Source organism: Amycolatopsis sp. EV170708-02-1 (assembly GCF_022479115.1).
Classification (GTDB): domain Bacteria; phylum Actinomycetota; class Actinomycetes; order Mycobacteriales; family Pseudonocardiaceae; genus Amycolatopsis.
In genome coordinates, this window is record NZ_CP092497.1 from 8550286 (window position 1) to 8606701 (window position 56416).

56 protein-coding genes and 2 pseudogenes (2 of these 58 running past the window's edge) are annotated in these 56416 nt (G+C 69.3%); 12 read left to right on the forward strand and 46 right to left on the reverse strand.

Annotation, left to right across the window (positions count from 1 at the left end):
* Both MJQ72_RS38980 and MJQ72_RS38985 read left to right on the forward strand, forming a co-directional pair.
* Positions 1–224, forward strand: the 3' portion of a protein-coding gene (locus MJQ72_RS38980) for a hypothetical protein (protein WP_240595942.1). Its footprint begins 4 nt before the window's first position; only the last 224 of its 228 coding nucleotides appear in the window; its start codon lies off the left edge, out of view; its stop codon occupies positions 222–224.
* 30 nt (positions 225–254) lie between these two features.
* A complete protein-coding gene (locus MJQ72_RS38985; protein ID WP_240595943.1) occupies positions 255–1004 on the forward strand; it encodes an ESX secretion-associated protein EspG in 750 nt (249 codons plus the stop codon).
* Here MJQ72_RS38985 and MJQ72_RS38990 read toward each other — a convergent pair.
* From MJQ72_RS38990 to MJQ72_RS39090, 21 genes and pseudogenes are all read right to left on the reverse strand, one after another.
* Positions 957–1733 carry a helix-turn-helix transcriptional regulator gene (locus tag MJQ72_RS38990; RefSeq protein ID WP_240595944.1) on the reverse strand — a complete coding sequence of 259 codons (777 nt, stop codon included), beginning with the start codon at positions 1731–1733 and terminating at the stop codon, positions 957–959. The two genes, MJQ72_RS38985 and MJQ72_RS38990, sit on opposite strands and share 48 nt — an antisense overlap.
* 32 nt (positions 1734–1765) lie before the next feature.
* The gene (locus MJQ72_RS38995) at positions 1766–2551 is read right to left on the reverse strand and encodes an alpha/beta fold hydrolase (RefSeq protein ID WP_240595945.1); all 786 of its coding nucleotides are present in this window, start codon (positions 2549–2551) and stop codon (positions 1766–1768) included.
* Between the two features lie 96 nt (positions 2552–2647).
* On the reverse strand, positions 2648–4213 hold the full coding sequence (gene nuoN, locus MJQ72_RS39000; protein WP_240595946.1) for an NADH-quinone oxidoreductase subunit NuoN: 1566 nt from the start codon (positions 4211–4213) through the stop codon (positions 2648–2650).
* A gap of 3 nt (positions 4214–4216) precedes the next feature.
* The gene (locus MJQ72_RS39005; protein ID WP_240595947.1) at positions 4217–5767 is read right to left on the reverse strand and encodes an NADH-quinone oxidoreductase subunit M; all 1551 of its coding nucleotides are present in this window, start codon (positions 5765–5767) and stop codon (positions 4217–4219) included.
* Positions 5764–7662: an NADH-quinone oxidoreductase subunit L gene (gene nuoL, locus MJQ72_RS39010; RefSeq protein ID WP_240595948.1), complete on the reverse strand. Its 1899-nt coding sequence runs from the start codon at positions 7660–7662 to the stop codon at positions 5764–5766. Before nuoL ends, MJQ72_RS39005 begins: the two co-directional genes overlap by 4 nt.
* Positions 7663–7674: 12 nt before the next feature.
* Positions 7675–7974, reverse strand: a complete 300-nt coding sequence (gene nuoK / locus MJQ72_RS39015; protein WP_005151882.1) for an NADH-quinone oxidoreductase subunit NuoK — start codon at positions 7972–7974, stop codon at positions 7675–7677.
* A complete protein-coding gene (locus tag MJQ72_RS39020; RefSeq protein WP_240595949.1) occupies positions 7971–8819 on the reverse strand; it encodes an NADH-quinone oxidoreductase subunit J in 849 nt (282 codons plus the stop codon). Before MJQ72_RS39020 ends, nuoK begins: the two co-directional genes overlap by 4 nt.
* A complete protein-coding gene (gene nuoI / locus MJQ72_RS39025; protein WP_240595950.1) occupies positions 8816–9355 on the reverse strand; it encodes an NADH-quinone oxidoreductase subunit NuoI in 540 nt (179 codons plus the stop codon). Before nuoI ends, MJQ72_RS39020 begins: the two co-directional genes overlap by 4 nt.
* On the reverse strand, positions 9342–10679 hold the full coding sequence (gene nuoH, locus MJQ72_RS39030; protein ID WP_016330966.1) for an NADH-quinone oxidoreductase subunit NuoH: 1338 nt from the start codon (positions 10677–10679) through the stop codon (positions 9342–9344). The genes nuoI and nuoH overlap by 14 nt, the downstream gene beginning before the upstream one ends.
* Positions 10680–10848: 169 nt before the next feature.
* Positions 10849–13317 (reverse strand): NADH-quinone oxidoreductase subunit G, encoded by a 2469-nt coding sequence (locus tag MJQ72_RS39035; RefSeq protein ID WP_240595951.1) that lies wholly within the window; start codon positions 13315–13317, stop codon positions 10849–10851.
* 109 nt (positions 13318–13426) lie between these two features.
* Positions 13427–14722 (reverse strand): NADH-quinone oxidoreductase subunit NuoF, encoded by a 1296-nt coding sequence (nuoF, locus tag MJQ72_RS39040; RefSeq protein ID WP_240595952.1) that lies wholly within the window; start codon positions 14720–14722, stop codon positions 13427–13429.
* On the reverse strand, positions 14722–15594 hold the full coding sequence (gene nuoE, locus MJQ72_RS39045; protein ID WP_240595953.1) for an NADH-quinone oxidoreductase subunit NuoE: 873 nt from the start codon (positions 15592–15594) through the stop codon (positions 14722–14724). Before nuoE ends, nuoF begins: the two co-directional genes overlap by 1 nt.
* Positions 15591–16922, reverse strand: coding sequence for an NADH-quinone oxidoreductase subunit D (locus MJQ72_RS39050; RefSeq protein WP_073847215.1), 1332 nt, complete (start codon positions 16920–16922; stop codon positions 15591–15593). Before MJQ72_RS39050 ends, nuoE begins: the two co-directional genes overlap by 4 nt.
* Complete coding sequence (locus MJQ72_RS39055) at positions 16919–17683, reverse strand: NADH-quinone oxidoreductase subunit C (RefSeq protein WP_240595954.1); 765 nt, start codon at positions 17681–17683, stop codon at positions 16919–16921. The genes MJQ72_RS39050 and MJQ72_RS39055 overlap by 4 nt, the downstream gene beginning before the upstream one ends.
* A gap of 5 nt (positions 17684–17688) precedes the next feature.
* Complete coding sequence (locus tag MJQ72_RS39060; RefSeq protein WP_005151847.1) at positions 17689–18237, reverse strand: NADH-quinone oxidoreductase subunit B family protein; 549 nt, start codon at positions 18235–18237, stop codon at positions 17689–17691.
* A gap of 6 nt (positions 18238–18243) precedes the next feature.
* Positions 18244–18651, reverse strand: a complete 408-nt coding sequence (locus tag MJQ72_RS39065) for an NADH-quinone oxidoreductase subunit A (RefSeq protein WP_037335926.1) — start codon at positions 18649–18651, stop codon at positions 18244–18246.
* Between the two features lie 506 nt (positions 18652–19157).
* Positions 19158–20447: a geranylgeranyl reductase family protein gene (locus MJQ72_RS39070; RefSeq protein WP_240595955.1), complete on the reverse strand. Its 1290-nt coding sequence runs from the start codon at positions 20445–20447 to the stop codon at positions 19158–19160.
* Complete coding sequence (locus MJQ72_RS39075; protein WP_240595956.1) at positions 20444–21148, reverse strand: demethylmenaquinone methyltransferase; 705 nt, start codon at positions 21146–21148, stop codon at positions 20444–20446. Before MJQ72_RS39075 ends, MJQ72_RS39070 begins: the two co-directional genes overlap by 4 nt.
* 69 nt (positions 21149–21217) lie before the next feature.
* The gene (locus MJQ72_RS39080; RefSeq protein WP_240595957.1) at positions 21218–21988 is read right to left on the reverse strand and encodes an AfsR/SARP family transcriptional regulator; all 771 of its coding nucleotides are present in this window, start codon (positions 21986–21988) and stop codon (positions 21218–21220) included.
* 69 nt (positions 21989–22057) lie between these two features.
* A complete protein-coding gene (locus MJQ72_RS39085) occupies positions 22058–23161 on the reverse strand; it encodes a glycosyltransferase family 1 protein (RefSeq protein ID WP_240595958.1) in 1104 nt (367 codons plus the stop codon).
* A gap of 163 nt (positions 23162–23324) precedes the next feature.
* A pseudogene (locus tag MJQ72_RS39090) lies at positions 23325–24341 on the reverse strand (glycosyltransferase family 4 protein); the annotation flags it as partial.
* A gap of 51 nt (positions 24342–24392) precedes the next feature.
* On the opposite strand from MJQ72_RS39090, the gene MJQ72_RS39095 reads away from it, so the two are divergent.
* Positions 24393–25223: an inositol monophosphatase gene (locus tag MJQ72_RS39095; RefSeq protein ID WP_043847870.1), complete on the forward strand. Its 831-nt coding sequence runs from the start codon at positions 24393–24395 to the stop codon at positions 25221–25223.
* A gap of 221 nt (positions 25224–25444) precedes the next feature.
* Here the strand turns inward: MJQ72_RS39095 and MJQ72_RS39100 are convergent, their stop codons facing one another.
* From MJQ72_RS39100 to menD, 3 genes are all read right to left on the reverse strand, one after another.
* Positions 25445–25897: a DUF3592 domain-containing protein gene (locus MJQ72_RS39100; RefSeq protein WP_240595959.1), complete on the reverse strand. Its 453-nt coding sequence runs from the start codon at positions 25895–25897 to the stop codon at positions 25445–25447.
* A 22-nt stretch (positions 25898–25919) separates the two neighbouring features.
* Positions 25920–27437 carry a M1 family metallopeptidase gene (locus MJQ72_RS39105; RefSeq protein ID WP_240595960.1) on the reverse strand — a complete coding sequence of 506 codons (1518 nt, stop codon included), beginning with the start codon at positions 27435–27437 and terminating at the stop codon, positions 25920–25922.
* Between the two features lie 108 nt (positions 27438–27545).
* Positions 27546–29222, reverse strand: coding sequence for a 2-succinyl-5-enolpyruvyl-6-hydroxy-3-cyclohexene-1-carboxylic-acid synthase (gene menD, locus MJQ72_RS39110; protein ID WP_240595961.1), 1677 nt, complete (start codon positions 29220–29222; stop codon positions 27546–27548).
* Between the two features lie 57 nt (positions 29223–29279).
* On the opposite strand from menD, the gene MJQ72_RS39115 reads away from it, so the two are divergent.
* From MJQ72_RS39115 to MJQ72_RS39135, 5 genes and pseudogenes are all read left to right on the forward strand, one after another.
* The gene (locus MJQ72_RS39115; protein WP_007030899.1) at positions 29280–30203 is read left to right on the forward strand and encodes a 1,4-dihydroxy-2-naphthoyl-CoA synthase; all 924 of its coding nucleotides are present in this window, start codon (positions 29280–29282) and stop codon (positions 30201–30203) included.
* Positions 30204–30301: 98 nt separating this feature from the next.
* Entirely contained in the window at positions 30302–30673 is a 372-nt protein-coding gene (locus MJQ72_RS39120; RefSeq protein ID WP_240595962.1) for a hypothetical protein, read from the forward strand.
* A gap of 43 nt (positions 30674–30716) precedes the next feature.
* On the forward strand, positions 30717–31841 hold the full coding sequence (menE, locus tag MJQ72_RS39125) for an o-succinylbenzoate--CoA ligase (RefSeq protein ID WP_240595963.1): 1125 nt from the start codon (positions 30717–30719) through the stop codon (positions 31839–31841).
* Positions 31842–31903: 62 nt separating this feature from the next.
* Positions 31904–32062 carry a hypothetical protein gene (locus tag MJQ72_RS39130; protein WP_167337758.1) on the forward strand — a complete coding sequence of 53 codons (159 nt, stop codon included), beginning with the start codon at positions 31904–31906 and terminating at the stop codon, positions 32060–32062.
* 85 nt (positions 32063–32147) lie between these two features.
* Positions 32148–33016 (forward strand): annotated as a pseudogene (locus MJQ72_RS39135) (1,4-dihydroxy-2-naphthoate polyprenyltransferase).
* 371 nt (positions 33017–33387) lie between these two features.
* On the opposite strand, the gene MJQ72_RS39140 reads toward MJQ72_RS39135, so the two are convergent.
* Genes MJQ72_RS39140 through MJQ72_RS39150 form a run of 3 tightly spaced genes read right to left on the reverse strand, consistent with a single transcriptional unit; the run spans position 33388 to position 35230 of the window.
* Positions 33388–34470 (reverse strand): PLP-dependent cysteine synthase family protein, encoded by a 1083-nt coding sequence (locus tag MJQ72_RS39140; RefSeq protein ID WP_315860797.1) that lies wholly within the window; start codon positions 34468–34470, stop codon positions 33388–33390.
* Positions 34467–34745 carry a DUF4229 domain-containing protein gene (locus tag MJQ72_RS39145; RefSeq protein WP_016330946.1) on the reverse strand — a complete coding sequence of 93 codons (279 nt, stop codon included), beginning with the start codon at positions 34743–34745 and terminating at the stop codon, positions 34467–34469. Before MJQ72_RS39145 ends, MJQ72_RS39140 begins: the two co-directional genes overlap by 4 nt.
* An 11-nt stretch (positions 34746–34756) precedes the next feature.
* Positions 34757–35230: an Lrp/AsnC family transcriptional regulator gene (locus MJQ72_RS39150; RefSeq protein WP_037332958.1), complete on the reverse strand. Its 474-nt coding sequence runs from the start codon at positions 35228–35230 to the stop codon at positions 34757–34759.
* A gap of 248 nt (positions 35231–35478) precedes the next feature.
* On the opposite strand from MJQ72_RS39150, the gene MJQ72_RS39155 reads away from it, so the two are divergent.
* On the forward strand, positions 35479–35691 hold the full coding sequence (locus MJQ72_RS39155) for a BldC family transcriptional regulator (protein ID WP_005151795.1): 213 nt from the start codon (positions 35479–35481) through the stop codon (positions 35689–35691).
* A gap of 148 nt (positions 35692–35839) precedes the next feature.
* Entirely contained in the window at positions 35840–36022 is a 183-nt protein-coding gene (locus MJQ72_RS39160; RefSeq protein ID WP_016330943.1) for a hypothetical protein, read from the forward strand.
* On the opposite strand, the gene MJQ72_RS39165 is transcribed toward MJQ72_RS39160, so the two are convergent.
* The 7 genes from MJQ72_RS39165 to hemL all read right to left on the reverse strand — a co-directional run bounded on the left by MJQ72_RS39165 (position 36019) and on the right by hemL (position 43493).
* Positions 36019–37347: a MinD/ParA family protein gene (locus MJQ72_RS39165; RefSeq protein WP_240595964.1), complete on the reverse strand. Its 1329-nt coding sequence runs from the start codon at positions 37345–37347 to the stop codon at positions 36019–36021. The two genes, MJQ72_RS39160 and MJQ72_RS39165, sit on opposite strands and share 4 nt — an antisense overlap.
* Positions 37348–37426: 79 nt before the next feature.
* Positions 37427–38398, reverse strand: coding sequence for a c-type cytochrome biogenesis protein CcsB (ccsB, locus tag MJQ72_RS39170; RefSeq protein ID WP_240595965.1), 972 nt, complete (start codon positions 38396–38398; stop codon positions 37427–37429).
* Positions 38399–38403: 5 nt separating this feature from the next.
* Positions 38404–39984: a cytochrome c biogenesis protein ResB gene (locus MJQ72_RS39175; RefSeq protein WP_396426908.1), complete on the reverse strand. Its 1581-nt coding sequence runs from the start codon at positions 39982–39984 to the stop codon at positions 38404–38406.
* Positions 39981–40754, reverse strand: coding sequence for a cytochrome c biogenesis CcdA family protein (locus MJQ72_RS39180; RefSeq protein ID WP_240595966.1), 774 nt, complete (start codon positions 40752–40754; stop codon positions 39981–39983). Before MJQ72_RS39180 ends, MJQ72_RS39175 begins: the two co-directional genes overlap by 4 nt.
* 227 nt (positions 40755–40981) lie before the next feature.
* Positions 40982–41563, reverse strand: coding sequence for a TlpA disulfide reductase family protein (locus tag MJQ72_RS39185; protein ID WP_240595967.1), 582 nt, complete (start codon positions 41561–41563; stop codon positions 40982–40984).
* Positions 41560–42192: a histidine phosphatase family protein gene (locus MJQ72_RS39190; RefSeq protein WP_240595968.1), complete on the reverse strand. Its 633-nt coding sequence runs from the start codon at positions 42190–42192 to the stop codon at positions 41560–41562. Before MJQ72_RS39190 ends, MJQ72_RS39185 begins: the two co-directional genes overlap by 4 nt.
* Positions 42189–43493 (reverse strand): glutamate-1-semialdehyde 2,1-aminomutase, encoded by a 1305-nt coding sequence (gene hemL / locus MJQ72_RS39195; protein WP_240595969.1) that lies wholly within the window; start codon positions 43491–43493, stop codon positions 42189–42191. Before hemL ends, MJQ72_RS39190 begins: the two co-directional genes overlap by 4 nt.
* Positions 43494–43614: 121 nt before the next feature.
* Here hemL and MJQ72_RS39200 point away from each other — a divergent pair, with 121 nt between their 5' ends.
* Positions 43615–44106: a tryptophan-rich sensory protein gene (locus MJQ72_RS39200; protein WP_240595970.1), complete on the forward strand. Its 492-nt coding sequence runs from the start codon at positions 43615–43617 to the stop codon at positions 44104–44106.
* Here the strand turns inward: MJQ72_RS39200 and MJQ72_RS39205 are convergent.
* Genes MJQ72_RS39205 through hemB form a run of 4 tightly spaced genes read right to left on the reverse strand, consistent with a single transcriptional unit; the run spans position 44099 to position 46445 of the window.
* Positions 44099–44485 (reverse strand): hypothetical protein, encoded by a 387-nt coding sequence (locus MJQ72_RS39205; protein WP_240595971.1) that lies wholly within the window; start codon positions 44483–44485, stop codon positions 44099–44101. The genes MJQ72_RS39200 and MJQ72_RS39205 overlap by 8 nt on opposite strands.
* A complete protein-coding gene (locus MJQ72_RS39210; protein WP_240595972.1) occupies positions 44463–44915 on the reverse strand; it encodes a hypothetical protein in 453 nt (150 codons plus the stop codon). The genes MJQ72_RS39205 and MJQ72_RS39210 overlap by 23 nt, the downstream gene beginning before the upstream one ends.
* The gene (locus MJQ72_RS39215) at positions 44912–45463 is read right to left on the reverse strand and encodes a hypothetical protein (RefSeq protein ID WP_240595973.1); all 552 of its coding nucleotides are present in this window, start codon (positions 45461–45463) and stop codon (positions 44912–44914) included. Before MJQ72_RS39215 ends, MJQ72_RS39210 begins: the two co-directional genes overlap by 4 nt.
* A gap of 10 nt (positions 45464–45473) precedes the next feature.
* Positions 45474–46445: a porphobilinogen synthase gene (hemB, locus tag MJQ72_RS39220; RefSeq protein ID WP_240595974.1), complete on the reverse strand. Its 972-nt coding sequence runs from the start codon at positions 46443–46445 to the stop codon at positions 45474–45476.
* A 121-nt stretch (positions 46446–46566) separates the two neighbouring features.
* On the opposite strand from hemB, the gene MJQ72_RS39225 reads away from it, so the two are divergent.
* A complete protein-coding gene (locus tag MJQ72_RS39225; RefSeq protein WP_240595975.1) occupies positions 46567–47853 on the forward strand; it encodes an Nramp family divalent metal transporter in 1287 nt (428 codons plus the stop codon).
* A gap of 53 nt (positions 47854–47906) precedes the next feature.
* Here the strand turns inward: MJQ72_RS39225 and MJQ72_RS39230 are convergent, their stop codons facing one another.
* The 8 genes from MJQ72_RS39230 to MJQ72_RS39265 form a co-directional block, all read right to left on the reverse strand.
* Positions 47907–48251, reverse strand: coding sequence for a hypothetical protein (locus tag MJQ72_RS39230; RefSeq protein ID WP_240595976.1), 345 nt, complete (start codon positions 48249–48251; stop codon positions 47907–47909).
* A 127-nt stretch (positions 48252–48378) separates the two neighbouring features.
* Positions 48379–49911, reverse strand: a complete 1533-nt coding sequence (locus MJQ72_RS39235; RefSeq protein WP_240595977.1) for a bifunctional uroporphyrinogen-III C-methyltransferase/uroporphyrinogen-III synthase — start codon at positions 49909–49911, stop codon at positions 48379–48381.
* Positions 49912–49971: 60 nt separating this feature from the next.
* The gene (gene hemC, locus MJQ72_RS39240) at positions 49972–50919 is read right to left on the reverse strand and encodes a hydroxymethylbilane synthase (RefSeq protein WP_016330928.1); all 948 of its coding nucleotides are present in this window, start codon (positions 50917–50919) and stop codon (positions 49972–49974) included.
* Between the two features lie 7 nt (positions 50920–50926).
* Positions 50927–52234 (reverse strand): glutamyl-tRNA reductase, encoded by a 1308-nt coding sequence (locus tag MJQ72_RS39245; RefSeq protein WP_240595978.1) that lies wholly within the window; start codon positions 52232–52234, stop codon positions 50927–50929.
* A 1-nt stretch (position 52235) separates the two neighbouring features.
* Positions 52236–53063 carry a redox-sensing transcriptional repressor Rex gene (locus tag MJQ72_RS39250; RefSeq protein WP_228708039.1) on the reverse strand — a complete coding sequence of 276 codons (828 nt, stop codon included), beginning with the start codon at positions 53061–53063 and terminating at the stop codon, positions 52236–52238.
* 178 nt (positions 53064–53241) lie between these two features.
* Positions 53242–54777 (reverse strand): molybdopterin-dependent oxidoreductase, encoded by a 1536-nt coding sequence (locus tag MJQ72_RS39255; protein WP_240595979.1) that lies wholly within the window; start codon positions 54775–54777, stop codon positions 53242–53244.
* A 58-nt stretch (positions 54778–54835) separates the two neighbouring features.
* A complete protein-coding gene (locus tag MJQ72_RS39260; RefSeq protein WP_038520134.1) occupies positions 54836–55072 on the reverse strand; it encodes a glutaredoxin family protein in 237 nt (78 codons plus the stop codon).
* 10 nt (positions 55073–55082) lie between these two features.
* Positions 55083–56416, reverse strand: partial view of an AMP-binding protein gene (locus MJQ72_RS39265; RefSeq protein WP_240595980.1) — the 3' portion only. The gene runs 151 nt beyond the window's last position; only the last 1334 of its 1485 coding nucleotides appear in the window; the start codon falls outside the window, past its right edge; its stop codon occupies positions 55083–55085.

Here is a 56416-nt window from a genome sequence, read left to right on the forward strand (position 1 = left end):
CCGGCGAAGGCATGGGCGGCCGTGGCACGGCGGGGTCGGCTGGGGCCGCCGGTCGTGGCGGAGCGAACGGGATGCCGATGGCGCCCGGCGCCGCCCGCGGGAAGGGCGAGGAGGACAAGGAGAAGAAGGCTCCGGCGTACCTCCAGAACCCGGACCCCGACGAAACCTTCGGCGGCTACATCGAGAAGCCGATGCCGCCGGTGATCGGCGAGAAGAAGAAGTAGCACCACAGTCCCAGGGGAGGGAGGCACGTGGTGCTCGCGCGCCCGGTCGAGATCACGCTCGACACACTGTTGACCGCGTTCCGTCACGCCGGTTGCGGCGATCCGCATCTGATCTTCGCGGGCGGGCTGCGGTACATCCCGCCGTCGTCGCGAAACGGCGAAGACCGGGCGGCGTTCGAGGAGCTCGGCGGGCTCGGGTTCACCGAGGGCAAACGGCTGACCAGCGACTTCGAAGACGTCCTGCATATTCTCGACCGGCCGAACACCGAGTACTACGCGACGGTCCGCACCGAGGCGGAGCAGTACAGCGTGCTTGTCGCCGTGCGCGGGCGCGCCGCGGTCACCGCGATCTGCGAAGGAAGCCGCGTGTGGCTGAAAGGCGTGCGGACGTCCGACCGCGCGGCGGCGCTCGTGATGAACCTGCCCGAGTATCCGCCCGCGCGATTCTCCCCATTCTCCTTGCCCCAGGACGATTTCAACGGCGACGGCGGGGACGGCCTCTACGACGAGCCCGCGTCTCGAAGCCGGGAAGCACGGCAGCTGGACGAGGTCTTCGAGCAGCCCTACTTCGGTGTCGGGTTCTTCGTCGCGGCCATGCGTCCTGACGGGGGAAGACGCACGGAGGCCACGGACGGCCTGACCTATCTCGATCTCGACGCCGGAAGGGTGGCCATGCATGTGAGCGGCGCTCCCCGGAACCGGTACATCACCGTCCTCCCCGGCGAACCCGCGTTACTGGCGCAAAAGGTCGCCGCGCTGCGTGCGAGCCTCGACCACTGACTCGATCAGGCGCACCGACCGCACCGGGTCCAGCGCGATGGTGTCCATAGTGGACTGAACGTAGGGTGCGACATCGCCGGGCCGGTGCAGGAACAGGCCGGTGCCCCGATGTTTCAAGTAGACCAACGGCCGCGCAGGACCGAATTCCAGCAGAACGTAGTCGCCGCCGGAGTACGCCCCGGCGGCGAAAGGGATGACCCGGAGTTCGACGGTGGGCCGTTCGGCCAGCGCGATGAGATGCCGGAGCTGATTCGTCATCACTTGCGGCCCGCCGACCTGGCGCCGCAGCACCGCTTCGTCGATGTAAGCGACAAGCCTCTTCTGCCCCAGCACCGCGCCGGAAGCGCCAACGGCCCTCGCGTAGGAAGGTGTTCGGAGCAGCTCGGGGAGGAGCGTGGCTCCGAACGCGATGATCTTGGTGGCCTCCTTTTCGTACTGCGCAAGGGTTCTCCTCTGCAGGGCCACGTCAGCGAACCACCACGGTCCGCTGTCGCGAGCCAACGAGAGCAGTACCTCTCGACGCTCCCCCGTGACTTGATAGACGGCGAGCAGCGCGGACACCTCCTCGGCGGACGCCGCGCGCAGGCCGGTTTCGACCCGGCTGATCGTCGACTGGGACCACGCCAGTTTGTCGGCCACTTCGGTCGCGGCCAGCTTGGCGGCCTTCCGTGCGACTCGCAGTGCCTCGGCGAGGGCTCTCGCCTGGGGTGCGGGCTTCGGCTTCGGCATCGCGAGCAACCTGCCCGATGCGCGCTGGCAAGTCATTCCCCGAGCCGGGCGACCTCACGAACAGCCTCGGAGATCGCGGGGAAGTCCTTCTTCAGCAGCGCTCCGTGGTTGCTCTCGACCTTCGCGCTCACCTTGATGTTCGGGTTGCGGGCGGTCACCGCGTCGAGCCCGGCGCGGATCTGTTCCTGTTCGTCGCCCTTGCTGCCGAAGGAGGTTCCCGACGCGAGCACGTATCGCATCGGCACCTTCACCCGGTCGAGCACCGGACCCAGTTCCGCTTCCCTCGAGAGCTTGCCGAGTTCGATGTTGCTCTCCGCCTGCTGAGCGGCGGTCATCCGCGGTGTCAGGCCGGTCGGGCGCAGCAGCGGCATGACGAGGTTCAGCCGCTTGAACATCTTCCGGATCCGCTGTTCCATGGCGTCGTCCAGCCAGTCGTACGGGAAGGCGCCGTCGACGAGCACCGCGCCGATGGTCCGCTCCGGGTTCCGGGCGACCCAGTGCGCCGCGACGACCGCGCCGTAGGACCAGCCCACCACGACGGCCCGCTCCACTCCGCGCGCCGCGAGGACGGCGTCGACGTCGCGGACGGCGGCCTCCATGGAGTAGTCGGCCGAACGCTTCGACTTGCCGCGTGCCCGCTCGTCGTAGGTGATGTGGCGGAAATCCGGGCCCAGGTCGGCGAGGACCCGCCGCCAGTAGCCCTGGGTCGCGAACTGGCCGTTGAGGTACACGACCGGGATACCGGAGCCGCCGGTGTCGGTGACGGCCAGGGCGGTGTCTTCGACCGGGATCATCCCGGTCCAGGAAGAGGAAGTCATGAGGGAACTATCGAGGTCCGGCCTGACACTGCTCTGACGTCGTCCTGACACGAAAAGGCCCCCTCACGACAGCGAGGGGCCTTTCGCGAACCGGGACTACTTGAGGGCGAAACCGCCGGAGCCCGCCCAGTCGAGGGCGAATGCCGGGAGCAGCCCGAGCACCAGGGTGACGATGACGCCGAGCGTGATCGCCGTGGTGGTGAACGCGCCGGGCACGGTGACGGTCGGGCCGTCGGGCGCCGGCTCGGAGAAGTACATCAGCACGATCACCCGCAGGTAGAAGAACGCGGCGACGGCGCTGAAGATCAGGGCGACGACGACCAGCGGCGCCATCCCGTCGGACAGGGCCGCCGAGAACACCACGAACTTGCCGACGAAGCCACTGGTCAGCGGGATACCGGCCAGCGCGAGCAGCAGGAAGGTGAACACGCCCGCCAGTACCGGAGAACGTTTCGCCAAGCCCGCCCAGGCGGACAGGTGCGTCGCTTCACCGTTCGAGTCCCGCACCAGCGAGACGACACCGAACGCCGCGAGCGTGGTGAAGCCGTAGGCCAGCAGGTAGAACAGCGTGCTCGACAGGCCTTCCTCGGTCATCGCGATCGCACCCACGAGCAGGAACCCGGCGTGCGCGATGGACGAGTAGGCGATCATGCGCTTCACGTCGGTCTGCGTCAGGCCCAGCACCGCGCCGATCAGCATCGAGATGATCGCGACGGCCCAGAGCACGCCGCGCCATTCCCAGCTGGTCGACTCGAACGCCACCTGGAACACCCGCAGGATCCCGCCGAACGCGGCGACCTTGGTGCAGGCGCCCATGAACGCGGTGACCGGCGTCGGCGCGCCCTGGTAGACGTCCGGGGTCCAGGTGTGGAACGGGCCGACCGAACCCTTGAACAGGAGGCCGACCGCGAGCAGCCCGAGCCCGGCGAACAGCAGCGTGTCCGACCGGTCCGAACCGGCGGCGGCGTTGGCGATGTCGGACAGCTTCACGGAGTTCGCGTAGCCGTAGAGAAGCGCGAGACCGTAGAGGAAGAACGCCGACGAGAACGCGCCGAGCAGGAAGTACTTGACCGCCGACTCCTGCGAGAGCAGGCGGCGACGGCGGGCGAGACCGCACATCAGGTACAGCGGCAGGCTCAGCACTTCGAGCGCGATGAACATGGTGAGCAGGTCGTTGGCCGCGACGAACGCCATCATGCCGCCGAGCGCGAACAGCGTCAGCGGGAAGACCTCGGTCTGCATGCCGGTGGTGCCGACCTGCGCGCGGTCCTGGACCGTGCCCGGGCGGATACCGGCCTGCGCGACGAACGCGCCGCCCGGCTCGACCGAGCGGTCCGCGATCAGCAGCAGCGCGCCCAGCGCGAGCGCCAGCAGCGTGCCCCACAGGAACAGCGACGGCCGGTCGACGGCGATGGCGCCGCTGAAGGTCGTGACGCCGCCCTTCGGCGCGGAAGTGCTGGCGTACCAGGCGAGGAAGACACCTGCCGCCCCGATCCCGACCAGGGACAGGAAGACCTGCGAAGGCCACCGCATGTGCTTGGGCAAGAAGGCTTCGAGCAGCACGCTGACACACGCGGCCCCGAGGATGATCAGGATCGGCGTGACGGCGAAGTAGTCGATCGACGGCACCTGCACCAGTGGCGCCTGAGTCAAGAAGAGCACGGTTTACTTGCCTCCCTGCACGGACGACATCGTCGCCTGCACCGACGGGGTGATCGTGTCGAGCACCGGCTTGGGATAGAACCCGAGCGCGATGATCAGCACGACCATCGGCGCCAGGATCGCGATCTCCTTGCCGCCGAGGTCCTTGATGGCCTTGGTGGCCCCGAGTTCCGGAGCCATCGCCGTGCCGGGCCCGCCGCCGGCGCCGATCAGGGCATCACCGCGGACGGGCCCCTGCATGACGCGCTGGTAGAGCCAGAGCACGTACGCCGCGGCCAGCACCATGCCGACCGTCGCGATGATCGTGTACACCGGGTAGTCCACAAAGGACCCCAGCAGCACGAGGAACTCACTGATGAAGGAGTTCGTGCCGGGCAGGGACAAAGTGGACAGACCGGCGATGAGCAGCATCCCGCCGAGCAGCGGGGTCACCTTGGCCATGCCGCCGTAGTCGGAGATCCTGGTGGATCCGCCGCGCATCACGATCAGGCCGACGACCACGATCAGCATGCCGGTGGCGAGACTGTGGTTGAGCATGTACGACACCGAGCCGACCATCGCCTGCTCGTTGAAGGTGAAGATGCCCAGCGCGATGAAGCCGAAGTGGGCGATCGACACGTAGGCGATGAAGCGCTTCATGTCGCGTTGCCCGGCCGCGAGGATCGATCCGTAAAGGACACCCGCGACGGCGAGCACCAGCACCCAGGGCGCGAGTTCCTTGCTGGCGTCCGGGAACATCGGGAGGCAGTAGCGCAGGAACCCGAAGGTGCCGACCTTGTCCAGCACACCGACCAGCAGGACCGCGACGCCGATGGGCGCCTGTCCCGCGGCGTCCGGCAGCCAGGTGTGGAACGGCACCAGCGGGGCCTTGATCGCGAACGCGAGGAAGAACCCGAGGAACAGCCAGATCTGCGTGCCCAGCGGGGCGTCGCGGACGACCGTGACGAGGGTTTCCCAGTCGAAGCTGCCCTTGCCGAGCTTGTCCGACGCCAGCGAGTACGCCCCGATCGCCGAGGCCAGCATGATCAGGCCGCCGAGGAACGAGTACAGGAAGAACTTGACCGCCGCGTACTGCCGGTTCGCGCCGCCGTAGCCGCCGATCAGGAAGTACATCGGGATCAGCATGATCTCGAACAGCACGTAGAACAGGAAGACGTCGGTCGCGGCGAACACCGCGATGGTCAGCGCCTCCTGCACCAGGATCAGCGACAGGAACCCGCCCGCCGAGCGCCCGGCCGGGAGCTTGTCGGTGAGGCCCAGCGCGCCGACCACGATCGGCACCAGCAGGCCGATGACCGCGATCATCACCAGCGCGATGCCGTCGATGCCGAACGAGATGTGGATGCCGAAGTTCGGGATCCAGTCCATCGAGGACTTCTGCTGGATGCGGTCCCCCGAAGGCGTGTAGCTCGCCCACATCGGGATCACCAGCAGGAACGTCAGGAGCGACACCACGAGCGCGGTGAGCGTCGCCAGCCTGTCGTTCTTCTTCATCCCCGCGACGACCGCGGCGCCGACGAGCGGCAGCAGGATGGTTGCGAGTACCCAGGTCATGCGAACCTCACCAGCAGAAGTGCCGCCAGAAGCAGGAATGTGCCGCCCAGCATGGACAGTGCGTACGAGCGGACGAAGCCGGTCTGCAGGCGGCGCAGGCGCCCGGATCCGCCGCCGAGCGCGGCCGCGATCCCGTTGACGGCGCCGTCGACGCCGCGGTTGTCCACGTAGACCAGCGCCCTGGCGAGCCAGGTGCCCGGGCGGGCGACCAGCGTCTCGTTCAGGGTGTTGCCGTACAGGTCGTTGCGCGCGGCCTTGACCACGGCGGAGACCCGCTCGGGGCGTTCCACCGGAACGTCCTTACGGCCGACGAAGAGCCAAGCCGCCGCCGCGCCGAGCACCGATAGCGCCACGGTGAGGATCGGGACCAGCGCGTGCGGGATGACACTGTGGCCACCCTCCTCAAGCGGGCCGACCACCGGCGAAAGCCATTCGGCGAACCGGTCGCCGAGGGCGAAGAACGCACCGGCGCCGATCGAGCCGATCGCCAGGATGATCATCGGCCACTTCATCACCGCGGGAGACTCGTGCGGGTGGAAGTCGCGGCCGTCGCTGCTCTTGATCTCCTTCCAGCGTTCCTTGCCGAAGAAGGTCATCACCATCAGGCGGGTCATGTAGAACGCGGTGAGCCCGGCGCCGAGCAGTGCCGCGCCGCCCATCACCCAGCCGCGCCAGCCGCCCTGCGACAGCGCCGCTTCGATGATCGCGTCCTTGGTGAAGAAGCCCGAGAGCGGCGGGATGCCGATCAGCGCCAGGTAGCCCAGCGCGAAGGTCCAGAAGGTGACCGGCAGGTGCTTGCGCAGCCCGCCGAACTTCCGCATGTCGACCTCGTCGTTCATGGCGTGCATGACCGAACCGGCCCCGAGGAACAGCCCGGCCTTGAAGAAACCGTGCGCCACCAGGTGCATGATGCCGAGCGCGTAGGCGATCGGGCCGAGACCGACGGCCAGCATCATGTAACCGATCTGGCTGACCGTCGAGTACGCCAGGACCTTCTTGATGTCGTCGTAGGCGCAGCCGATGATGCACCCGATCAGCAGCGTGACCGTGCCGACGAGGGTGACGATCAGACGGCCGTCCGCGGTGGCGTTGAAGATCTCGTGCGCGCGGGCGACCAGGTAGACGCCGGCGGTGACCATCGTCGCCGCGTGGATGAGGGCCGAGACCGGGGTCGGGCCCTCCATCGCGTCGGGAAGCCAGGCCTGGAGCGGGAACTGACCGGATTTACCACAGGCGCCCAGCAGCAGCAGGATCGCGATCGCGGTGACCGCACCGGTCGGGATCTGGCCGACGGCGCCGAAGACCTCGGCGTAGCCGGTGCTCCCGACGTACTTGAACATCAGGAAGATCGCCAGCGCCAGCCCGACGTCACCGACGCGGTTCATCAGGAACGCCTTCTTCGCCGCGGTGGCCGCGGACGGGCGGTCCTGGTACCAGCCGATGAGCAGGTACGACGCGAGACCCACGCCCTCCCAGCCGAGGTACAGCGTCACGAAGCTGTTGCCCAGCACCAGGATCAGCATCGAGGCGACGAACAGGTTGAGGTACGCGAAGAACCTCGACCGGTCGCGGTCCTCGGACATGTAGCCGATCGAGTAGAAGTGGATCAGCATGCCGACGCCGGTGATCAGCAGCACGAACGTCAGCGACAGCGCGTCGATGCGAAGCCCGAAGTCGACCTGTAGCGCCGAAACCGGGATCCACGAGAACAGCTTGACGTCCGCGGTGGCCTTGGTGTCGGCCGTGAAGAACAGGATCAGGCCGTACACGAAGGACAGTGAGACGGTCGCGCTGCCGAGGAGGTGTCCCCAGCCCCTGGCCCGCTTACCCGCCAGCAAAAGAATGAGGGCGCCGAGAGCCGGGAAGGCCACCAGCAGCCACGATGATGCGGTCACTCTCGGTGCTCCCTAGTACTTCAGCAGGTTGGTGTCGTCGACCGAGGCCGAGCGCCGGGTGCGGAAGATCGCCATGATGATCGCGAGCCCCACCACGACCTCCGCGGCGGCGACGACCATCACGAAGAACGCCATCACCTGGCCGTCCAGCGACCCGTTGATCCGGGCGAACGTGACCAGGGACAGGTTCGCCGCGTTCAGCATCAGCTCGATGCACATGAACACGACGATCGCGTTGCGGCGCACCAGCACCCCGACCGCGCCGATGGCGAACAGCAGCGCGGACAGGAGCAGGTAGTACGTCGGGGTCATTCCTCGTCCCCTTCTTTCTTACCTACGAGCGCGTGGGCGTCCGGGCCTTCTTCCGATCCGGCGACCTGCTTCCGCTCGGTTTCCAGCTGGGCGGCCGAAGTCGACTCGATGATCTCCGAGAGCGACTCCCTGGCGATCGAACCGTCGGGCAGCAATGCCGGGGTGGCGACCGAGTTGGCCGTGGCGAAGACACCCGGGCCGGGCAGCGGCGAAGGCCGGTCGTGCTTGCCGGTGAACCGGTCGACGACGAGTTCCTTCTGGTTCTTCTTGCCGCCCTTGGCGTGCCGGTCGGTGAACGCGAGCACCATCGCGCCGAGCGCGGCGGTGATCAGCAGCGCCGAGGTGAGCTCGAACGGGAACAGGTACTTGGTGAAGATGAGCCGTCCCAGCCCGCCCGGGCCGCCACCGTCGAGGTTCGCCGGGTCGCGCGGCAGCGCCGGGGTGACGTTGGCCAGCGCGCGGGCGAGGCCCGCGGCGAGCAGCCCGCCGACGCCGATGCCGAGCAGGGTCGCCATGACCCGCTGCCCGCGCAGCACTTCGACGACCGAGTCGGAACTCTCCCGGCCGACCAGCATCAGCACGAACAGGAACAGCATCATGATCGCGCCGGTGTAGACGATGATCTGCGTGAAGCCGAGGAACGGCGCCTGCTGGATCATGTACAGCGCGCCGAGGCACAGCATCGTGAGGACCAGCCACAGCGCCGAGTGCACGGCGTTGCGGGAGAAGATCATGCCGAGCCCGCCGAGCAGCGCGAGCGGGCCGAGCACCCAGAACGCGATGGTCTCGCCGGTGGTGATGCCCGCCGAAACGTCCGGCGCCTGCGCGAGAAGAGCCGTGATCACTTGACCGGCTCCTTCGGCTCAGCCGGCTGCCGTGCGAGTTCCGGGCCGTTGACGTAGTAGTCCTGCTCGTTCTCGCCCAGCCGCATCGGGTGCGGCGGCTGCTCCATGCCGGGCAGGAGCGGCGCGAGGAGGTCTTCCTTGGTGTAGATCAACCGCTGCCGGTCGTCGTCGGCCAGCTCGTAGAAGTTGATCATCGTCAGGGACCGGGTCGGGCAGGCCTCGACGCACAACCCGCAGCCGATGCAGCGCAGGTAGTTGATCTGGTAGTCGGCGCCGTACCGCTCACCGGGCGAGTAGCGCGCCTCTTCGGTGTTGTCGCCGCCTTCGACGAAGATCGCGTCCGCCGGGCAGGCCCACGCGCACAGCTCGCAGCCGACGCATTTCTCCAGCCCGTCCGGATGCCGGTTGAGCTGGTGCCTGCCGTGATACCGCGGAGCCGCGGGGGCGCCCGCCTCCGGGTACTCCTCGGTGGCGACCTTCTTGAACATCATGCCGAAGGTGACACCGAAACCCTTGATGGGATCAAACATCCCCATCGCCGGCCTCCCTTCCACTGGAAACCGCCGCGGGCTTGCGTTTGGCAGCCCGGGCTTCGGCCTTCGCGAGGGCCTTCTGACGCGGGGTCTTCTCCGGGACCTGCAGGTCGAGCGGCGGCACGGGGAATCCGCCGCCGGTCACCGGGACGTAGTCGTCTTCCGGGACCTTCTTGTCCGGCAGCAGCAGGCTCAGGATGACGACGACGAGGATGAGCGCGCCGCCGCCGATGAGGATCTGCGGGGTGGACAGGCCACCCGAGTTCTTGATCGCGCGGACCGTGACGATCACGACGATCCAGACCAGGTTGACCGGCACCAGGACCTTCCAGCCCAGCCGCATGAACTGGTCGTACCGCAGCCGCGGCAGCGTGCCGCGCAGCCAGATGAAGCCGAACAGCAGGATGAACAGCTTGGCGGTGAACCAGATCAGCGGGAGCCAGCCCTGGTTCAGCGCGTGGTCCGCGCCGACGAACGGGAACTTCCAGCCGCCGAGGAACAACGTGGTCGCGAACGCCGAAACGATCACCATGTTGACGTACTCGGCGAGGAAGAACATCGCGAACTTCATCGAGCTGTACTCGGTGTGGAAACCGCCGACCAGCTCGGATTCGGCCTCGGGGAGGTCGAACGGCGCGCGGTTGGTCTCGCCGACCATGGAGATCAGGTAGATCACGAAACTCGGCAGCAGCAGGTAGAAGTACCAACCGGTCTGCTGCGAGTCGACGATCGCCGAGGTGGACATCGAGCCCGAGTAGAGGATCACGCCGACGATCGACAGACCCATCGCGATCTCGTAGGAGATCACCTGAGCCGCGCTCCGCAGGCCACCAAGCAGCGGATACGGCGAGCCGGACGACCAGCCGGCCAGCACCAGGCCGTACACGCCGATCGAGGAGCAGGCCAGGATCACCAGCACGCCGACCGGCAGGTCGACCAGCTGGAGCACGGTCCGCTCACCGAAGATCGAGACCACCGGGCCGAACGGGATCGCCGCCAGCGCGATCAGCGCCGGCACCGCGGAGATCACCGGGGCGAGGAAGTACACCTTGCGGTCGGCGGTGTCCGGGATGATCTGTTCCTTGAACGGCAGCTTGATCGCGTCCGCGAGGGATTGCAGGTAGCCGCCAGGGCCGACCCGGTTCGGGCCGGGACGGTTCTGCATCCGGCCGACGGCCTTGCGCTCCCAGACGATCAGGAAGATCGTCAGGATCGGGCCGATCAGCAGGATGACGACCGTCTTGAGCAGGACCAGCCACAACGGGTCGTCCGCCAGCAGCGCCGCCCGCTCGGCGGCGTCCGGCATCTGGCTGAGCAACGGAGTCACTTCTCACCTCGGCATTCTTCAAAGCCGCGCGACCGCGATCGCGTCGCCAGGGCACACTCTGGCGAGCCCGGCACAGCTGACGAGTCAGGGCGCCCTGCCGCCGCGATAGCGGGGCCTTCGGCCGGGGCGCGGCGTCGTGCTCGGTCGCCAAGGCTCAACAACATCGAACTCACGCCTCCACCCCGGTGAGGGTGACGGCCGAGCCGTGTCCGGCCGCGAGTGCGGCGCGGACGGCCGAGCCGTCGGAGTTGCCCGGGAGCCACACGACGCCGTCCGGCAGGTCCGCGACCTCGATCGGCAACGTGATGGAACCGCGTTCGGTGGAGACCTTGACGCTGCCGCCCAGGCCTTCGGCGGTCTTCGCCGAGAGCTTGGCGACGACCTCGCGCTGCGTGCCCTTGAGGTGCGGCTCGCCGTCCTGCAGCGAACCGTTGTCGATCAGCTGCCGCCAGGTGGCGAGGAGGGCCTTGCCGTTCCCCGCGCTCGCGGCGGCGGCCGCCACCGGCTCGAAGGCCGCGGGCTCGGTCTTGCCGGGCAGCTTGGCCAGATCGGCGGCCGAGGCGGCCGGCGTCTGGGTGAACAGGTCCGCGTCCATCTCGACGGCGAGGGTGTCGAGCACCCGGCAGTCCGGCAGGGCGCCGGTGCCTTCGAGCGTGACGGCGAACTCGCGGCGGCGGCCTTCCCAGTTCAGGTAGCTGCCCGCCTTCTCGACCGCCGGGGCGATCGGGAGGACGACGTCCGCGTGCTCGGTGACCCCGCTGTGCCGCAGTTCCAGGCTCACCACGAACTTCGCGTTCTCGAGCGCGCGGCGGGCCAGGTCGGGATCCGGCAGGTCGTCCGGGTCGACGCCGCCGACCAGGAGGCCGTCGATGTCCTGGCCCGAAGCCGCCTTGAGGATCGCGGCGGTGTCACGGCCTTCAGTGGCGGGAAGTGTGACGCCCCAAGCCTTTTCGACTTCGGCGCGTGCCTCGGCGTCGGCGATCGAGCGGCCGCCGGGCAGCAACGTCGGCGCCGCGCCCGCCGCCAGGGCACCGCGTTCACCCGCGCGACGCGGGATCCACGCGAGCCGGGCGCCGGTGCGCTCGACCAGCCGGTGCAGGGCCGAGAAGAGACCCGGCACCTCGGCGGCACGCTCGCCGACGAGGATCACCGCTCCTTCCGAGGCCAATGCCTGGTCGACGTCCTGCGCGTGCTGCGCGATGCCGTCGATCGCGGCGGCCTCGGAGCCCGGCGCGCAGGCCAGCAGTTCACCGAAGGTCTTGCGGACCGACGAGGTGGTCCACTGTCCCAAGTGGACGACGCGGGTGCGGTTCTTGCGGGCCGCCTTGCGCAGCCGCAGGAACACGATCGGCGCTTCGTCCTCCGGCTCGAACGCGACGCACAGCACCGTGCGCGCCCGCTCGATCTCGCGGAAGGTGACGCCGCTTTCCGGCGTCGTCCCGACCACGTGCGACGCGAGGAAGCCCAGCTCCTCGGCCGAGTGCGGGCGGGCCCGGAAGTCGATGTCGTTGGTGCCCAAGGCGATCCGCGCGAACTTCGAGTACGCGTAGGCGTCCTCGACGGTCAGGCGGCCACCGGTGAGCACCGCGGCGCCCTTGCCGTCGCGTGCCTTGGCGAGCCCAGCCGCGGCCGCGCGCAGCGCGTCGGTCCAGGAAGCCTCTTCGAGCACGCCGTCGGCGTTGCGGACCAGCGGACGGCGGATGCGGTCGTCGGCGGTCGAGTAACGGAACGCGAACCGGCCCTTGTCGCAGATCCACTCTTCGTTGACCTCGGGGTCGTCGCCCGCGAGCTTCCGCATGACCTTGCCGCGGCGGAAGTCGGTCCGCTCGGCGCAGCCGGACGAGCAGTGCTCGCACACACTCGGCGAAGACACCAGGTCGAACGGCCGCGAACGGAACCGGTACGCGGCCGACGTCAGCGCGCCGACCGGGCAGATCTGGATGACGTTGCCGGAGAAGTACGACTGGAACGGCTGGCCCGACGTCGTCCGGGAAGCCAGGTCCAGCACGTCCGCGGTCTCGGCGGTGCCGATCTGCTGGTGGGCGCCGCGCTCCAGCAGCTCGATGAACGGGTCACCGGCGATCTCACGGGAGAACCGGGTGCAGCGCTGGCAGAGCACGCAACGCTCGCGGTCCAGCAGCACCTGCGAGGAGATCGGCAGCGGCTTCGGGAACGTCCGCTTCGTGTCGACGAAACGGGAGTCCGCGCGGCCGTGCGCGAGCGCCTGGTTCTGCAACGGGCATTCGCCGCCCTTGTCGCAGATCGGGCAGTCCAGCGGGTGGTTGATGAGCAGCAGCTCCATCACACCCTGCTGGGCCTTGTCCGCGACGGCCGAGGTCAGCTGGGTCTTCACGACCATGCCGTCGGCGACCGTCATGGTGCACGAGGCCTGCGGCTTCGGCATCGGGCGGCCGCCCATTTCGACCTCGACCAGACACTGGCGGCAGGCGCCGGCCGGGTCGAGCAGCGGGTGGTCGCAGAAGCGCGGGATGACCGTGCCGAGCCGTTCGGCGGTGCGGATCAGCAGCTCGCCCTTGGGGGCGATGACCTCTTCACCGTCGATGACCAGCTTGACGTGGCCTTCGGGGACCGGAGTGTCCTCTGTGGACGTTCCCGGCTTGTCGGGTGCGATCGTCATGCCTGCCCTCCGGGAGAGCTGAAGGGGACTTTCCCCGCGTGAGATGAGGTGAAGGACGCTTTCGTCGCATGAGATGCGGGGAAAGTCCCCTTCAGCCGCTTTGAAGCCATCACGCGCTCACTCCCGCCAGCTCACGCTCGTCCTTCGGAGCCTTGTTCTTCTCACACAACGCGAGGAACTCCTCGCGGAAGTACTTGATCCCGCTCTGGATCGGCGAGACCGCGCCGTCGCCGAGTGCGCAGAACGAGCGGCCGAGGATGTTGTCGCAGACGTCGAGCAGGGTGTCGATGTCCTCCTCGGTGCCCTTGCCCTCGACCATGCGCTCCAGGATCTGCGCCAGCCAGTAGGTGCCCTCGCGGCACGGCGTGCACTTGCCGCAGGACTCGTGCTCGTAGAACTGCGTCCACTTCATCACGGCCCACGGCACGGAAACGGTCTCGTTGAAGACCTGCACGGCCGTCGTGCCCAGCATCGACCCGGCTTCCGCCGCACCCTCGAAGTCCAGCGGAACATCGAGGTGCTCCGCGGTGAACATCGGCGTGGACGAACCACCCGGCGTCCAGAACTTCAGCGGGATGCCGTCCTTCATGCCGCCCGCCATGTCCAGCAGCTCGCGCAGCGTGGTGCCGAGCGGGCATTCGTACTGGCCGGGCTTCTCGACGTGGCCGGAGATCGAGTAGATCTTCGGGCCGGGCGACTTCTCGCGGCCCATCTCGCGGAACCAGCTCGAACCGCCGTTGACGATGTACGGCGCGCTCGCGATGGTCTCGACGTTGTTCACCGTGGTCGGCGCGGCGTAGAGACCCGCGGCGGCCGGGAACGGCGGCTTGAGCCGCGGCTGGCCGCGACGGCCTTCCAGCGAGTCCAGCAGCGCCGTCTCCTCGCCGCAGATGTACGCCCCGGCGCCCGCGTGCACGGTGATGTCGAGGTCGAATCCGGAGTCGAGGATGTTCTTGCCGAGGTAGCCCGCTTCGTACGCCTCGCGCACGGCCGCGTTGAGACGGCGGATGCAGTGCAGCGCCTCGCCGCGGACGTAGATGAAGCAGTGGTGCGAGCGCATCGCGTACGAGGCGATGATGCAGCCCTCGATCAGCGAGTGCGGGTCCGCCATCATCAGCGGGATGTCCTTGCAGGTGCCCGGCTCGCCCTCGTCGGCGTTGATGACGAGGTAGTGCGGCTTGTCCTCGTTCGGCGGCATGAAGGACCACTTGATACCGGCCGGGAACCCCGCGCCGCCACGGCCGCGGAGGCCGGAGTCCTTGACCAGCTGGACGATCTGCTCGGGAGTGGCCTTGAGCGCCTTGCGGATCGCGGTGTAGCCCTCGAGGGCTTCGTAGGACTGGATCGTCCAGGAGTTGGGCGAAAGCCAGCGCTTCGTGAGGACCGGAGTGATGGGATCGGCCATTACTTCTTCTCCACTTCAGGCAGCGGAACGTCCTTCATCGCGGGCGCGGTCCAGCCTCGGTCCTGCGCGACCTGCGCTCCCCGCAGGGTTTCGACGGCCTGAGAAGGACCGTCGACGTCCGTGCGGTACTGCTGCGCGTCCTCCGGGAAGAACCCGGCGAGCTGCAGTTCGGCGCCCTTGAAGTTCGTCAGCGGCGCGCCGCGCGTCGGGGCGGGCTTCTTGCCCGCCTGCAACGCGTCGACCAGCGCGACGGCCTTTTCCTCGGTCTGGTTGTCGAAGTACTCGTAGTTGACCTGGATGACCGGGGCGAGGTCACAGGCCGCGAGGCATTCGGCGTGTTCGAGGGTGATCGAGCCGGGCTCGTTCGGCGTGCCCGCGGTCTCGTTGTGCCCCAAGGGCTTCTCTTCGGAACCGAGGTGCGTCTGGAGCTTCTTGTAGATCGCGTCGCCGCCCATGGCCGCGCACAGGGTATTCGTGCAGACGCTCACCAGGTGCTCGCCGCACGGACGGCGCTTGTACATGGTGTAGAACGTCGCGACCGCGCTGACCTCGGCGTCGGAGAGATCCAGGTTCTGCGCGCAGAAGGCGATGCCCTCCTGGCTCACGTAACCCTGCACCGACTGCACCAGGTGCAGCATCGGCAGCAGCGCCGACCGCGACTGCGGGTACCGCGCGATCAGGTTCTGCGCCTTGGCGTAGGTGTCGGCGTCGAAGATGTCTTCGAGCTTCGCGTTCTCCAGGATCCCCTCCGCCTCGGCGGGATCCGGCGCGATCGCGATCACGTCGACGTCACCACCGGCGGCGATATGGGTCTGCTCGGCCAGGCTGGTGCCGGGCTCGGGCGTGGGTGTCGTTTCGGGCTGGGTGCTCAACGGTCCACTCCCCCCATGACGGGGTCGATCGAGGCGATGGCGGCGATCACGTCCGCCACCAGGCCGCCTTCGGCCATCGCGGGCATCGACTGCAGGTTCACGAAGCTCGGTTCGCGCACGTGGACCCGCAGCGGCCTGGTGCCGCCGTCGGAGACCAGGTGCACGCCGAGTTCACCGCGCGGCGACTCCACCGACGTGTAGGTCTGGCCCGGCGGGACCTTGAAGCCCTCGGTGACCAGCTTGAAGTGATGGATCAGCGATTCCATCGACTGGCCCATGATCTTGCGGACGTGTTCGAGCGAGTTGCCCATGCCGTCGCTGCCGATCGAGAGCTGCGCAGGCCAGGCGACCTTCTTGTCCTCGACCATGACCGGGCCCGGTTCGAGCTTCTTGAGGCACTGCTTGATGATCCGCAGGCTCTGGTGCATCTCCTCGACACGCAGCAGGTAGCGCGCCCAGCAGTCCGCCTCGGTGGAGGTCGGGATGTCGAACTCGAACTCCTCGTAGCGGGAGTACGGCTCGGTCTTGCGCATGTCCCACGGGAGACCGGCGCTGCGCAGCACCGGGCCGGTGACGCCGAGCGCGAGGCACGCGTCGACCGGCAGGTACCCGACGCCCTTGAGCCGGTTGCGCCAGATCGGCTGACCGGTGAAGAGCTTGTCGTACAAGGGAAGCCGCTCGTCCATCGTCTTGACGAACGCGCTGACCACCTCGTGGTAGTCGGCGGGCATGTCCTGCGCGAGACCGCCGGGGCGGATGAACGCGTGGTTCATCCGGAGACCGGTGAGGTGCTCCAGCAGGTGCAGGACCTCTTCGCGCTCACGGAACCCGAGCGTCATCGCCGTGGTGGCACCGAGTTCCATGCCGCCGGTGGCGATGTAGACCAGGTGCGAGCCGATGCGGTTGATCTCCAGCAGCATCACGCGCAGCAGCTCGGCGCGGCGCGGGGCCTGGATGCCGAGCAGCTTCTCGACGCCGAGGCAGTACGCCATCTCGGTCGACAGCGGGGCGAGGTAGTCCATGCGCGTCACGAAGGTGACGCCCTGGGTCCACGTGCGGTACTCGCAGTTCTTCTCGATCCCGGTGTGCAGGTAGCCGATGACCGAGCGGAGCTGGGTGACGGTCTCGCCCTCCATCTCCAGCACGAGCCGGAGCACGCCGTGCGTCGACGGGTGCTGCGGGCCCATGTTGATGACCATGCGCTCGTCGTGGCGGGAGTCCTCGATGAGGTCTTCCCAGTCACCGCCGGAGACGGTGTAGACGCGGCCTTCGGTCGTGTCGCGGGAGTCGGCTTCGGGAACTTCGGTTGCTTCGTCGTGAATGCTCACGAGTACGACCTCCGCTGGTCCGGCGGCGGGATCTCCGCGCCCTTGTATTCGACCGGGATCCCGCCGAGCGGGTAGTCCTTGCGCTGGGGGTGACCGTCCCAGTCGTCCGGCATGAGGATGCGGGTCAGCGCCGGGTGGCCGTCGTAGACGATGCCGAACATGTCCCAGGCTTCCCGCTCCTGCCAGTCGGCCGTCGGGTAGACCCCGACCAGCGACGGGACATGCGGGTCTTCGATGTCGAGGGTGACTTCCAGCCGGATGCGGCGGCGGTAGGTCATCGACGTGAAGTGGTAGACCGAGTGCAGCCGCTGCGGGACGTCGACGCCGTAGTCGACACCGGAGACGGAGCTGAGCAGTTCGAAGCGGAGACCGGCGTCGTCGCGCAGCACCTTGGCGATCTCGACGAGGTGCTCGCGGGAGACGTAGAAGGTGATCTCACCGCGGTCGACCGTCGTCTGCAGGATCGCGTGCGCCGGGATCTTGTTGTCCGCCAAGGCCGCGTAGAACTCGTCGGCGAACTCGTCGAACCAGCCGCCGTACGGGCGCTCCGCCGGGGGCGGGCTGTACGCGGGGAGGCGGACGCCGCCGTAACCGGAGGTGTCACCGGTGCCGCGGACGCCGAACATGCCCTGGCGCTCTTTACCGGTGACGACCGGCTCGGCCGGGCGAACGCCCTGGGGCTCGAGACCGGCTTCGGGACGCTCGGCGCTGGACTGCTCGCCGCCCGTCTCGGGGACTTCGGGAGTGTTGTCTTCGGGCACGTCGCTCACTTCTTCGCGTACTTGATCGAGGAGGCGATCAGCTCGGTGCGCTCACCGCTGGCGGCGCGGATCGCGGCCCGGCGGGCGTTGATCGGCTCGTCCTGGATCTTGGCGTGCAGCTTCAGGATCGCGTCGAGCAGCATTTCGGGGCGCGGCGGGCAGCCGGGGAGGTACATGTCGACCGGGACGATGTGGTCGACGCCCTGCACCACGGCGTAGTTGTTGAACATGCCGCCGGACGAGGCGCAGACGCCCATCGCCAGCACCCACTTGGGCTCGGCCATCTGGTCGTAGATCTGGCGGAGCACCGGCGCCATCTTCTGCGTGACGCGGCCGGCGACGATCATCAGATCGGCCTGGCGCGGCGTCGCGCTGAAGCGCTCCATGCCGAAGCGGGCGATGTCGTAGCGGGAGCCGCCGACGGTCATCATCTCGATCGCGCAGCAGGCGAGGCCGAAGGTGGCGGGCCACATGGAGTTCTTGCGGGCCCAGTTCACCAGGCCTTCGAGGCTGGCCAGGAGGATGCCGTTGGGGAGTTTTTCTTCGAGGCCCATGCTTCTCTAGTTCCAATCCAGGCCGCCGCGACGCCATACGTAGGCGTACGCGAAACCGACCGTCGCGATGAACAGCACGATCTCCACCAGGCCGAACATGCCCAGCGCGTCCGCGGAGACCGCGAACGGGTAGAGGAAGACCATCTCGATGTCGAACAGGATGAACAGCATCGCGGTGATGTAGTACGCGACCGGCATCCGGCCGCCGCCGACGACCGGCTGCGGCGACGGTTCGATACCGCATTCGTAGGCCGCGAGCTTCGCCTTGTTGGCCCGGCTCGGGCCGACGAGCGGGCCGAGCAGCACCGAAAGCACCGCGAACGCGAGAGCGAGGACGAACAGGAGGACCAGGGGGAGGTACATGTCCAGGTTGGGCACCTTCGAGGTGTCCGCCTGGGCCAGCACGGGCAACATCAGCACGGGGTTTTCGCCATCCTTTCCGCGCCGCTGCGGTTTTCGAGTCGGGGTTCACCGCTTCCCTCGGTCGGCACCCTAAGTCACCTGGGTCACACCGCCGAGGGTTAGGCAACCCTTACGGGCCGTGCATGACGGCCCCCTTGCTTGTGAAATAGTTCACAAGCCTCCCGTCGAGGATGTGAAGCGATTCACAAAGCATGGGGCGAGTGTAGGACGTGACTCACATTCTTGTCCCTAGGCCCCGTGCTATAAGGCTGCCCTAACTTGGCCGCACGGCCAGTACGGTTACTTCCCGCGTGCGGTACCGGTGACCTGCGACGTCGTTCTCAAGATCGGCTTCAGGGGTCCGTTTGACCGCGTTTGTCCTGTGACCGATACCACTGCGCGGAGTACCCGTGACTGGTCCAGACGTGTGGAGCTGAAGGCTCCTTTCCCCTCGTCAGACGCGACGAAGGGGCCCTTCGCCGCGTCGCATGCGGTGAAGGGCCCCTTCGGCCCGGCGTTCAGCGAGGGGAGGGAGTGGCGCGCGCCAGAGCGGCGATGAGGCGGTCCACGCCGTCCCCGCCCTTGGCGTCGTAGCAACCCGAAAGTCCCTTGTAGACCAACGGAAGGATGGCGTTGATCCGCAGCCCGTACTTCGTCGCGGCGTGCATGATCTTCGGCTTCCCGATCAGCTTCGCGAACACGTTGCCGAGCCGGTAGTAGCCGCCCATCAGCTCCGCGACGGCGCGCGGGTAGCCCTCCAGCGCCCGCTCACGCGAAGGTCCTTCGCGCCGCGCCAGCGCCTGCACGACGAACTCCGACGCCAGCTGCGCGGACTCCATCGCGGCCGAGATGCCCTCGCCGTTGAACGGGCTGACCATGCCGCCCGCGTCGCCGAGCAGCAGCAGGCCGTCGCGGTAGTGCGGGGTGCGGTTGAAGCCCATCGGGAGACCGGCGCCGCCGACCTTGCCGATGGCGTTCTCCTCACGGTAGCCCCATTCCTCGGGCGTCCCGTCGAGCCACTGGCGCAGCAGCGCGCGGTAGTCGGTGCTGCGGAACGCGGCCGACGTCGACAGCATGCCGAGGCCGACGTTCACCGTGCCGTCGCCGAGCGGGAACGCCCAGCCGTAGCCGGGCAGCAGCTTCGGATCGCGCGGGTCCGAGCGGTCCCACAGCTCCAGGTGGCCCTCGATGAACGGGTCGTCGTGACGCGGGCTCTTGTAGTACTGCCGCACCGCGACACCCATCGGGCGCTTCTCGTTCTTCTGGATGCCGACGCTCAGCGCGAGCCGCGCGGAGACGCCGTCGCAGGCGAGGACCAGCGGAGCGCGATAGCTCACCGGCGTCTTTTCCGGGCCGACCTTCGCCTCGACGCCGATCACGCGGCCGGTCGGGCTGGTGATGGCGCCGGTGACGGTGGTGCGCTCGTAGAGCCGCGCGCCCGCCTTGACCGCGGTCTTCGCGAGCAGGTCGTCGAAGTCCTGGCGGGTCCGCGAAACACCGTACGGCGGGTAGCTCGTCAGGTCCGGCCAGTCCAGTTCCAGCGTGAGCTCGCCGGTGAGGATCCGCAGGCCGCGGCTGTGCACCCAGCCCGCGTCCTCGCTGGTGTCGATCCCCAGGTCGATGAGCTGCTTGACGCCACGCGGGGTCAGACCGTCGCCGCACACCTTCTCGCGCGGGAACTCGGTCTTCTCCAGCAGCAGCACGTCGACGCCCGCGCGGGCGAGGTACGTGGCGGCGGTGGAGCCGGCCGGTCCGGCACCGACGACGATGACTTCGGCGTCGTGGTCAGGGTTGCGACGGTTGGTCATGCGCGCGAGTTTACGGATGGCTTCTTCGCGCGGTGGATGGCGACGACGCCGAACGTGAGGTTCAGCCACTCCACCTCGGTCCACCCGGCGCTCGCGATGATCTCGCCCAGGGTCCGCTGATCCGGCCACGCGAGCATGGATTCGGCCAGGTAGGAGTAGGCCTCGGGGTTCGACGAGGTCCTGGCGCCGACCCAGGTGAGCAGCTTCGCGATGAACTTCCGGTGCAGGAACCGGATCGGCGGGAATGTGGGCGTCGACACCTCGCAGATCACCAGACGGCCGCCCGGTTTGACCACCCGCGCGATCTCGGTGAGCGCGGCCTTGGTGTCGACGAAGTTCCGCAGCGCGAGCGAGATGGTCACCGCGTCGAAGCTGTCGTCGGCGAACGGCAGCTTCATCGCGTCGGCGGCCACCATCGGGACGCCGCGATGCTTGCCCGCCTTGAGCATGCCGACCGAGAAGTCCGCCGCGAGGCACCACGCGCCGTTGCGCGCGTACTCGACGGTGGACACACCGGTGCCCGCCGCGAGGTCCAGCACCTTCTCGCCGCGTTTGGCGTCCAGCACCCGGCCGGTGATGGTGCGCCAGCGGCGGTCGAAGCCGAAGGTCATGAACGAATTCGCGCGGTCGTAGCCGTCCGCGACGTCGTCGAACATGGCGGCGACTTCGTGCGGATCCTTGTCAAGACTCGCTCGGGACATACCTCGAACCCTAACCCCGGAGTTCTGAGAGAGGTCACCCAAGCGGGAGCAAAGCGACGCCCCGTAGGTTCACCTGGCCCGGTGAAGCAACGCCGGGGCACGGTGCGCACCGGCCCCCGCGACCTCGCCGGCGAGGATCCTCCGCTCCAGCAACCGCAGTTCCGGCCCCGGTTCGAGGCCGAGCTGATCGACCGAGACCCGGCGCGCACGCCGGTACGCCGCCAGCGCGTCGGAGGTGCGCCCGGCTCGCCACAGAGCGTCCATCAGGAGGTACTGGGCACGCTGCCGCAAGGGGTGCCGCCGCACCAGATCGGCCAGCTCGACGGCCGCGCTCGCGTGCCGCCCCAGGTCGAGTTCCGCCTGGTAGAGCTCTTCGAGCAGGACCAGCCGGTGCTCCGAGAGACGCATCGTCTCGTCCGAAAGCAGGGGGACGTCGAGGCCTTCGTAGGGCGCGCCGTGCCAGTGCGTGAGGGCCTGCCGGATCAGCGAAGCGCGCTGTGCGGGGTCCGCGGTCTTCAGCGCCTGGCCCGCCAGCGTCTCGAAGGTCTCGACGTCGAGTTCGCCGGGATGGACCTCCAGCCGGTAGCCGCCGTTGTCGAAGACGAGCCGGTCGCCCTCGGGCAGGGCCTGCCGCAGCTTGTGGACGTGCCAGTGCAGCTTCGGCACCGCCCGCGGCTCCCACTTGCTGTCCCACAGGGCCTCGGTGAGCACGTTCACCGGGACGAAGGTGTTCGCTCGGACCAGCAGCACGCCGAGGAGCGTTCTCCGCATCCGGCCGTGCAGCGGGACCGACCCCGAACCGGAAGAGATGCTGAACGTACCCAGTACTTCGAACCTCACGTGCCGTCCTCTCGCTCGATGGCGTGAGGGGACGATGAATGCCGGTTGTACAAAGAAGATACAAAGTGATCAACTGAGTGCGGAGAGCATTCCCCGCACCGACCGCGGCCAGGCGAATTCCTCCGCGCGCGCCCGCGCCGCCGCCCGCCGGGCGTCCTCGGGGCTCTCCAGGAGACCGGTGACCGCACCCGCGAACGCGGGAGCGCGATCGTCGACGGCTTCGCCGCAGCCGGGCCGCACGATCTCCCTCAGCGCCGACGACGCCGAGACCACCACGGGCGTGCCCGAAGCGAGCGCCTCCAGCGCGGCCAGCCCGAACGTCTCGTGTGGACCGGGCGCGAGGGAGACGTCGGCGCTGGCCAGCAGCCGGGCGACGTCGCCGCGTCCGGAGAGGAAGCCGAGGAAGGTCACCGGAAGCCCGCGCGCCCGCCGTTCCAGCGCCCGCCGTCTGGGTCCGTCTCCGGCGATGACGAGCCGTACGCGGTGCCCGGCCTCGGTGAGCTCGGCGACGGTGTCCACACTGCGTTCGACGTGCTTCTCCGGCGACAAGCGTCCACAGTGGACGATCAGCGCGTCGGCGTTCCCGGTCAGCGTGTGCCGCCAGCCGTCGTCGCGCCGGGCCGGGGCGAAGGTCGTGAGGTCGACGCCGAGCGGGACGCGCCGCACGTTCGGCGCGGCGATCCGGTCGAACTCCGCGCGGGCGAACGCCGTCGTGCAGACCACCGTGTCGTACCGCCGCGCCATCCGGCGGTTCGCGACGTCCGCGACGCGCCGCGCGACGGGTTCGGGCATCAGGAACTGCTCCAGCAGCCTGTCGAGGCGCTCGTGCGAGATCACCATGCTGGGTACGCCGTTGCGCCGCGCCCAGACCCCCATGCCGCGCAGGGTGAGCCTGTCGGACACTTCGAGCCTGTCCGGCTCCAGGCGTTTCAGCACCGCGCGCACACGATGCGGATCGACCGCGCGATAGCCGCCCGTACCCGGGATTTGCGGTGCTGGAAGGGAAAACCGGCGGACTCCCGAGGGCAGTGTTTCGTCCGCGTAGCGCCGCCCGGGCACCACGAGGGTCACCTGATGGCCGCTGGCCACGTACCCGGCGCCGAGATGATGCAGCGCCGTCCGCAGCCCGCCCGAGCGTGGTCCGTAGAAGTTGGCCAGCTGGACGATGTGCATTTCTACGCCGCGCGAGCGACTTTGCCCTGGACGGCCTCGTAGTGGCCGACCAGCTCGTGGCAGACGGCGGGCCAGGTCCGGCCCAGCACGACCTTGCGCGCCTTCTCCCCAGCCTGGCCCGGAGCGCTTCGTCACGCAGGTCGTTCACCTTGTCCACCAGCGCCGTCGCGAACCCGGCGCGGTCCGCGGGCAGCAGGTAGCCGGTGCGGCCGGGCAGGACCAGATCCTTCGGCCCGCCCGCGTCCGGAGCGAGCACGGGAAGCCCGGACGCCATCGCCTCCTGGATGGCCTGGCAGAACGTCTCGTGCGGTCCTGTGTGGACGAAGACGTCGAGGCTCGCATACGCGGCGGAAAGCTCCTCGCCGTAACGGGCGCCGAGGAACGCCGCGCCCGGAATGCGTTCGCGCAGCATCGGCAACTCCGGCCCGTCCCCGACGACGACCACGCGGATGCCGTCGACCCCGGCGAGCGCGGTCAGCCTGTCGACCTCCTTCTCGGGCGCGAGCCTGCCGACGAAACCGACCAGCAGTTCGCCGTTCGGCGCCAGTTCGGCACGCAACGCGGGATCGGCGTGGGCCGGCGAGAACCGCTCGATGTCGACGCCGCGCGCCCAGCGGTGCACGCGCGGGATCCCGTGCAGTTTCAGCTGTTCCACCGAATCCGTCGACGGCGCGAGCGTGCGGTCGGCCCGCGAGTGCAGGCGGCGCACCCAGCGCCAGGCGGCGCGGGCGGCGATGCCGAAGCCGTACGCGGCGGCGAAACCGGCGATGTCGGTCTGGTACACCGCGACACACGGCACCCGCAGCCGCCTCGCCGCGGCGAGCCCTCGCGCGCCGACCACGAACGGCGACGCCAGATGCACCACGTCCGGCCCGAAATCGGCCAGCGCGGTGAGCACCGTCCTGGTCGGCACGCCGACCGGGAGGGAGTTCACGCCGGGGAAGTCGAGGGCGGGGATGCGCACGACCGGGGCGCCGAGGTACTCCACGGGACCCGGGCCCGGGGCGATGATCAGCACGTCGTGCGCGCGGTCGCGGAGGTGTTCCACGACGCGGAGCACGGAGTTGGTCACGCCGTTCACCTGGGGCAGGAAACTTTCGGTGACTATCGCGACTCGCACGCGGATCACTGTCGCATCCGGTTGTGACGGCCACGCCAACAAAAACGGAACAGACGACATGTCATCTCAAGGTCGTGTTCCGTAAACCAGGCTCGGCCACACTAGGCAGGCATGACCCTTCTGTCGTCTAGGCCGCCTCAGCCCGTCGAGCCAGGGCTGGTGTCGAGGGCCCTCGAAGTGGCCGGGCGGCTGGCCAACGACGCGACCGACGTGATCACCGCGACCGCCGGCCGGGGCGCCCAGCCCGATCCGAAGGACTCGCCCTTCGACTGGGTCACCGACACGGACCGCATCCTCGAACGGCACACCCGCCGCGTGCTGACCGCGGAGTTCCCCGGTATCCCGGTCGTCGGCGGCGAATTCGGCGCCGACCACGGTGCCGACGTCGCCGAATACCGCTGGGTGGTCGACCCGGTCGACGGCACCGCGAACTACGTCGCCGGGGTGCCGTGGTGCGCGTACAGCCTCGCCCTGATCGACGCTTCGGGCCCGGTGGTGGGCGTGGTCGCGGATCCGTACCGCGCGCAGATCTACGCCGCCGCGCGCGGCCGCGGCGCCCGGGCGAACGGCAAGCCGATCACGCTCACCGACCGGTGCGGGACCGCCGGCGCGATCGTCTGCACGGAGCTCACGCGCAAGGGTGTCTGGCCGGGGATGGGCCAGTTCATCGAACGGGCCGCCGCCGCGCACGCCGGGGTCCGGGTGCTCGGCTCGGCGGCGCTGGCGATCGCGCAGGTCGCGCTGGGGCACGCGGCCGCGGCGGTGCTGCACAGCTACCGCGAATGGGACGTCGCCGGCTCGGTCGCGCTGGCCATCGAGGCCGGGGCCGTGGTGCTGGACCGCCACGGCGAGGACACGGCCTTGCCGGTCGACGCCCTGCTGGTCGCCGCGCCCGGCGTCGCGGACGAGGTCTTGGGCTGGTGGCGGGAGTCGGTCGGCTGAGTTCCGCCCCCAAGCACGCGAGTTACGCCTCCAAGCACGCGTGTCGTCCGTTCGATCACGTGTGTCGTCCGTTCAAGCACGCGAGTTCGCCGGTTCCGCACGCCGAGCCCACGAGCCCCATCGGACGACTCGCGTGATCAGACGGACGACACACGTGATTGGACAGCGAACTCGCGTGCTTGGGGACGTAACTCGCGTGCTTGGAGGCGTAACTCGCGTGATCAGGCGGCGGACTCGGCGAGCGAGCGCCGGTAGGCCAGCCGCTGCCGCCGGATCCACCACAGCAGCGGACCGGCGATCAGCCAGGTGAAGAAGATCATGCTGCCCAGCGGCAGCAGCGTGTTCGCCGCCGACCGTCCGGCCACCCGCGCGAGTTCCGGGTCGCCGACGTCGTACTCGATGTTCACCAGCTGCCCGGCGGCCAGCCCGGACGGGTAGAGGACGCCGTTGGCGGGGCTGTGGATGATGCCGTCGGGGGTGGCGTAGTTGATGATCGTGCGGTCGAAGGCCACCGACTCGACCTGCGCCGTCGCCTGCCCCAGCTGCGCTTCGATCGCGCTGTCGTTGCGGATGGCGGCGAACAGCAGCGAGACACCGAGCACGGTGACGAGTGAGGCGACAACGAGGGCGACATACCACCCGATGCGCCTCACCCGCTCCGCTTTGGCCGTCACGCCGCGAGCGTATCGCTACCCGTCAGTGGGCGTGTCGCTCGGCGAGGAATTCGTGCGTCGCCTTGATCTGCGGGTAGGACTTCGGTGCGACCGGGGTCACAGCGGCCCGCAACGCCGCCTGCGCACCGTTCGGGCCCACGGCGGGCTTGCCCTTGGTGTACAGCCACGTCTGGAACAGGTCGTACAGCGGCTTGCCCGAGATCTTCTCCGCCAGCGCGATGAACTCCGGGATCACCGCCGACTTGGCCTTCTTCACCTGCTGCCAGGTCTGCAGGATCCGGAAGAACGTGTCGTCGCCCACGGCCTTGCGCAACGCGTGCACCGCGAGCGCGCCGCGGTCGTACACGGCCGCGTCGAACTGGTTCTCCGCGCCCGGGTCGGCGGGCAGGACCTGCCAGAACGGGTCCTCGGCCGGCACCGAGTCGTAGATGTACTGCGCGAGTTCGTCGGCGGTGCCTTCGCCGGTCTCTTCCGACCACAGGAACTCGCCGTAGGACGCGAAGCCCTCGTTCAGCCAGATCTCGCTCCACTTGCCGAGCGTGACGCTGTCGCCGAACCACTGGTGCGCCTGCTCGTGCGCGACGATCGAGGTGTTGGAGCCGGACCGGAACGCCCGGGCGCCGTACACCGGCCGCGTCTGGTTCTCCAGCGCGAAGGTGATGCCGGTGGTGACGACGCCGCCCTGCGCCTCGAACGGGTACGGCCCGAACTTCGAGGCGAGGAATTCGGTGATCTCCGGCGTCCGCTCGATGCTGGCCTTGGCCGCGCCGAGCGATTCGCCGAGGTCGGCGCCGTACGCGGTGATGAACGGCTGGCCGTCCGGCGTGGTCTGCTGGTTCACCTCGAACTTGCCGACCTCCAGTGACGTGAGGTACGTCGCCTGCGGTTTGGTGCTGCGCCAGTTCCAGCGCGTCCAGCCGGGCCGCTGCACCGTCTTGCGCACGAGCGTGCCGTTCGACAACGCGGCGACGTCGTTCGGGACCTCGACCGAGACGTCGTAGGTGGCCAGGTCCGTCGGGTGGTCGTTGGACGGGAACCACCAGGCCGCGCTCTGCGGCTCGTCGACGGCGAGCGCGCCGTCCGGGGTCTTCTTCCAGGCGGTGAAGCCGTCGATCTTCACCTTCGAAGGCGTGTCCGCGTAGGCGACGACGACCGTCGCCGTCTGGCCCTTCTTCAGCGGCGCCGACGGCGTGACGGTCAGCTCGCCGGTGCCGTCGGTCGACGTCGCGAACTTCGCGGGCCGGTTGTTCACCCGGACGCTCGACACCTTCAGGCCGAAGTCGAGGTTGAACGCCGAGAGGTCCTGCGTCGCGGTGAGCAGGATCGTCGTGGCCCCGGACAGCAGGTCGGTCGCGGGCTGATAGGTCAGCCGGAGGTCGTAGTGACCGACGTCGTAGCCGCCGTTGCCGGCGTGCGGGTAGTACGGGTCGCCGATGCCGATCGAGCCGGGCGCGGGTGCGGCGGCCGCGCTGCCGGCGAGCAGTACCGAGACGACGCCCGCGGTCAATCCGGCGAAGCCGGCGCGAGTCTTCAAGCGCATTGCGAATCCTCCCAGGATTTGTCAGCGCGCTCGAACGTAGCCACGTGCCCCTCGGGGAGACACAGCCAAAGGAAGGGTTCCTAGCCTCTGGACTGAGATCAAAATCGGCTAGACAGCCCGTACGGCCGAGGAAACCGCCGTACGGAGGCGCGCGTGCAGCTCGCGGTGGCGCGTTCGGTCCACCCGGACCTCCACCACCCGCAGCCCCGGCGCGGGCTTGAGCGCCGCGCGGAACTCGGTGAGCGTCTCGGCGACGACATGCGGCACGCGGTAGCCGGCGCACAGCGCGCCCAGATCGGCTCCGTGCGGCGTCCCGAAGACGCGCTCGAAGCCGGCGTTGTGCTCCGGCGCGCCCTGCTCCAGCAGGGAGAAGATGCCGCCGCCGTCGTCGTTGAGCACCACGATCGTCAGGTCGGGTCGCTGTTCGGCGGGTCCGGTCAGCAGGCCGCTCGCGTCGTGCAGGAACGTCAGGTCACCGAGCAGGGCGTACGAATGTCCCCTGTGGACGGTCGCGGCGCCGATCGCCGTCGAGACCATGCCGTCGATCCCGGCGACGCCGCGGTTGCGGTGCACGAGGACGTCGGGCCGCAGCCGTCCGGCGAGCGCGACGTCACGCGTCGGATTGGACGAGCCGACCACCAGCAGCGACCCTTCCGGGACCGCGTCGACGAGTTCGGTCGCCAGGCGCAGCCCGCTCGGCCACGGCTCCGCGGCCAGCGCTTCGGCCACCGCGGCCGACGCCGCCTTGTCCGCGCGCTGCCAGCTCGCCAGCCATTCCGGGTCGGCCGGTTTGGACGGTTCGTCGAACCACTGCCCGACCTGGCGGACGTTGTGCGCGGGCGCGGGCCAGTCCGAATCGGGCCGGACCAGCAGCACCTCGACGTCGGGATCGGACAGCACCCGCTGGACCTGCCGGAACACCGTCGGACGGCCGATGCACAGGACCTGCTCGGGTTTGTGCCGCGAGATGAATTCCTCGACACCGAGCAGCCACGCGCCGGACGAGATCGCCGTCGCACCCGCCATCCCGATGCCGCCGGTTTCGGAGACGACCGGCCAACCGTGCAGTTCGGCCCATTCGCTGGCCGCCTGCACGCCGGTGTCGCACGCGATGACCAGGCCGGACCGGGCCGAGGGCACCACGAACGAGGGAAGCGCGCCGAAGTCGGGGAGCTCGGTCCAGCGAGCGCCGTCGGGACGCCCTTCGAGTGACTCGTACCACTCGCCGTCATCGTCGATGTCCGGCACCAGCGGCTCGCGGAACGGGATGTTCAGGTGCACGGGCCCGCAGCGCCATTCGCCGTACGCGGCGTTCCAGGCGCGGCAGATCTGGCCGCGCCAGTACGAGTTCTGCCCGGACCGGCGCTCGGCGACGGCCAGCTCGTCGAAGTAGCGGACGGCGTTGCCGTAGAGCTGGTGCTGGTCGATGACCTGGCTCGCGCCGGCGGCCCGCATCTCGGGCGGCCGGTCGGCGGTCAGCACGATCAGCGGGACCCCCGCGCGATCGGCCTCCAGCACGGCGGGGTGGAAATTCGCCGCCGCGGTGCCCGAGGTGCACAGCACGGCCACGGGGCGGCCGGTGCGCGCGGCGATGCCGAGGGCAAGGAAGGCGGCGCCGCGTTCGTCGATGCGGACGTGCAGCTGGAGGCGTCCGGCGGCCGCCGCGTCGTACAGCGCGATCGACAGCGGGGCGTTGCGTGAGCCCGGGCAGAGGACGACGTGCGAGACGGTGTTGCGGACGAGTTCGTCGACGATGACCCTGGCCTGCGCGGTGGAAGGATTCACCGGCAGACCTCGGGTTTCACACTACGACTCACGGCCACACGTCCTATTCTCCCAAACGTGGATGACGCCCAGGTTTCCGAGCTGTTCGACCCGGCCTTGTGGACCGAGGTCGAAGGTTTCGACTTCACCGACATCACCTATCACCGCTCCTCTGAGAGCCGCTCAGGCAAACGTGTCGTACGTGTCGCGTTCGACCGTCCCGAGGTCCGCAACGCCTTCCGCCCGCACACCGTCGACGAGCTGTACCGCGCGCTCGACCACGCGCGGATGAGCTCGGACGTCGGCTGCGTCCTGCTCACCGGCAACGGCCCGTCGCCGAAGGACGGCGGCTGGGCGTTCTGCTCCGGCGGTGACCAGCGTATTCGCGGACGCTCCGGGTATCAGTACGCGGACGGGGAGACCTCCGACACGATCGATCCCGCCAGGGCCGGACGGCTGCACATTCTCGAGGTCCAACGGCTGATCAGGTTCATGCCGAAGGTGGTCATCGCCGTGGTCCCGGGGTGGGCGGCGGGCGGCGGGCACTCGCTGCACGTGGTGTGCGACCTCACGCTGGCTTCGGCCGAGCACGCGCGGTTCAAGCAGACCGACGCGGATGTCGGCTCCTTCGACGGCGGCTACGGCTCGGCGTACCTGGCCAAGCAGGTCGGGCAGAAGTTCGCGCGGGAGATCTTCTTCCTCGGCCGCGAGTACACGGCCGAGCAGATGCAGGCGATGGGCGCGGTCAACTCCGCCGTCCCGCACGCGAAGCTCGAGGCCGAGGCGCTGGACTGGGCGTGGGCGATCAACGGCAAGTCGCCGACGGCGCAGCGGATGCTCAAGTACGCGTTCAACCTCACCGACGACGGCCTGGTCGGCCAGCAGCTCTTCGCCGGCGAAACCACCCGGCTGGCGTACATGCAGGACGAGGCCGTCGAGGGCCGCGACTCGTTCCTGGAGAAGCGCTCCCCCGACTGGTCGGCGTTCCCGTACTACTACTGACCCCTTTTCGACCAGGCGAAAAGGCCTGGAGCAGGGCATTCGGCGGCTCTTAGGTTTCCCCTCGAAGTGAAACCCGACTCATTCGAGGGGAAACCACCATGAAGAAATCTCTGCGGAGAGCGGCGCTGACGCTGCCCGGCATCGTCGCGGCGGGGCTGCTCGGCGTCGGCGGGGTCGCCGGTGCGGCACCCGCGCAGGCCGACCCGATCCAGACCCTGAGCTGCAATCACGGTCACACGAACAAGGACAGCGGTGAGGGGCGGGCGAAGGAGAGGATGCGCTACCGCACCGGCCCGCACACCAGCTGCTCCGCGTACGCCTGGGTCGACAAGGGCACGCTGATCTACTACCACTGCTACACGCGCGGCGAGAACATCAACGGCACCAACTCCTGGACCTGGGGCGGATCGCCGGCACGCAGAAGCAAGGCTGGTTCTCCGACTACTACCTCAGCGACGGTGGCGCCCTGACTCCGTGCTGAGCCGGGCGTCCGTTCGGCGTTAGCCTGGCGGGATGCGCGCGGTAGGGGTGGACGGGAGTCCGGAGTCGATCGCCGAGCTGACCGCGGCACTGGCCGAGGCGCTCGACGGCGGCTCGCCCGTCCTCCCCTACTCGTCCGAGGCCCTGCGGGACGCGATGGAACCGGCCCGCCCGGCCGAGCCCGGGACGGCGGTGATCATCGCCACCTCCGGATCGACCGGCGAACCCAAGGGCGTGCTGCTGTCGGCGCCGGCGCTGACCGCGTCGGCCCACGCCACCCACAAGAGGCTCGGCGGGCCGGGACACTGGTTGCTCGCGACCCCGGCACAGTACGTCGGCGGGCTGCAGGTACTGGTCCGTTCGCTGCTGGCCGGGACGACCCCGGCCGTCCTGCACGCCGCCGGTTTCCGGCCGGACGACTTCGCCGAAGCCGCCTCGCCGCTGCTGTCCCTGGACGGCCCGCGCTACACCGCGCTCGTGCCGACTCAGCTCGGGCGGCTGCTCGACGCGGGCGGCCCGGGTCTCGCGGCGGCCCGCGCTTTCGACGCGATCATCGTCGGCGCCGCGGCGACCACCGCCGAGCTCCGCGAGCGAGCGGCCGAAGCGGGCGTGAAGATCGTGCCCGCGTACGGCATGAGCGAGACCGCGAGCGGCTGCGTCTACGACGGCGTACCGCTGGACGGAGTACACGTCGACCTCGAAGACGAGCGGGTCTGTATCACGGGTGACGTCCTCGCGCATGGCTACCGGCTGCGACCCGACCTGACGGCGGAGGCCTTCGAGGGCGGCCTGTTCCGCACTTCCGACCGTGGCCGGTGGACGGCCGACGGGCGGTTGGAGATCCTCGGGCGGATCGACGACATGATCAACACCGGCGGGGTGAAGGTGGCCGCCGCGGCGGTCGAGCGGATCTTGACCGCACAGCCCGGAATCCGGGACGCGTGCGTGGTCGGAGTACCCGACCCCGAGTGGGGCGAAGCCGTCGTCGCGCTCGTCGTCGGCGCTGGTTGCGACGTCGAATCACTGCGTGCCGCGTGCCGCGAAGAGGCCGGTGCGGCGGCCGCTCCGAAGCGGGTCGAATTCGCCGAGGAACTCCCGCTGCGGGGCCCGGGGAAGGTCGACAGGACGGCTGTCAGGAATCTCCTACGAAGGTCGTGAATTCCCCACCGATTACCGGGACGTTGTTGACACGATCATTACCCGCGGGTTTACGTCTACATATGACGCGCTGGACACGCACAGTATTGGCCTGCACCGCCGTCACGATGGGACTGGTCGCTTTGGCCGGGCCCGCGCTGGCGGACGAACCGGAGACCGCCGTTCCGAACAGCGGCACGCTCACCTGGACCCTGGAAGACGCGATCGACGACCTGAAGTAGGGCGGTTCGTCACCTGCCCGCGATACCCCGGGCAGGTGACGAGCCCCGCATACCGGCCGGTAGTGGCCAGGGCCAGAATGGCGGCATGGCGACTGCTGGTGAATGGATCGAAGGGGCGCGCCCGCGGACGCTGCCCAACGCGGTGGCGCCGGTGGTCGCCGGAGTCGGCGCGGCGGTCGCGCTCGACGGCTTCTCCTGGCCCCGCTCGATTCTCGCGTTGCTCGTCTCGCTTTCGCTGATCGTCGGCGTCAACTACGCCAACGACTACTCCGACGGCATCCGCGGCACCGACGAGAACCGCGTCGGCCCGCTGCGGCTGGTCGGCTCCGGAGTCGCGAAGCCGAAGGCCGTCCTGACGGCCGCACTCGTCGCCCTCGGGCTCGCCGGAGTCCTGGGGCTCGTGCTCGTCGCGATCAGCGGCCTGTGGTGGCTGCTGGCGATGGGCGCGGTCTGCATCCTCGGCGCCTGGTTCTACACCGGCGGCAAAAAGCCTTACGGCTACTACGGTTTCGGCGAGATCGCGGTCTTCGTCTTCTTCGGGCTGGCCGGCGTGCTGGGCACCGTGTACGTCCAAACCGGACAGCTGAGCTGGACCGCGCTGGGCTGCGCGGTCGCCGTCGGCTCGTTCTCGACCGGTGTGCTGACCGCCAACAACCTCCGCGACATCCCGACCGACATCGAGTCCGGCAAGCGCACCCTCGCCACCCGGCTCGGTGACGGCGGCACCCGCCGGCTTTACCTGGCGCTGGTCGCCGTCCCGTACGTCGTGAGCGTGCTGCTCGCCTTCGTGACGCCGTGGGCGCTGCTGGGCCTGGTGACCGCGCCGCTGCTGCTGAAGTCGGTCAAGGCCGTCGGCGGCGGCGCGCAGGGCGGGCGCTGATCCCGGCGCTGCGGGACACCGGGTTCGCGATGCTGGGGTGGGCGGTGCTGAGCGCGGTCGCGCTGGCGCTGTGAGCCTGGCGCTCTCTGGGCCTGGCGCGGTGAGGCGTCACCGGACCTTTGATGCGGGACTGTGTGGATTTCGGGTCGTTGGATGACCCGAAATCCACACAGTGGGCCCGATAGGTCCGGTCACGCGTCTTCCGCTCCGCGTCGGCGCCTTGGGGGATGAACGGGCCGTTCATTCCTTGGGTTTTTCGCTTTGGGGCACCACCTGTTGTGGCCCGGGAGCTGGGCGATCACCACATGTGGCCCAAGTGGTAGCAAAGGTCCCTTGCTCCCTTTGGTGATCCGGCACCCCCTGAGGTAGAGCGCCCAACCCGACGTCGCGAAAGTGGCTTTCGCGACACCCGCCGGGAACCCCAGCCGTCCGAAGGCCCAGACCCTCAGGCCTCCGGAGCGAGCTTCCCGCTCACCAGGAACTCCCGGTACTTCTCCAGATAAGGCGCGATGTCGATGTTCTTCTCCGCCAGCCAAGCGTCGTCGTAGTACGTGTTCGCGTACCGCTCACCGCCGTCGCACAGCAGCGTGACGACACTGCCCGCCTGTCCCTCCGACACCATCCGCGAGATCAGCGTGAACGCGCCGAAAAGGTTCGTCCCGGTCGAGCCGCCCGCCCAGTGCCCGGTCCGCTCGCGCAGCACACGGATGGCCGCCAGCGAAGCGGCGTCCGGCACCTGGAGCATCTCGTCGATCACGCCGGGCACGAACGACGGCTCGACGCGCGGCCGCCCGATGCCCTCGATCCGCGACGGCATGCCGGTGCTGTAGTCGAGCGCCCCGGTCTGCCAGGCGCCGTAGAACGACGAGTTCTCCGGGTCGACGACGGCGATCTTCGTGGTGTGCCGCTTGTAGCGCACGTAGCGGCCGAAGGTGGCGCTCGTGCCGCCGGTCCCGGCGCCGACCACGATCCACGTCGGCACGGGGTGCCGCTCGGACTGCATCTGCGCGTACACGGACTCGGCGATGTTGTTGTTCCCGCGCCAGTCCGTCGCGCGCTCGGCGTAGGTGAACTGGTCGAGGTAGTGGCCGTTGCACTCCGAAGCGAGCCGCTCGGCCTCCGGGTACATGTCCGGCGCGCGGTCGACGTAGTGGCATTCGCCGCCGTAGAACTCGATGAGCGCGATCTTCTCCGGCGAGGTGCTGCGCGGCACCACGGTGATGAACCGCAGCCCGAGCATCCGCGCGAAGTACGCCTCCGAAACCGCCGTCGAGCCGCTGGACGCCTCGACGAGCACGGTGTCCTGCCCGATCTGGCCGTTCACCAGGCCGTACAGGAACAGCGAGCGCGCGAGCCGGTGCTTGAGCGAGCCGGTCGGGTGGACGGATTCGTCCTTCAGGTACAGATCGATGCCCCACTCGGCGGGCAGCGGGAAGACGTGCAGGTGCGTGTCGGCGCTGCGGTTCGCGTCGGCCTCGATGATGCGGACGGCTTCGCGGACCCAGCTGCGGCTGTGCAGACGGCTCACGCTGCCCCGTCCGCTCGGTCGCCGCGCAGCTGGGAGCGCAGTTCGGCACGGGCGCGAGCGCGCTTTTCGTTGCGGCGGGCGAGTCCGGCGGTCACGCGCGCGTTCAGCGGGCGGAACAGCAGCAGACCCAGCGGCAGCCCCACGACCAGGCCGATCAGCAACGCGACCAGCAGCGGGACGTTGACCAGCAGCAAGCCCCCCGCGATGACCCCGACCAGGACGAACCTGGCCAGCACGTACAGCGTCAGGTCGCGGGGCAGGTGATTATCGCTCACACCGAAGCAGGCTACGCGTTGCCGTTGCGGCCCTCGTCCAGGCCCGCGTTGTTGGGCCGCCCTTCGAACCGGGTGGAGAGCACGACGGTGGTGTTCGTCCGGCCGACGCCGGGGATCCGCCGCAGCCTGCCGAGGGTCTTCTCCAGATCGTCGACGGTCGCCACCCGCACCTTGACGACGAAGGCCTCGTCACCAGCGACGGCGTAGCAGCTTTCGACCTCGTCCAGTGCCCCGAGCGCCTCCGCGACATCGTCCTCGGTCGCGGTGTCGGTGGGGTGGATGCCGACGAGCGCCGTCACCCCGAGTCCGACCGTGTTGGGGTCGACCATGGCGTGGTACCCGGTGATCACGCCGGCGGCCTCGAGTTTGCCGACCCGTTCGTGCACTGATGAAGCCGAGAGCCCGACAGACCGGCCGAGGTCGGCGTAGGTAGCCCGCCCGTTCTCCCGCAATGCCGCGATGATCTTCCGATCCACCTGGTCCACCGCTACACCTTAGGTGCCACGGCCCGATTCGTGAGATCAGGGCGCGTTTTCATACATCCGTGACAAGACCGGGGCGCCGAGGTACGCATGTCGCGGTTGTCGGTTTTGACCTTTAAGGGCTCTTTACTGTTGGACAACCGTTCGAGTACCTGACGGGTGAGATGCAACGATTGCCGCGTTGGCTACCCGGCACGACGGGCATCGGACCCGCCCCCGGTTTAGCACTGGAACCGTGAAGGAGGCGGAAAATGACCGCGACCATGGGCGGAAGGTTGCTCACCCCCGGTGAAGTGGCGGCCCTGTTCCGGGTCGACCCCAAGACCGTGACCCGCTGGGCGACCGCGGGCCGGATCGGCTCGATCCGTACTCCCGGCGGGCACCGCCGGTTCCGCGAGGCCGAGGTGAACGAGCTCCTCGCCGAGCTGACCACCGACGCCAGCGAGCCCGCTCGCAAGGTCTGACCAGGCATTTCCCCTGAAAAGGACTCCAGTGACGAAGGGCTCCAAACCGCCCTTCGTCACATTGGGGTATCCATGAGTCCCCCGCGCGCGGCAAAGAGGCTAGCCTCGTGGGACTGAGCAACGTCCTCCACGCGGAAAGGGACCGAGCATGATCTATCTGCTCGCGGCCATCGGAGCGCTCACCGTCGCCGTGGTTTTGTGGCGCGCGTTCGGGATCGAGCGTGTCGGGGTGCCCTCGTCGCGACCGACACTGGCCCCGGACGACGACCCCGACTTCCTGCGCAAGCTCGGTGAGCAGCAGCGAAAAGGTAAAGACGAAGACAAAGATTAGGGCTGGATCGGCTGGTACTGCTGGCCACCGAAGCCGTCCGCGACGGTGGCGGCCAGTTCCAGCAACGCCAGCCGGGTGTCCTCGTGCAGCCGGTCCAGCTCGATCTCGGCGCCCTCTTCCAGGTGCGGGTCGAACGGGATACGGCACACCGAACGGACACGCGCGCCGAAGTGCGCGGAAAGCTTGTCGAGATCGACCGAGCCACCCTTCGGCCGCACCGAGTTGATCACCGCGACCGACCGTTTGACCAGGTCGCCGTAGCCGTGCGCTTCCAGCCAGTCGAGCGTGGCCGACGCACTGCGCGCCCCGTCCACGGAGCCTGACGAGACCACCACCAGCGCGTCCGCGACGTCCAGGACGCCCTTCATCGCCGAGTGCATCAAACCGGTCCCGCAGTCGGTGAGCACGATGTTGTAGAAGTGCTCCAGCAGGTTGACCGTGCGCCGGTAGTCGTCTTCGGAGAACGCCTCCGAGACGGCCGGATCCTGCTCGCTGGCGAGGATCTCCAGCCTGCTCCCGCCCTGCGAGGTGTACGAACGGACGTCGCTGTACCTGGTGATCTTGTCCGCGTCCCGCAGCAGATGCCGCACGGTCGCGGTGGTCTCGATCGGGATCTTCTGCGACAGCGTCCCGCGATCCGGGTTCGCGTCGACGGCGACCACGCGATCACCGCGCAGCGAAGCGAACGTCGAGCCCAGCGTGGTCGTCGTGGTGGTCTTGCCGACGCCGCCCTTGAGGCTCAGCATCGCGATCTTGTAGCACCCGCGCAGCGGCTGGTTGATCTGCGCGATCAGTTCGCGTTTGCGCGTGTCCTTGGGGCTCTCCCCCGGATTGACGAGTTTGCCGGTGCCCACGTAAAGCGCCTTGCGCCAGCCCGACTGCGGCTTGCGCTTCTGCGGCTTCACCAGGCTCGCGGTGGCGAGTTCGTCCGGGAGCGCGTGCCTGCCCTGTGGCTGCGGGAGCCCCGGCACCGCCTGCTGCGGCGGCGGGGCGTACTGCTGCTGAGGCGGCGGCGCGTACTGGGCGGCCTGCTGCGGCGGCGCCTGCTGAGGCTGGGGCTGCAGCGGAGGCAGGTTCTGGTCGTAGGGCTGCTGATACTGCTGCCCTTGCGAAGGCTGCGGCAGCGGAGGAGCGGCCTGCTGCTGCGGGTACTGGCCCTGCTGCGGGTACTGCGGCTGGACGACCTGGGTCGGCTCGGCCTCGAAACCGCTCGCGGCCGGATGCGGCGCCGAGTCCGTCCTGTCCTCGGAGAACAACTCCGAGGGCTGGGCGCTCTCGGTCGGTTCGGGGTGGCCAGGAGCCGATTCTTCGCTGGGTCCGGTCACCGCTGAATTCCTCCTCCGCGCACGTCTTCCCCCATTACCTCAGTATTGACGGTAGCCGGGTCGCGCGCAGCGGCGACGGTCAGCCCCCGGCGTAGGAGTGCAGCCCCGACGTCACCAGGTTCACGAAGAACATGTTGAAGATCGTCGCGGAGAATCCGACGATGTTGATGATCGCGGCCCGCTTCCCCCGCCAGCCCGCGGTGGCACGGGAGTGGAGGTACGCGGCGTAGACGACCCACGCCACGAAGGCGACGGTCTCCTTGGGGTCCCAGCCCCAGAACCGGCCCCACGCCGCCTCCGCCCACACGGCGCCGCAGAGCACGCCGAAGGTGAAGATCGGGAAGGCGAAGATGGTGGTGCGGTAGGCGATGCGGTCGAGCACGTCCGCGGCGGGCAGCTTCGGGGCGAACTTGGCGAACTTCGCCGGGTTGTCGTCGTGCGCGGCGCGGAAGAGGTAAAGGACGCTGGCGACGCCGGGCACCAGGAAGACACCGGACCCGATGATCGCCGCGGACACGTGGATGATCAGCCAGTACGACTGGAGCGCGGGCTGCACCGGCGCGGCCGTCGTGTACAGCATCGTGCCGTTGACGAACATCAGGATCACGACCGGCAGCAGCAGGAAGCCGGTGAGGTGGCGGACCGGGAACTTCCGCATGATGACGAGCCAGGTCACGACGGCGATGAAGGTCGTGGCCATGCCGTATTCGTAGAGGTTGCCCCACGGCGCGCGGTGCACGGCGAACCCGCGCAGCACGATCGCGGCCAGGTGCAGCAGCGCGGCCAGCACCAGCAGCGCGGCACCCATCCGGCCGATGCGCTCGGGGCGGCCGATCTCGCGCGAAGGCTCGACGGGCGTCCCGTACGCCGGCGGCGGGCCGCCCGCGCCGACCAGTTCGCGGGAGCGCTGCATGCTGCGCTGCGCCGCCAGACGGCCCTTCGCGCCGAAGCCCTGCTCGATGAGGGCGAACATCAGCGCGAGGACGTAGATCGCCGCCGCGGTGGTGTAGGAGTAGTCGCTGTACTGGGACAGCGTCTCGTTGATCGGCATGACCTCTAGTTGCCTCTCTGCCCCTGGACCAGCTTGCCGCTGATCCGCTGGAACTCTTCGCCGTAGCCCGCCTGATCGGTGCGCGCCAGCCCGGCGACCTCGATCACGGTACCCGTCTCACCTTCGCGCGCCGGGGTCACCCGCACCCATACCCGGCGCCGTTTGACCAGCAGCGATCCCGCCAGCCCGATCAGCATCGCGACCGCGCAGACCAGCACCCAGCCCTGCACCGGATCGTGCGAGACCTGGATGGCGACCCATTCCTGGACGCCGTCGAAGCGGACCTTCGTGCCGTCGTCCAGCACGGTCTCCTGACCCTGGTCCAGGTTCTGCCGCGTGAGCTTCTTGAGCCTGCCGTCCTCGACGAGCGACTGGTCGATCTGGAAGATCGACTGCCCGCGGCCCGCGTCGAGGCCGAGGTCGCCGCGGTAGATGTCGACGGCCACGGCCGGCTTGTTCGCCTCGGGCCGCGAAGACGTCAGCACGTTGCCGTGCAGGAACGCGGTCGGGGCGAGCAGGCCGGTGATCGCGAGCTGACGGGTGCGGCGTTCGATCGGGTCGGCGATACCCGGCTGGTCGATCTTCGTCGCGCCTTCGGAGAGCTTCGTCGGCTCGTCGGCGGGGCGCCACGGCGTGATGTTGGTGCGCACGGTGCCGTCGGGGAAGGTCACCGTGAACTTCGGGGAGTAGCCGAAGTTCAGCAGGTAGACGCGGTCGCCCGCGGTGCGCAGCGGCGAGTTGACCTCGAGTCCGTACGGCTTCCACGCGCCGGTCTTCAGGTCTTCGCCCGACTGGTACTCCATGTTGGAGTGGTAGTAGTTCGCCTGGCCGTTCGCGGTGTAGCGCGCCTCGAAGTCCTTGAGGCGGATGCAGAACCCGTTGAGGTCGGTGCCGTCGACGCGCAGCCCGGCGTTGAAGGTGTCGTAGCCGAGGATGCCGGAGTTGCACCACGGGCTGCCGTCGGCTTGGACGATGACCTGGCCTTCGTAGCCGAACAGCTTGCCCAGCGCGAAGAAGATGATCAGGCCGAGCATGCCGAAGTGGAAGACGAGGTTGCCGGTCTCGCGGAGGTACCCGCGTTCGGCGGAGATGCTGCGGCTTCCGTCGGCCTCTTCGCGCTCGACGCGGCGCCAGCCCTTGAGCAGCGTGTGCGTGTCCTTCAGGACCGTCTCGGGAGTCCGGTCGGTCGTGGTGGACACGTGATGCGGCATCCGCGAGAGCTTGCGCGGCGTGAGCACGGGCTTGGCGCGCATCGCCTTCGCGTACTCGAAGCTGCGCGGCGCGAGGCAGCCGATGAGCGAGACCATCAGCAGGATGTAGATCGCCGAGAACCAGACGCTGCCGTAGACCTCGAAGAACTGCAGGCGGTCGAGCAGTTCGCCCCACCAGCCGTGCGCGGCGATGTACTCGTCGGTCTTGGCGACGTTGAGGTTCCGCTGCGGCAGCAGGGCGCCGGGCATGGCGGCGAGCGCGAGCAGGAACAGCAGCACCAGCGCGGTGCGCATCGACGTCAGTCCGCGCCAGGTGTTGCGAAGGAAGCCGAGGGCCCGCTTCAGCGGCGTCTGACGGTATTCGGTGGTGGTCACAAGGGCAGCCTGATGTCGTTCACGAGGGTGTTCCGGATCCAGCCGGTCAGGTCGCCCCACAGTCCGGTCACCAGCAGGACGCCGACGACCAGCAGCAGGACGCCGCCGAAGACCTGCACCTGACGGCCGTGGCGGCGGAGCCAGTCGGTGGCGCGGACGGCCCAGCGGGCGCCGAACGCGATGAGAAGGAACGGCAGACCGAGGCCGAGGCAGTAGACCAGGATCAGCACGTATCCGCGCGCCGCCGCCCCGCCGGTGGCGCTGGCCATCGACATGACCGCGGACAGCGTCGGCCCGATGCACGGCGTCCAGCCGAGCCCGAACACCGCGCCGAGCACCGGCGCGCCCCACAGCCCGCCGCGCGGCACGTGATGCGAGCGGAACTCGCGCTGCAGCCCGGGGATCCAGCCGAGGAAGACCAGCGCCATCGCGATGGTCAGCACGCCGCCGAGGCGCTGGAGGAGGTCCATGTTGAGCTGGACGACGTCGGCGATCCACACCAGCGTCCCCAGCGTCACCACGAAGACGACGGTGAACCCGAGCACGAACAGCGCCGCCGCGCCGACGACGGCGTAGCGACCCTTCTTGCGCCCCTCGTCGGGGCTGACCGCGGGGGCGTCCGCGCCGACCAGCGCCGCCAGGTACGCGAGGTACCCGGGCACCAGCGGCACGACGCACGGCGACGCGAAGGAGATCGTCCCGGCCAGCAGCGCGACCCCCGCCGCGAGCAGGAGCGGCCCGGAGAGCGCCAGCTCGGTAACACCGTTCACGCAAAGGAGCGTAGGCAGTGTGGTCGGAGTGAAAGCGCCGGGGCTGGCCCAACGGGACCTACGTCGCACCCGGTCAGGACCTTGGTCCCGGTGGGCTGAAAGCGTCCTTCACCGCATGCGACGCGGTGAAGGACGCTTTCGCTGCGTCAGATGCGGGGAAAGTCCCCTTCAGCCCCCGGCCCGCACAGATCGCGTTTAGCGGGCTAAACGCGATCCGGGCGGAGGACTCAGGCGGGTTCGGCGGCCAGGCGCTGGACGACGGGCAGCAGGTCCGAGGCCAGCAGTTCCCGCAGGAACACGGCCGCGACGCGGTGTTGTTTGTCCAGCACGATCGTCGACGGGATGATGTTGCGCGGATACCCCGAGAGCTGCAGCAGCGTCCGCCCCGACGGGTCGTAGATCGACGGGTACGTCAGCTTCCGGTCCCGCATGAAGTCCTGCGCCGGCGCCCGGTCGTTGTCGCGCAGGTCGATGCCGACCACCTGGACCCCGGACGCCTTGGTCTGGTCGTAGACCTTCTGCATCTCCGGCGCCTCGACGCGGCACGGCCCGCACCACTGGCCCCACAGGTTCAGCACGATGACCTTGCCGGGGAAGTCCGCGATCGAAAGCTGTTTGCCCTCGTTCATCAGATCGTCGCCGGACAGCGTCGGCGACGGCTGGCGGTCCGCGACGTCGTAGGTGATGTCGACCTTCCCGCCCGGCGAAACGAAGTTGAACGAGCCGCCGGTGACGACGGCGTCCTTGCCGGTGGTGCAGCCGGTGACGGCGAGCATCACCACCGCCATGGCCGCGAGTGCGCGCTTCATGCGCCGGTCACCTTCGGGTCGGTCGTGCCCGCGGGTTCGCTGTAGACGATCCGCACGAGTTCCTCGCCCTCGAAGACCAGGCTGGTGAGCGACGCGAGCGAGCACTGCCGGTTGCGCGGGTCGTGCCAGAGGCGCTTCGCCTCCAGGAACCGCCGCACGGTCCAGATCGGCAGCTGGTGCGAGACGCACAGCGCCTCGTGGCCCTCGGCCGCCCGCCGCGCGCGGTGGATCGCGCCGAGCATGCGGTGCGCGATCTCGACGTACGGCTCGCCCCAGGACGGCCGGAACGGGTTGACCAGCTTCGGCCAGTGCTTCGGCTCACGAAGCGCGCCATCGCCGACGGCGACCCGCTCGCCCTCGAACTGGTTGTCCGCCTCGATGAGCCGCTCGTCGGTGTCGACGTCGAGCCGGTGCGCGGCCGCGATCGGCGCGGCGGTCTCCTGCGCGCGCTGAAGCGGCGAAGCGACGACGTGCGTGATGTCGTGCGTCGCGACGGCTTCGGCGACCGTCAGCGCCTGGCGCTGTCCGCGGTCCGAGAGCTTGAAGCCGGGCAGGCGGCCGTAAAGGATCTTGTCCGGGTTGTGCACCTCGCCGTGGCGAAGCAGGTGCACGATCGTCGTCGCGCTCACGCCTGGACCGCCTCGGCGGCGGCGCGGGCGGCCACGCGAAGCGCGGACTCGACGACCTCGAACTCGGCGTCGCCCATGGCCGCGTTGACGAACCACGCCTCGTACGCGCTCGGCGGCGCGTACACGCCGTTGTCCAGCAACGCGTGGAAGAACGCCGGGAACCGCCAGGTCTCCGAAGCCTGCGCGCCCGGGTAGTTCGTCACCGGGTTCTCGCTGAAGAACACGCTGACGAGGTTGCCCGCGTACTGCACGGTGTGCGTGACACCGGCCTCGGTGAGCGACCGGTCGAACAGGTCACCGAGGCGCTTCGCGTTGGCGTCGAGGGCCGCGTACACGGCGTCGTCGGCCGCGCGCAGCGTCGCGAGCCCGGTGGCGACGGCAACGGGGTTCCCGGACAGCGTCCCCGCCTGGTACACCGGCCCGCCCGGGGCCAGCTTCGCCATCACGTCGGCACGGCCGCCGAAGGCCGCGGCCGGCAAGCCGCCGGACATCACCTTGCCGAAGGTGTACAGGTCACCGGCGACACCGTCGAGGCCGAACCAGCCCGCCTTGGACACGCGGAACCCGGTCATCACCTCGTCCATGATCAGCAGCGCGCCGTGCTCGTGCGCGATCTCCTTGAGCCCGGCGTTGAAGCCCTCGATCGGGGCGACGGCGCCCATGTTGCCGGCGGCCGCTTCGGTGATGATCGCGGCGATCGAATCCGGGTTGTCCACAAAGGACTTCCGGACCGCGTCGAGGTCGTTGTAGGGCAGGACGATCGTGTCGGCCGCCTGCGCGCCGGTGACCCCGGGCGAGGTCGGGAGGCCGAGGGTCGCGACGCCGGAGCCCGCTTCGGCGAGCAGCGCGTCGACGTGGCCGTGGTAGCAGCCCGCGAACTTGATGATCTTCGCCCGGCCGGTGAATCCCCTGGCGAGGCGGATCGCGCTCATCGTCGCCTCGGTGCCGGAGTTGACCAGGCGCACCCGCTCCACCGGCTCGACGCGGGCGATGATCTCCTCGGCGAGCTCGACCTCGCCGCGCGTCGGGGTGCCGAACGACAGCCCGTCGACAGCGGCTTCGCGCGCGGCGGAGACGACGTCCGGATGCGCGTGCCCGAGGATCATCGGCCCCCACGACGAGACCAGGTCGACGTAGCGGTTGCCGTCCGCGTCCCAGAGATACGGCCCCTCACCGCGCACCATGAACCGCGGGGTGCCGCCAACGGAGTTGAAGGCCCGCACCGGGGAATTCACCCCGCCCGGGATCGCGGCCTTCGCTCGTTCGAACCATGCCTTGGACTGATCGACTCCGGTAGTCACGTCCCCAGTCTCGCAAATCCCCGAGGACACCCGCCGCCAGGTCGTGCGGTTGCGGGCATGGCGTGACCAGGCCCACTAGGGTGGGAAGCACTCCCGCCGAAACCCTCGCGGAGGAATCCACGTGTCCACGGTGCCGTCACCACCGACCCACCACCGTCGCCTGCGCTGGCAGGCCTTGGCCGGCTTCATCGCCATGTCGGCGATCGTCGGCGTCGTGGCCGCGCTGGCCGTGGCCACCCGTTCCGAAGCGCACAACGCGCTGGTCCGTCCGTCGTGGGCGCCGCCGGGCTGGCTCTACGGTCCGACGTGGACGGCCCTGCTCCTCCTGGTCGCCGTCGCGGGCTGGTGCTACTGGCGGACCGACGGCGAGACGCGCGGCTTCGCCTTCTACGGCGTCTGCCTGCTGCTGACCCTGCTGTGGACGCCGCTGTTCTTCGCCGGCGGAGCGCACGCCCTGGCTCTGGCCGACGTCGTCGTCCTGGATTTCATGGTGCCCGTCACGATGATGGAGTTCGGGCGCCGGTCGAAGCTCGCCGCCTGGCTGCTGGTGCCGTATCTGCTGTGGCTGCTCTACTCGACCGCGGTCAACGCCGCCGTCGTCTGGCTCAACTGAGCTTCGGTTCCTTGGGCTTGCGGCCCTTCGCCCGCACGGCGAGCAGGAACTGGCGGATCGCGTCCACCACCAGGATCGCGGCCAGCACACCCAGCCCGATGGCGCCGGCGAGCGGGCCGCCGAAGTACCGCTGCGATTCGAGCGTCGTCGTTTCGCCGTAGGTGATCACGACCGGGACGACACCGGCCTTCCAGCACGCGAAAGCACCCCACACCGCGAGCGCGGCGAGGATCAGCTCGACCGCCCCCACCACGGCGCGCAGGGGTTTGTGCAGCCGGGCCGCGGGCCGGGTGTCCTCCGGTGGCCACAGATCGGCGCCGGTCGGCTGGGGAAGGTCGATCACGGTGAGCAGTTTCTCATGACTCTGTGGTGCGAGCACGCACCAAATCCCCGAGAGCCTCGCGAAGCGCGTCCGGATCCTTCGCCCAAGCGCGCACGAACACGCCGTCTTCGAGCTTCAACCCGACTTCGCCGTACTTCTTGGGGATCGTCCAGCCGCCACCGAGGACACGCGAGCCGACCGGGGCCTCGTCTTCGAGCACCTCGGCGATCCTGGCCGCCTCCAGCGTTTCCCGGCCCTGCCGATAGCCGTCCGACGTGACTTCGAGCGAGAGATACCGGCGGCGCGCGTAGACCCAGGGGACGGTGATCGCCACCAGCCCCACCGCGACCAGGATCCAGGCGAGCCAATGGACCGGGCCGCCGGTCGCCAGCTCCGCGAGCAGCCCGGCGAGAGCGAACAGCGGCGCCCACAGCAAAGCCGTCCAGCCGACGCCGGGTTCCTCGTAGCGGGGCGGCTCGGGCGTCATGGCAGCGTGCGCCCGACCTTCGGGAAATGGTCGGAGACGCTGGGCAGGTACATGAGGACCAGCGCGATCGCCACCAGCAGCGTGGACACCAGCAGGAACACGTTGAGCGAACCGCGCAGGATCAGCAGCTCCACCAGCACCAGGAAGACCGCCCCCACGGTAAGGACCGTCCTGGCCGACCGCGTTCCCTCACGGGCCTTGTACGCGAACAACGCGAACAGGACGGCGAAGGTGAGCGCACCGCCGAACAGCATCCACAGCAGGGTGTTCACGCCGGAAGCGACCTGCGCCGGATCGGCGGGCTGGCCGGGGACCGGGTTCTCCCTGATCTGCTTGAGGATCCCCTCGGTCAGTTCGTCCTTCAGCACCAGCAGGGCGATCTGCCCGGCCACCAGGACGACACCGGCGACGATCCACAGCCAGAACGAGATCGCGACCGGCTTCGGCACCGTGATCTTCGGCGGCTTCTGCCCCGGCAGGATCGGATCCGGGGACATCCCACGCTTACGGCGCTCGTCGTCCGTTTCGTCGGCTTTGCTGTCGCTCACGCGAGGCAGCCTAGTCCAGCCAAGCTGCGGCTTCGGCGGCCCAGTAGGTCAGGATCATGTCCGCGCCCGCACGGCGGATCGAGGTCAGCACCTCGAGGATCGTCTTCTCGCGGTCGAGCCAGCCGTTCGCCGCTGCGGCCTCGACCATCGCGTACTCGCCCGAGATGTTGTACGCCGCGACGGGAACGGTCGACGCCTCGGCGGCGGCCCTGACGACGTCCAGATAGGACAGCGCGGGCTTGACCATCACCATGTCGGCGCCCTCGGCGATGTCCAGCTCGATCTCGCGCAGCGCCTCACGCACGTTGCCCGGATCCTGCTGGTACGTCTTCCGGTCGCCCTTCAGCTGCGAATCGACGGCCTCGCGGAAGGGGCCGAAGAACGCGCTGGCGAACTTCGCCGAGTACGCGAGGATGCCGGTGTCGGTGCGCCCGGCGCGGTCGAGCGCGGCGCGGATGACGCCGACCTGGCCGTCCATCATGCCGCTGGGGCCGAGCAGATGCGCCCCCGCTTCCGCCTGTGCCAGACCCATTTCCGCGTACAGGCGCAGGGTCGCGTCGTTGTCGACGCCGCCGTCGGCGTCGAGGACGCCGCAATGGCCGTGGTCGGTGAATTCGTCGAGGCACGTGTCCGCCATCAGGACCGTCGCGTCGCCGAGCTCGGACCTCAGGTCGCGCAGGGCGACGTTGAGGATGCCGTTCGGGTCGATCGCGCCGGAGCCCTCGGCGTCCCGCGTCTTCGGGATGCCGAACAGCATCAGACCGCCGACACCGGCGTTGACGGCCTCGACGGCAGCCTTGCGCAGCGTGTCTCGGGTGTGCTGGACGACGCCCGGCATGCTGGCGATCGGGCGGGGCGCTTCGGCGCCCTCGGCCACGAACATCGGGAGGATCAGCTGACGTGGGCGCAGCGTCGTCTCACCGACCAGCCTGCGCATCGCCGGAGTGGTACGGAGCCTGCGGGGACGATGTTCGGGAAACACCCTCACGACGGTACTCCCGCCCGCTTGAGCGGCGGTGAACGGCCGAACCTTTCCTAAGGAACGGTAAAGAGTCACCTTTGTCCGATTCCGCCGCGGTGTGACGTGGGTTACCTTCCCCTGCATGTCGAGCTCAACGGTGACCGACCAACTGGAAGAACCGCCCGTCGGCTGGCGCGCACGGCTGCGCCAGGTCGGGCCAGGGATCATGGCCGCGGCGACCGGGGTCGGCGCGGGCGACCTCGTCGCGACGATGGTGGCCGGATCGCGCTTCGGGTACACGCTCCTGTGGGCGGTGCTCGTCGGCACGATCTTCAAACTCGCGCTGGCCGAAGCCGTCGGCCGCTGGCATCTGACCTCGGGCCGGACGATCCTGTCCGGCTGGCGGTCGCTCGGGATCTGGGCGCTGATCTACTTCGGGATCTACGCGGTGATCTGGGGCTTCGTCTACGGCGCGACCGCGATGTCCGCGTCGGGGCTGCCGCTGAACGCGCTCTTCCCCGCGCTTTCGGTGCGGTACTGGGCGATGATCTGCGGCCTGCTCGGCTTCGCGCTGGTGTGGTTCGGGCGCTACGCGATCATCGAGAAACTGATGACCGTCCTGGTCGGTGTCATGTTCGTGACCGTGGTCGGCACCGCGATCCTCGTCGTGCCGAACTTCGCCGAACTGTTCAAGGGCGCCGTCCCGACGCTGCCCGACGGCTCGCTCGTCTACGTCCTCGGCCTGGTCGGCGGCGTCGGCGGCACGATCACCATGGCGGCGTACGGCTACTGGACCCTCGCGAAGGGCTGGCGTTCGTCGAAGTGGCTGCCGATGATGCGCACCGACAACGCCGTCGGCTACGTCATGACCGGGATCTTCGTGATCGCCATGCTGATCGTCGGCGCGGAACTGCTGCTGGGCCAGAAGATCATCTCGGGCGACAAGGGCCTGCTGTTCCTCGGCGACACCCTCGCCGCGGACTACGGGCAATGGGCGCGGATCCCGTTCCTCATCGGCTTCTTCGCCGTTTCGTTCACGTCGGTGATCGGTGTCTGGCACGGCGTGAGCCTGCTGTTCGCGGACTGGTGGCGCATTCTGCGGCTGCCCAAGGACGCGACGGAAAGCGTTGAGACGTATGAGAAGAAGGCCGGCGAGCGCAGCGCCGCGTACCGCGGATACGTGCTGTGGCTGACCTTCCCGCCGATGGCGTTGCTGTTCCTGGACCAGCCGTTCCAGCTCACCGTGATCTACGGCGTGCTGGGCGCGTTGTTCATGCCGTTCCTGGCGGCGACCCTGTTGGTGCTGCTGAACACTTCGCGGGTGCCGAGGGAAGGGCGTTCGCGGTGGCTTTCGAACGGGCTGCTGGTGGTGTGCCTGGCGATGTTCGCGTACCTGGCATACACGGAGGTCGTGAAGTTCTTCAGCTGAACCACTCGTGAGTGGTAAGGACGGTTAGAACCGTCCTTACCACTCACGAGGCCTTACAGCGGAACGGACTTGCTGGTACAGCCCCCACTCCCGCAGGCCGTCACGATCAGCTGGTTCGCGCCGACCGGCAGCCTGAACACGGCACGCTTCACGCCGTCGTCGACGATCACCTGGGTCACCACCCCCTGCGGGGACACGGCGAACCGAGCGGTGAGCGCCGAGACCGGCGAACGGTCGGTCACCGTGACCGCCACTTCTCCCCGATCGACGGTGCCCCGGACGCTTTGGACCGCGCAACCGGCCGGGGTGCAGACTTCGAAGGACGTGGCGGCGGCGGCCGTACCCGGGAAGCCGAGGGCCAGCGCGCCAAGAGCGGCGGCGAGAACGAGAGATTTCATGGTCACTCCCCAGTGATTGTCGGAATCACCGAGGCTATGACCCACCGCTTCCCGCACGGCGAAGTTTCACCAAGGATCGAAAAAGCCCCCTTCCCACGCGAAACGTGAGAAGGGGGCTTTCACCGAATCAGGAGCGGCGGGCCCGCTTCGCCTTGCGAGGCGGCGGGAGCGCGCCTTCGGCACGGAGCCGGGCGGCGTGCTCGGCGAGCGCGTCGACCAGGTGCGGGACGTCGGCCTTCTCGGGCTGGACGTCGACCCGCAGCCCGAATTCCACGGCGGTCTCCGCGGTCTTCGGGCCGATGCACGCGACCAGCGTGCGGGTGTGCGGCTTGCCGGCGATGCCGACGAGGTTCCGCACGGTCGAGGACGAGGTGAAGCAGACCGCGTCGAAACCGCCGGTCTTGATCATCTCGCGGGTCTCGGCGGGCGGCGGCGCGGCCCGGACGGTGCGGTACGCGGTCACGTCGTCGATCTCCCAGCCGCGTTCGCGCAGGCCGGCCGAGAGGGTCTCGGTGGCGATGTCCGCCCGCGGCAGCAGCACCCGGTCGACCGGGTCGAGAACGTCGTCGTACGGCGGGAACTCGGCGAGGAGACCTTCCGAGGACTGCTCGCCCTCGGGGATCAGCTCGGGGATGATGCCGAACGAGCGCACCTTCGCGGCGGTCGATTCGCCGACGCAGGCGATCTTCACGCCGGAGAAGGCGCGGGCGTCGAGGCCGAACTCCTCGAACTTCTCCCACACCGCGCGGACGGCGTTGGTCGAGGTGAAGACGATCCACTGGTAGCGGCCGTCGACGAGACCCTTGACCGAACGCTCCATCTGCGCGGGGCTGCGCGGCGGCTCGACCGAGATGGTCGGGACCTCGTGCGAGGTGGCGCCGTGGCCGCGAAGCCGCTCCGCCATCTCACCGGCCTGCTCCTTGGTGCGCGGCACCAGGACCTTCCAGCCGTACAGCGCGCGCGACTCCCACCACGACAGCTTCGAGCGCTGGCCGACGGCCTGGCCGATGGTCACGATGAGCGGGCCGACGAGCTCGCCCGCCTCGTTCGCGACGGTGGCCAGCGTGGTGTCCAGGGTGCGCTGGGTGTTGATGGTGCCGTTGGAGGTCACCGCGACCGGGGTGGTCGGCGCCAGCCCGTGCTCGGTCAGCGCGGACGCGGCCTCGGCGAGGTGCGCCGACGTCGCGTGCAGCACGATCGGGCCCGGGGTGGCGGCCAGCGCGGCCCACTCGACGTCGCCACGGACGTCGACCTCGGTGTGCGTGCCACCGAGCGCGACACCGGCGTACGCCGGCACGGCCGCGCCGGGCGAGACGCCCGGGATGATGTCGAAGACGGCGCTGGTCCGGGAAACGGCCTGCACCTCGGCGACGACGGCGGGCTGGGTCAGCGGGTCACCGGCGATGAGCCGGAGCACCAGGCGTCCGGCCTTGGCCTCGTTCACCAGGTCCTTGGCGACCTCGGCGGCCTCGCCGACGGCGGGGCGCACTTCGGCGCCCTCGGCGGCGAAGGCCAGGACGCCCGAAGGGACGTCCGGATCGGTCACCACGACCTCGGCCTTGGCGAGCAGCTCCTGAGCGCGGACGGTCAGCAGACCGGCGTCACCGGGGCCCGAGCCCACGAAGGCGACACGCCCGGTGGTCTTACGCGCGGGGGTCATCTGTGCGTTCTCCTCTTGAGCGGCCGCAGTCGAGCGCGGCCCTACCTTCAACGTTCTGACTCACTGGGCGGGGCCGGACAGCGCACCGGCCCCCAGGTCGAGCAGCTCGGCGGCCAGTGTCCGGCCGAGCTGATCGGCTTCGTGCTTGTCGGCGAGCGCGGAAGCGCGCACCATGTCGACCGCGTCCCCGTCCCCTTCGACGGCGGCGGTGCCCCGCAACGAGATCCGCTCGACGACCCGCCCTTCGGCGTCCAGGTCCTCGACGATCTCAGCCAGCGCTCCGACCGGTGCGCTGCACCCGGCCTCCAGCGCCGCGAGCAACGCCCGCTCGGCGGTCGCCACGGCACGGGTGCCTTCATCGTCCACTGTGGACCCGAGCAGGTGCTCGATGTCCACGTCACCGGTCCGGCACTCCACCGCCAGCGCACCCTGCGCGGGTGCGGGCAGCATCTGGATCGGGTCGAGGGTCTCGGTGATCTCCTCCGCCCGGCCGATCCTGGCCAGTCCGGCACGCGCCAGGATGACGGCGTCCAGCTCTCCGTCGCTCACCTTGCGCATGCGGGTGTCGATATTGCCTCGGATCGGCACGATTTCCAAACCGAGACCGAGCGCGCGCAGCTGCGCGGTCCGCCGCGGCGAGCCGGTGCCGACGGTCGAGCCGGGCGGAAGCTCGCCCAGCGTCAGCCCGTCGCGGGCGATCAGCGCGTCACGCGGGTCCTCGCGGCGCGGCACGGCGGCGAGCGTGATGCCCGGCTCCGGCTTCGTCGGCAGGTCCTTGTACGAGTGCACGATGACGTCGACTTCCTCGCGCAGCAAGGCTTCGCGCAGCGCGGAAGTGAAGACGCCGACCCCGATCGTGGGGATCGGCGCGGACGACTTGTCGCCGGGGGTCGTCACGGTGACGAGCTCGACCTCGGCCCCGGTGGCACGCAGGGCGTCGGCGATGGTGCCGGTCTGCGCGAGGGCGAGTTTGCTGCCGCGCGTCCCGATACGGATGACTCTGCTCACTGGATGATCACTCGTCTTTCGGCGTTGCGGTGGGACTCGCCACGGCGGCGGGCGCCTGCGGGTCGAGGCAGAACAGCTCGCGCAGCGCGTTGGCGTAGTCGGTGTCGGCCGTCTCGGCGGCCAGCTGCTTGACCCGCACCGTCGGCGCGTGCAGCAGCTTGTCGACCACGCGGCGGACCGTGCGGCCGACCTCCTCGCGGACCCCGGGTTCGAGGTCCGGCAGGCGGTTGTCCAGCCGCAGCAGTTCGGCGTCGACCACCTCGGCCGCCCGGCGCCGCAGCGCCGTCACCGTCGGGGTGACCTCGGCGCTGCGCTGGCCGGCGAGGTACTCGCGCACCTCGTCGAGCACGATGCCGGTGGCCTTCGCGGTCTGCCGTTCGGTGGTCGGGGTGCCCGCTTCCCGCATGCGGCGCTGGATGGTTTCGAGGTCGACCACGGTGACGTCGGCCAGTGCGGCGACGTCGTGGTCGACGTCACGCGGGAGGCCGAGGTCGCAGACGACCAGCGGGCGCCCGGCACGGGCCGGGACGTGTGCGGCGGTGAAGACCGCGGCCTGCGCACCGGTGCAGCAGACGACGACGTCCGCCTCGGCGACCGCGTCCGCGATCCCGCTCATCTGGACGGCCTTCGCGGGCACGCCCTGCTCGACACTCGCGGCGGCGAGGCGGGCGGCCCTCTCCTCGGTGCGGTTGGCGATGGTGATCTCGCCGATCCCGGACTTGCGCAGCTGGGACGCGGTCAGCGCGCCCATCGAACCGGCGCCGACGATCAGCGCGTGCTTGCCCGCGATGTCCCCGGCCGCGGCGAGCGCCTCGGAGACCACCGACGCGCCCAGCTGGTCCAGCCCGGTCTCGGTGTGGACGCGTTTGCCGACGCGCAGCGTGGTCTGGATCAGCTCGTGCAGCGTGCGGCCGACGGTGCCGGCCTCCCGCGCGGTGGCGTACGAGGACCGGATCTGGCCGAGGATCTGCGTCTCGCCGACGACCATCGAGTCCAGCCCCGAGGTGACCGAGAACAGATGCTCGATCGCGGCGCCCGCGTAGTGCACGTACAGCGAGTCGTAGAGGTCCGCGGGCTCCATCCCGGCCTGGCGGGCGAGCACGTCGGAGACGTCGTTCAGGCCGCCGTGGAAGGTCTCGACGACGGCGTAGACCTCGATGCGGTTGCAGGTCGAGACGAGGATCGCCTCGCTGACGTGCTCGGCCTGCTGCAGCTCGTGGAGCACCTTGGTCACGTCGGTCGCGGGGACCGCGACGCGTTCCAGGGTGCTCAGCTCGGCACTGCGGTGCGAGAGCCCGACCGCCAACACGCTCATTTCAGCGCACCACCATTCCGTTGCCGTGGCCGTTCACGCTGCCATTGTCGGCGCCCCCGGGGCCACCGTCTGCTCCGCCGTTGCCGTTAGCGGCCAGATCGGCGCGACGAGCGACGTGGAACGACAGGATCTGCAGCTCGACCGCGAGATCGACCTTGCGAACCTCGATATGTGCCGGAACCTGCAGCACCACCGGGGCGAAATTCAGGATGCACTGCACGCCACCTGCGACGAGCCGGTCGCAGACCGACTGCGCGGCGGTGGGCGGAGTGGCGATGACACCGATCGAGATCTGCCGTTCGGCGCAGACTTTGGGGATCTCGTCGAGATGCGAGACCGGGAGGCCGCCGACCGGGACGCCGACCAGGTCGGGGTCGAGGTCGAACAGCGCCTCGACCGGGAACCCGCGGCCTGGGAACCCGCCGTAGTTGGCCAGCGCGTGCCCGAGGTTACCGATGCCGACCACGGCGACCTTGTGCTTGCGGGTCAGGCCGAGGATGCGCTCGATCTGGCTGACCAGCACCTGGACGTCGTAGCCGACGCCGCGGGTGCCGTACGAGCCGAGGTAGGACAGGTCCTTGCGCAGTTTCGCGGAGTTGACGCCCGCGGCCTGCGAGAGCTCTTCGCTGGAGATCGTCGTCGCGCCCTGCTCGGCCAGCCCGGAGAGGACACGGAGGTAGACGGCGAGGCGGGCGACGGCGGCTTCGGGGATCGACTTCGCGCGGACCGCTTCCGGTTCGGCGGTGGCCTCGACGGCGGGCATCTCCGCGGTGGGCGCGTTGTCGGCGTCCGGTGTCACCCGGGTGCGCCGGCCTCGTTGCGACACCACGCTTGTCCGCTCCCTCGTGATCCTGCTGACGACATGATCGCCCGAACCTGGAAAATCGGCTCTTGACCCGGGGCGCTGAGTCCGGTTCGATGCCGGGCGCTTTCGGTGGCGACGTATCTACGGTAGCCACTTGTGAACGCAGGCACAAAGTCACAGGTGAGGGCTGTGGTCAGTCTCTCTAGCGCGCGTTGACCGTCACCTTGTGCCAGCCCGTGGCGCCGTCCGGGACCGTTCCGGCGATCTCTTGCGTCTGCGTGTAGCCCGACTGGTCCGTGGCCCGGACGGCGATCTCGTGCTGACCAGCGGCGACGTCGACCTCGGTCCACCACATCCGCCAGGTGTCCTTCGACGTCTCCGCCGACAGGACGGCCTCTTTCCACGGCCCCTGGTCGACCCGGACCTCGACCTTCGCGACGCCGGTGTGCTGCGCCCACGCGGTCCCCGACACCACGACCTTGCCCGCGTTCACCGCCGAGCCCGGCGCGTCGATCCGCGACTGCGTCTTCACCGGCGCTTCCTTGGCCCAGCCGCGGTCGAGCCAGTACGCCTTGCGCTCCGCCCAGGTGGTGATCTCCAGCTCGGTCACCCATTTCGTGGCGGACACGTAGCCGTAGAGCCCGGGGATCACGATCCGCGCGGGGAAACCGTGCTCGATCGGGAGCGGTTCGCCGTCCATGCCGAGGGCGAGCATCGCGCCGCGCCGCGGGTCCAGGGCGGCTTCGACCGGGGTTCCGCAGGTCCAGCCGTCGACGCTGGTCGCGAACATCTGCTCGGCGCCGGGTTTCACACCCGCCTCGTTCAGCAGGTCCCGCAGGTCGATGCCGATCCAGCGGGCGTTGGAGATGTACGGGCCGCCGACCTCGTTGGAGACACAGCACAGGGTGACGTCGCGTTCGATCAGCGGCCGCGAGCGGAGATCTTCATACCGATAGGTGACTTCGCGCTCGACCATCCCGCGGATCTGCAGGCTCCAGTCCTCGGTGCGGACCTGCGGGACCACCAGCGCCGTGTCGATCCGATAGAAATCCTTCGAAGGAGTGAGATACGGCGGGGTGCCGAGCTTCGCGAAATCCGCGTCGGGCGGGATCGGCGGCGCGGTCCTCGCCGCGACGAGCCTGCCGACCGCGGCACGCGACTCTTCGGCGTTCTTCCTGGTCCCGACGATCTGGCCGGTCAGCGCGGCGACACCGGCCCCCGCCGCGACCGAAGCACCGGTGATCAGCACCTTCCGCCGGTCCGGGCCTTCGCCTTCACGCTCGTCGAAGAACACCTTCGGGCGGAAGAACGACTGCAGCCGGGTGAACACGACGAGCGCGACGACGGTGGCGATCACCGGCGCCAGCAGCGCGATCTGCCCGAGGTCGGTACGGACGAAGACCGCGGCGACGCCGGCCGCGCCGAGCACGCCGACGATCACCTGGCCCGGCAGCGGAGTGCGGCGCGAGAGCTGCCCGGCGAGCAGCGCGAACAGCACCAGCACCACGGCCAGGCCGATCTTGAGGACGAACTTGTCCCAGGTCTCCAGCGTCTGCTCGGCCCAGGCGACGACCGCGTGCGGGCTGTGGTCGATGACGAAGTTCGCGACGGCGACGAACGGCGAGGCCGTGTACCCGACGAAGCCCGCGACGAGATGCCCCACGCCGAGGGCGGCCGCCAGGGACAGGAGCCCGGTCAGCGCGGCTTGGCCGAAGGTGAGCCTGCGTTCGTCGTCCACGACTCCATCTTCGCCGGGGATATGCCCGAGGGGCGGCCGATCGCCCCTTACGAGACTGTTACGCCAGCGCCTTCCGGAGCCTGTCCTCTTCCACGCGCCAGTAGCCGTGCTCGGCGTCGTCGACGAGGATCACCGGCACGCGGTCGCCGTATTCGGCCCGCCATTCGGGGTCGCTGTCGACGTCCTGGGCCGACCAGGCGACGCCCAGTTCGCCGCAGATCCGCTCGATGTCCTGTTCCGCGACCTCGCACAGGTGGCAGCCCGTGCGGGTCATGACGGTCACGTGGTGCGCCATGACCCCATCCTTACCTGAGGCGGAGACGGCGAAGCTTCCCGGTGGCCGAATGCGGCAGCGACTCCGCGAACTCGACGGTATGCGGCACCTTGTACCCGGCCAGATGCTCGGCGCAGTGCTCGACGACCTGCTGTTCCGACAGCGAAGCGCCGGGAGCGGGGACGACGACGGCCTTCACCGCCTCACCGGTCCGCTCGTCGACGACACCGACGACGCCCGCCTCGACGACCTCGTCCAGCATCGAGATCACGTTCTCGACCTCGTGCGGGAAGACGTTGAAGCCGTTGACGATGATCAGGTCGTTGGCCCGGTCCACCAGGTGCAGGTCGCCGTCGGTGTCGAGGTAGCCGACGTCGCCGGTGCGGAACCAGCCCTCCTCGTCGGGGCCGTGCGAGCCGTCGGGCCAGTACCCGGAGAACAGGTTCGCGCCGCGGATCGACACCAGGCCGGTGCCGCCATCCTCGTCGAAGGCGTCGCCGAGGTCGTCCGGGTCCAGCGGGACCGGCTCCGCGTCGCCGTCGCTGTCGACCAGCCGGAGCTCGACGCCGGGCAGCGGCCGCCCGACCGAACCCGGCTTCGGGTAGCCGGTGACCAGGGTCGTGGTGACCACGGGCGCGCATTCGGTGAGGCCGTAGCCCTCGTAGACGTCGAGTCCGGTGGCGCCGCGGAGCGCGGTGAGGATCTTGGGATGCAGCGGCGCCGCGCCCGACGTCATCCGCCGGACGGTCGAGAGGCCCTGCCCGAGCTCCTCGGGGTCCATCGCAGCGAATTCGGCGTACATCGCGGGCACGCCGGCGATCGACGTCACCCGGTACTCGGCGCAGTCGGCCAGGGTGCGCTCGGCGAGGAAACGCTCGGACAGGATCGCCGTCGCGCCGACCGCCGTGGTCTGCAGCAGGCCCGGGCCCAGGCCGTAGACGTGGAACAACGGGATGGTGATGAGCACGCGGTCGCCGTGCACGAGCGGCGTCGGGACGATCCGGCTCAGCTGGTCGAGGTTCGCCAGCAGCGCCCGGTGCGACAGCATCACGCCACGCGGCGGTCCGGTCGTGCCGGAGGTGTACGAGATGACCGCTATGTCCTCACCGGCGCCGGACGCGTCGACCGGTTCGGCTGCTCCATCCGAAGTAACAGGCGGTGAGAGGCTTGTCACCCCGTCGGGGAGTTCCTCGGCGGGTTCGCGTTCGAGGACGAGCCGCGCGCCGCTGTGCTCCAGCAGCCCGTTCAGCTCGGCCGACGGCCCCTGGGGCGAGACCGGGACGACCACCGCGCCCGCCCGGAGCGCCCCGAACAGGGAGACGGCGAACGCGGCCGACGTCGGCAGCCGCAACGCGACCCTGTCCC

Bases quoted from the DNA above. Each gene is read 5' to 3' on its own strand.
- MJQ72_RS38990 (WP_240595944.1), bottom strand. From the start codon at position 1,733: ATGCCGAAGCCGAAGCCCGCACCCCAGGCGAGAGCCCTCGCCGAGGCA.
- MJQ72_RS38995 (WP_240595945.1), bottom strand. From the start codon at position 2,551: ATGACTTCCTCTTCCTGGACCGGGATGATCCCGGTCGAAGACACCGCC.
- MJQ72_RS39005 (WP_240595947.1), bottom strand. From the start codon at position 5,767: ATGACCTGGGTACTCGCAACCATCCTGCTGCCGCTCGTCGGCGCCGCG.
- nuoK (WP_005151882.1), bottom strand. From the start codon at position 7,974: ATGACCCCGACGTACTACCTGCTCCTGTCCGCGCTGCTGTTCGCCATC.
- nuoI (WP_240595950.1), bottom strand. From the start codon at position 9,355: ATGGGGATGTTTGATCCCATCAAGGGTTTCGGTGTCACCTTCGGCATG.
- MJQ72_RS39035 (WP_240595951.1), bottom strand. From the start codon at position 13,317: ATGACGATCGCACCCGACAAGCCGGGAACGTCCACAGAGGACACTCCG.
- nuoF (WP_240595952.1), bottom strand. From the start codon at position 14,722: ATGGCCGATCCCATCACTCCGGTCCTCACGAAGCGCTGGCTTTCGCCC.
- MJQ72_RS39060 (WP_005151847.1), bottom strand. From the start codon at position 18,237: ATGGGCCTCGAAGAAAAACTCCCCAACGGCATCCTCCTGGCCAGCCTC.
- MJQ72_RS39065 (WP_037335926.1), bottom strand. From the start codon at position 18,651: ATGTTGCCCGTGCTGGCCCAGGCGGACACCTCGAAGGTGCCCAACCTG.
- MJQ72_RS39070 (WP_240595955.1), bottom strand. From the start codon at position 20,447: ATGACCAACCGTCGCAACCCTGACCACGACGCCGAAGTCATCGTCGTC.
- MJQ72_RS39075 (WP_240595956.1), bottom strand. From the start codon at position 21,148: ATGTCCCGAGCGAGTCTTGACAAGGATCCGCACGAAGTCGCCGCCATG.
- MJQ72_RS39085 (WP_240595958.1), bottom strand. From the start codon at position 23,161: ATGCACATCGTCCAGCTGGCCAACTTCTACGGACCACGCTCGGGCGGG.
- MJQ72_RS39095 (WP_043847870.1), top strand. From the start codon at position 24,393: ATGACCCTTCTGTCGTCTAGGCCGCCTCAGCCCGTCGAGCCAGGGCTG.
- MJQ72_RS39105 (WP_240595960.1), bottom strand. From the start codon at position 27,437: ATGCGCTTGAAGACTCGCGCCGGCTTCGCCGGATTGACCGCGGGCGTC.
- MJQ72_RS39120 (WP_240595962.1), top strand. From the start codon at position 30,302: ATGAAGAAATCTCTGCGGAGAGCGGCGCTGACGCTGCCCGGCATCGTC.
- menE (WP_240595963.1), top strand. From the start codon at position 30,717: ATGCGCGCGGTAGGGGTGGACGGGAGTCCGGAGTCGATCGCCGAGCTG.
- MJQ72_RS39130 (WP_167337758.1), top strand. From the start codon at position 31,904: ATGACGCGCTGGACACGCACAGTATTGGCCTGCACCGCCGTCACGATG.
- MJQ72_RS39155 (WP_005151795.1), top strand. From the start codon at position 35,479: ATGACCGCGACCATGGGCGGAAGGTTGCTCACCCCCGGTGAAGTGGCG.
- MJQ72_RS39160 (WP_016330943.1), top strand. From the start codon at position 35,840: ATGATCTATCTGCTCGCGGCCATCGGAGCGCTCACCGTCGCCGTGGTT.
- ccsB (WP_240595965.1), bottom strand. From the start codon at position 38,398: ATGCCGATCAACGAGACGCTGTCCCAGTACAGCGACTACTCCTACACC.
- MJQ72_RS39185 (WP_240595967.1), bottom strand. From the start codon at position 41,563: ATGAAGCGCGCACTCGCGGCCATGGCGGTGGTGATGCTCGCCGTCACC.
- MJQ72_RS39210 (WP_240595972.1), bottom strand. From the start codon at position 44,915: ATGACGCCCGAGCCGCCCCGCTACGAGGAACCCGGCGTCGGCTGGACG.
- MJQ72_RS39225 (WP_240595975.1), top strand. From the start codon at position 46,567: ATGTCGAGCTCAACGGTGACCGACCAACTGGAAGAACCGCCCGTCGGC.
- MJQ72_RS39230 (WP_240595976.1), bottom strand. From the start codon at position 48,251: ATGAAATCTCTCGTTCTCGCCGCCGCTCTTGGCGCGCTGGCCCTCGGC.
- MJQ72_RS39235 (WP_240595977.1), bottom strand. From the start codon at position 49,911: ATGACCCCCGCGCGTAAGACCACCGGGCGTGTCGCCTTCGTGGGCTCG.
- MJQ72_RS39245 (WP_240595978.1), bottom strand. From the start codon at position 52,234: ATGAGCGTGTTGGCGGTCGGGCTCTCGCACCGCAGTGCCGAGCTGAGC.
- MJQ72_RS39260 (WP_038520134.1), bottom strand. From the start codon at position 55,072: ATGGCGCACCACGTGACCGTCATGACCCGCACGGGCTGCCACCTGTGC.